The organism is Pradoshia sp., from assembly GCF_051873915.1.
Taxonomy (GTDB): Bacteria; Bacillota; Bacilli; order Bacillales; family Pradoshiaceae; genus Pradoshia.
In genome coordinates this window covers 1-57,119 of sequence record NZ_JBJEFJ010000058.1, presented here as the reverse complement: position 1 = coordinate 57,119, position 57,119 = coordinate 1, and the positions used below count along the sequence as shown (strand labels likewise).

Here is a 57,119-nt window from a genome sequence, read left to right as displayed (position 1 = left end):
CGGATGGAATGAATACGAAAGAAATTGCCGCAGAGCTGGACATTAAGACAGGCACGGTCCGCAATTATATATCAGCCATTTTCGATAAACTGGATGTGAAGAACCGGATAGAAGCCATTACACAGTCTAAGGAAAAGGGCTGGTTTAAATAGTCTTTAAGCAGCGGGCTATCTTTTTATGTAGTTATTTTTCCTTCTTTAATAACGCAATGATTTCTTTGTTTTGCTGTTTGATGCTCTTAAGGATTCGTTCCAGGTTATTTCCTGTAATGAATACGATAAGAATGAGGGCTATTCCAATTAACAAATCCACAATTATGAACTCCTTTTTATGATATGACTTTCTACTATTATATTCATTTTTCTATTAAATGGGAACTCTGCCAAAAGCAGAGTTTTTTTCGTCTTACTTAAAAGCTCAAATGGGATTATTTGGTATAATGGTAGAAAAGGTTAAAAGGAAGGGGGCGTATTACGGAAGAGTGTCTGAAGATGGGTTTGCCTGATTTTTATGTTCTTGACATGAAGGATATAACGAAGAAGAGCCAAGGTAAGTCCGTATTTTCATATGAGGGGTTATGATCGGCATCGTATCATTATAGCAGGATGTTCAAGAAATAAGGAGGTTACTCATATGAATAAGGTGACATGTATTTGTTTAGGTGTCAGAAGTATGGAGCGATCAGTTCGGTTTTATAGGGACAAGTTAGGTTTTCAGACAAATGAGAAAAGGAATCAACCGGAAGTCATATTCTTCAACACTCCGGGGACGAAATTTGAATTATTCCCGCTCGAAGAATTGGCAAAGGATATTCGGGAATCAGACCCTCCTTCAATTGGAACGGGTTTTAACGGTATTACTCTGGCCTATAATGTGGAGCAGAAAGAGGATGTTCAGAACATCATTGAACTGGCACGAAGCGCTGGTGCGACTATCGTGAAGGAACCGCAGGATGCCTCTTGGGGCGGCTACCATGCCTATTTTGCCGATTTGGACGGATATTACTGGGAGGTTGTTTGGGGACCGAACTTCCAGTTTGATCAGAATGGAATGCTCGTTTTTTAGCCTTGAAAGATGTTCTGTGGCTGATTCATCTAGACCTTAAATCTGGGTCCGATTGATCAGCAAGTGCATAAGATAGATGAAAAAGGCGGAACATTCCATGAAGAAATATTATTGTCCACATTGCAGGACATTGCATGATAGGCCTATCCAATGTGATATCTGCGGCTGTGAGGAATTGAAGGAGATTTCCATTACGATTCAGCATAATGAGAAGGAAAAAGATTGAATGATTGTGAGGAAGTTGTTTTGGAAGTTTCAATTTCCATTGAAAATGATTATCACCCATGCTAAGATATAAGTATAGTGAGAGACATTCTCAACTGTACTACATAACAGGGAAGGTGCATATCATGGTTTGGGTATTTGTCGGCACAACTGTTACAACTTTTAGCACGGTGATGATTTATGTTTTGAATAATGTGGCCAGCCCAAAGTGAGTGTTTGTCTCAGGGATCCCAAATACAAACGCTCTCTTTGGTTAGCTGGATTAGACTTGGTATAAATGAATAAGTGAACGGTATAGGAATGCGTAAGGAGAGTCATCTTTCGGATTCCTTTTTTGTTTTTTTGGTGATTTCAGAATTGGGGATAAACAATGGTCAATTTGCCGGTCTTTCATGTAAAATAAGAAAATGAAGTCACGACAATTTAAGGGGATTGCTATGATCACACACAAGAGTCAGAATGATTACATGTATCTTTACGGCATATATCGATTTTTTGACCGAAGCGGGGATAGGGAGCGGTCAGAAAAGACGAAGGAAATCATGGAAAAAATGTATGATAATAAGTACAGTTTAGCTTTTTGCGGACATTTTTCGGCTGGGAAATCTACGGTTATCAATTATTTGCTTGGCCAGACTGTGCTGCCATCGAGTCCTATCCCAACGAGTGCGAATATCGTTCGTATTGAAAGCGGTAACGGGGAAGCTCGAATTACATTGGCTGACGGACGGATTGCTGTATTTCCTCCGCCAATCAATTTTTCAGTGATGAAAGATTATGCGAAGAATGGTGCGGAAATACAAAGTATTAATTTACGAATCGAAGGTTTTCCCTTTGGGGACCAGGTTGCCCTTCTCGATACACCGGGAATTGATTCGACTGATGATGCACATGAACGTTCGACTGCTTCAAGCTTTCATATGGCTGATTCTGTTTTTTATGTGACGGATTATAACCATATTCAGTCAGAGGTCAATTTTCAGTTTACGAAAGATTTAACGAAGATGGGGAAAAAGCTGTATATCATCATCAATCAGATCGATAAGCATGACGATCGAGAGCTTCCCTTCTCCACCATCAAGGAGAGTGTGAGGCGGGCATTCCATGAGTGGGATGTAAAGCCTGAGGAGATTTATTATACAACCATGAGAGATGAAGACCATCCGTATAATCAGGCTCGGAAGGTGAAGGAGAAGATTGAAGAGCTTTCAAGGATCCCGTTACAAATGGATATTCCTTCCCTTGTAAGAAGACTTATTGATGAGCATCTTGCATGGAGGAATGCACAGGATGAGGATTTGTATATGGCCCTATCTGAAAAGCTTCGTTCCTATGATCCTATCTTATTGGAAGCGGTTGAGCAGTCAGAGCGGCTGGATAAGAAAATCCAGACATATGGTGAGGAAGCGAAACGCCGCTTTGAGGAGAAGGCTAATGCCATTCTGAAGAATGCAAACCTGACACCTTATGAAACGAGGGAGATTGTAAGGCAATACCTTGAAGCTAATGTTACCTCCTTTAAGATCGGCTTCTTTGGGAAACAGAAAACCTTGCAGGAGCGTGAGCGAAGAAGGCAGCTGCTAGAGGAGGATGTGAAGAAGCAGACAGATTCTACCGTCATCTGGCACCTGCAGGAACTGTTTCGTAATCTGCTTTCAGAGTATCCTGGTGATAAGCAAAAGGGATTGGATCTTATACAAGCGTTTACGTATGAAATTCCGTACGGTGATTTGTTAAAGATAGAGCCGCTTGCCGCTATGACAGGTGACCTTGTTCTGAACTTCTCTGACCGTCTTGCCTCAGATATTAAGAAATCATCGTTACATCAGGCAAAGATTTTGGCAGACAGATTGTTTAATGATTGGGAAAAGGAACGTAAAGGCTTATTTAAAACGGTGAAAGTAAGAATGGAAGAAACCCCGGATCTCTTGGAAGTATGGGATAAGTGGCAGAATGCCAAAGAGGAGCAATTGGCTTATGAGGCAGAGGTTATGAAAGAATTAGGGAAGCGGCCAAGGTTCCCGCTAGCTGAGATTGAGGATTTCCTGAAACCGGAAGAACAGGTGGAGGTTATCATTCCGAAAGAAACGAATGAGATGAATCAGTCAGAGCAAGAATTGGATGAACCGGCGGTTGACGGAGATGAAAAGAATCAAGTAAATCTTCCGCCCGCTAATGATATTATGGACCGGCTTTTGCAAGCTGCTGCGATATTAAAGGATGTTCCAGGGTTTAAGAAGCAAGCGGCAGAATTGAGCGCTCGTTCACTCAGCTTCCAAAACCAAACGTATACATTAGCTTTATTTGGTGCCTTCAGTGCAGGCAAATCGTCCTTTGCCAATGCTCTTTTAGGGTCTAATTTACTGCCAGTCTCTCCAAATCCAACAACAGCCGTTATCAATCGAATTCTCCCGCCCACTGGTGAGCATCGAAATGGAACGGCGGTCATTTTCGCTAAGACAGAAAAGATGCTAATTGATGATTTGAACGGTATATGGTTGGATGAAGGGCTTAATGTCCAAGATTTGGAGCTGGCGAAGCGCCAGGCAAAGACTCTTTTAGCTAAGAAAAGAGAGGCACTTGGACTTCGTGCTTCCTTCCTGGAAGCATTCATGACCGGTATTGACCAGTTCAAAGCCAATCTTGGGGAAGTATTCACGGTTAGCATCGATGATTTTGCCGCCTATGCGACGGATGAAGCAAAATCCTGCTTCATTGAGAAGATTGATCTGTATTATGATTGTGAACTGACGAGAAAAGGAGTCATTCTTGTCGATACTCCTGGAGCAGATTCGATTAATGCTAGACATACAGGTACATCATTCAATTATATTAAGCACTCGGATGCGATTTGCTTTATAACGTATTATAACCATCCTTTCTCGAGGGCAGACAGGAACTTCCTTGACCAATTGGGCCGGGTAAAGGATTCCTTCAGCTTGGATAAAATGTTCTTCCTTTTGAATGCGGCAGACCTTGCAGCGGATGAACAGGAACGAGAGCTAGTGGTGGAATACTTGGATTCTCAGTTAAGGGAATCTGGTATCAGGCATCCACGTATATTCCCTATCTCGAGCCGATCGGCACTACAGGTGCGAACAGGCTCGCAGGATGAGAATGCCGAGCGCTATGTCTATTTGTTCGAAAAATTTGAGGAGGCCTTCCATGGGTTTCTTGATCATGACTTAAAATCCTTGCTGCTCACCGCAAGTTGGTCGGAGCTGCAGAAAGCCTATCATTTATTGTGTCAGTCGGTTGAGTTGGCAAATGAGAGTGAAGAGAAGAAGCGGGAGAGAAAAGAAACGCTTGAACGAAACTGGCAAGAGATTCAAAAGCTCCTGCAAGAAAAAACATTTACTCATGAAGGTGAATTGGCAAGGCAGGAGGCAGAAGAGCTCCTGTTCTACAGCAAGCAGCGTTTAGGCTTGAATTTCCCGAGTGTTTTCAAGGAATACTTCCACCCGGGAAGAATAACCAATGATAGACAATCATTAGTCAGAAGCATGAATCTCCTGCTTGATGATATGAAACTGGTGATTATGAATGAATGGCAGGCTGCCTCGCTTCGGTTAGAGAAGGTGATTGAGAAGACAATGAGGGAAGCCTATCTGCGACTGGCAGAATCAGCTCAAGCAGTTCAGAAGGATTGGGCATTTGGCGAGCCTTCTCTCGCAGTCCAAGAGGAATTCCTCCAACAATCTCCATTAGAGAATGTGAGTGCAAGAGATTTCAAGGAGGAATTAAGACTATTCAAGGGGACAAATGCCTTCTTCGAAAAGGATGGACGCAAAGCGATGGAGCGGTCTGTTTATGACAAGCTTGAGACGCTGATTGATGAATACTATACCGACCAAAAGAAAAGTCTGTTATCGTATGCAGAGCATATAACTGAGGCATTAGGCGAACAATTGACCAGCTCTATGCTGGCTGATGGGGCAGAGATTGTTTCTGGCCTAAAGCAAATGCTAGAGGAGCAGTCGAATCCGGCTGCTTATGAGCAGGCAGCTGAACGCCTTGGCAGCATAATGAAGAGAGAAGGGAATGATCGAAAGGTTGACACTTATACAAGAACCTGAATGGCTGTTCCAGCGATTGACCGACAGCCGCGTGAGGATCGTCGATTGCCAATATGACCTATCTAATGAGGGGAAGGGACGGGAAAGCTATAATGAAGAGCACATTCCCTCAGCTGCCTATGCAGATACTGGAGGAGACCTTTCCTCAAAAGTATTGGAGCATGGGGGCAGGCATCCGCTGCCTTCAAAAGAAACGTTCGTCCGTTTTATGCAGCAATTAGGCGTTGACCAAGATTCCATCGTCATTGCCTATGATGGAGGAGAAGGAGCCTTTGCTGCCCGATTTCTTTGGCTTAGCGAGCTTTATGGCTATAGCGGCGTATACGTCTTAAATGGAGGTTTGAAGGCTTGGAAAGAGCAGGGTTATCCAGTAACAGCCGAAATTCCTAATTTGCCATCTTCTGATTACTGGCCAGAAGAAGAAAATAAGGTCTTGGCTGCATACGAAGAGGTGAAAGCACTCTCAGCCGGCAAAGCAGCTGGTGTTTTGATTGACTCCAGGGAAGAGGGCCGTTACATGGGTCTCTATGAGCCAATTGATGCAAAGTGCGGCCATATCCCGAAAGCCATCAATTATGAATGGATGGGAAATCTAGATGATGGCCTCTATTTGAAGGACAGCCAGCTTGCCGGCCGCTTTGCCGATATTGATAGAGAGACATCCATTATGGTTTATTGCGGGTCTGGCATTACCGCATGTGTTAACTACATTGCTCTCAAGCAGGCTGGTTATCAGGATGTAAAAGTCTATGGAGGCAGTTTTAGCGATTGGATCTCTTATGATGAAAACCCTGTTGAAACAAACTGAGGAGGAAGACCTTTGCTTCTGGCAATTTTTATTTGGGGCAGCCTGAGGCTTCCTATGCTAAAATGGAGCAATCATGATATTATTTCAAGACCGAATAGAGAACAGGGGATGCAATCATGCAGGACAATCGAACACTCTTATTAATCGATGGTTTCAATCTGCTCAGCCGCGGCTATTTTGCGACAGCGTACGGCAAGACAGAGGACCAATTATATAAAAGCAGCAATGGCGTATATACGAACGCACTTCGGGTATTCTTCCAGAAAATGTTTTCTCTTGTGCGAACAAATGAGGTGACCCATCTGGCTGTTGCTTGGGATGTGAAGAGGGAAGAGTCCTCTAGGCGCCAGAAGTATGATTTCTACAAGGCGACAAGAGGGGAGCTGCCAGCACCGCTTATTATGCAATATGAGGTATTGCGGGAGGTACTGGATAAGGCAGGAGTAAAACAGCTTTCCGTACCGTCCTATGAGGCGGATGATGTGATTGGTACCATCTCGACGCTTTGGAGCATGAATGAATTTGGGCACTGCTATATTTACAGTAATGACCGAGATTTATTCCAGCTTCTCAATGAACGGACAACACAGATTATTGCCGGTAGGGCTGGTGAGACTCACTATACTATTGACCAGTTCAGACTCGATTATGGTATTGATTCAGCGCAGTGGGTGGATGTGAAGGCTTTGCTCGGAGATTCAAGCGATAATATTCCGGGATGTCCGGGAATTGGAGAGAAGACGGCCTTGCCGCTTATCCAGCATTACGAATCGCTTGAGGGACTTTATGAGCAGCTGGAGGAACTTGATTCGAAGTTTAACCGCTGCCGAAAGAAATTACATGCTGGGAGAGAGTCAGCCTTTATCAGCAAGGAGCTCGCACAAATTATTTGTGATATCGAGGAATTCACAGCCTGGACGCATGAAGAGCTGATGTACATGCCTGACCATGACCGCTTAGAGGAAGAGCTGTCGAAATTAGACTTGAATATACGGACACGTTAAACTGAAAAAGGCTGGGACATAAATACTTCAGTCAATGATAAACCTGAATGATTAGACGATAAAGGAATGATTCTATCGTCTAATCATTCGGGTCTTTATTTGTTGTTTTCCCTGTATGAGTTGATTGTGGCTTTCTACTATTAGTGACTAGGGGAATGGAGCGAAATGTACTCGACTCCTGCGGGAAGTAGAGGGAAGCGAGTGCATTTCGTGAAATGGAACGGACTTGTCTTTCCAACTGCTATTGATTACAAAGAATAATGACAATCATTCATTTTTGAGGATCATTGATTAAGTTTTGTCCCAACCTCTATGTTATGGCCTTATTCAGACAATTCGACAAAAAACTGTATCCAACTCCATAAAAATGTTTTACAATTATCATGTATTGACGTGAAGGAGTGTGTTTCAGGGGTCATGGAAAAATTAGAAGAATACATATGTACATTGTCTTCAAAGGGGTTCAAGCTTGGAGAAGAGGCAATTGGTTTTATCTATTTTGGAAAAGAGATGACTTCGGCGCCAGATTGGATCGCCAATATTGCCATAGAATGCACACTGAAAGCGCAAAGACGCTTTGATGGCGGCTTCTATGTGTCATTGCTTGAAACATTAATGAATAATAAGGTTTCTTCAAGGAAGGAAGCCTATTACTTAATGAAGGAATATGGAATACAGGTCTCCTAAATATCATGGCCCAGATTCATCCGTTGAATCTGGGCCATTTCTTATGGGTTACTGGTCATTCTTACGGATAGCCTCTCGAGAGAGCTGGTCAGCTGTCTTGTTTTGTGATTCAGGAATCCATTTAATAAAAAACAGAGGAAACGCTGCGGCGAGCTGCAATGCTTCGGCGAGCAGGGAACGGTACGGCTCCTTTTTGACAAATTCCTTCTCAACCGCATCGGCGACATGCTTGGAATCTGTGCGGACAGAGATGATATCGTCATAGCCCTTCTCCTGGCAAATGCGAAGGGCATGAATCAAGGCTAAATATTCTGCCTCGTGATTATCCCGCGTACCAAGGGGAATAGAATAACGTTCCTGACCCTCACCGGTTTTAATGAAAATACCGGCCCCGCTCAGTCCGGGATTGCCTTTAGCGGCCCCGTCAATATATACTTCTATCATGGTTAAAACATCCTTCTATTCAGCCAAATTTACGCTTTTAGATACAAATTACCTCAGTTGAAGGGAAAAGTCCATAGTTATACTGGACCGTAAAAAAGGTTACGTTAAGTATGAGTAATGCTTTCGGGGCATATAAGAAGTTATACGGTGATCATTTCATTCGAAAGGAGACCCAAATGAAGGTTACATTAAAATGGAATTATACGAAATCAAAGCTTCCCTCTGTCCTGTTTACTTCAGAGGAAATGGATAGTGAAACCGCCGTTCAGATTGCGGCAGACCTAGAAAAAATCGGTCGGGCAAAGGAAATGATATTCATCGATGAGATTGGACAGGAGTGGACAAAGAAACAGTTCCTCAAGCTGACGGAGAAAACAAAGGAAGACCCGCATGAGTTTGTTGTCTATTTTGATGGAAGCCATGTGCCGGGAGAAACTTCAGCGGGCGCGGGTGTCGTCATATATTACAAACAAAACGGGAAAATCTTCCGTGCAAGGTATAATGAACGCTTTGATCAAATCGAGGATAATAATGAAGCCGAGTATTGTGCCCTATATGCAGCCTGTCTTAAAGTAGAGGAAATGGGAGCAAGGCATCAGCGCATTAGCCTAAAAGGCGATTCTCAGGTTGTGTTAAATCAGCTCTCAGGGGAATGGCCATGCTTTGATGAAGCATTGAACAAGTGGCTTGACCGGATTGAGAATAAGCTGAGGGAACTTGGACTTGAATATGAGGTCGAGCCCGTTCAGCGGAAAGCCAATGAAGAAGCACATCGATTAGCTCAGCAGGCGCTTCAAGGTACCTCTATAAACAGTGTGCTTGAAGTGCCGGCAGGAGGATGAACGAATGAGGGAGAGAGGTCAAAAGAAACAGACGTTTCGGCAGGTTGATCATTTATTGAATACGTATTGCAATGGATGCTTTTTGCATAAGCAGCTCGTGTCGGATCATGGACGGAGACATGCCCACAGATTCTGCATTACACAATGTACGGTCGGCGAGCAGCTGAAAATGATAGGCAGCCGATTGAATGAAGAGTAGAAAGAAGAAAAGCCGCCATATGGAAGTATGGCGGCTGTTTGCTTATTAAGTAGTTATTGAGCTTTTTGAACGTTCGCTGCTTGCGGTCCTCTTTCTCCATCGACGATTTCGAAAGTTACTTCTTCGCCTTCGTTCAAGGATTTGTAGCCTTCGCCTTGGATAGCAGTGAAGTGTACGAATACATCGTCTCCGCCTTCAACCTCGATGAATCCAAAGCCTTTTTCGTTGTTAAACCATTTTACTTTACCAGTTTGCATCTTTTTATTCCTCCTAAAACTGTGGCCCATATGAGCCAATAACATATTATCAGAACCGCAATAGGGTGGTCATGACAATTACAATATACAATATTTAAATAGATGGTGTCAAAATGAATCGTGCGAATTAAGTGAATATTTAATTAGTGGGAAAATCTGCTGATTCTTGATTGTCCTTATGCATTGTTATGCAAACATCAATTCCAATCATATGGTGTCGCCTGATAGACATAATAGTTCAGCCAGTTTGCAAACAAGAGGCTTGCATGACTCTTCCATGTATGTAATGGTTTTTCCTTCGGATTATTATTAGGGAAATAATTCTCTGGTATTGGCGCATCAGTTCCCTTTATCAAATCGCGTTCATATTCCTGGGCTAATGTGGACAGCTCATATTCAGGGTGCCCGGTAACCATAATTTGCTTCCCATCTTTTGATGAGACGAGAAATAATCCCGCATGGTCGGATTCGGCCAGTACCATCAGCTCCTCATGATGGCGGATTTCTTCAGCTTCTACATCTGTATATCGGGAATGGGGAGCGTAAAAGATATCATCAAACCCTCTGACCAGCTGTTCGTGCGGCTTAAGGACATGATGGCTGTAAATGCCTGTACATTTCTTTGATAATAATTGTTTAGAAATACCGAAATGATGATAGAGGGCGGCCTGAGCTCCCCAGCATATATGCATCGTTGAGGTAACATGCTCCCTTGTCCAGTCCATGATATCTTTTAGTTCCTGCCAATAGTTCACTTCCTCGAATTCCATCTTTTCAACCGGTGCTCCAGTAATAATCATTCCATCAAACCGGTTGTTAGAAATTTCGTGGAATGTCTTATAGAACTGATTTAAATGAGAAGCTGATGTATGTTTACTCTCATGTGTCCGCATCCTAAGAAAGGTAATATCCACCTGTAAGGGCGTATTTCCGAGGAGGCGGAGAAGCTGGGTTTCAGTTTTCTCCTTTTCCGGCATTAAGTTAAGGATTAAGATCTTGAGCGGGCGGATATCCTGGCTCATCGCTCGAATATCATCCATGATAAAAATATTTTCGTTCTCTAAGATTTTCTTCGCAGGAAGAAGCTTAGGAATGGTAATGGGCATGCTGGAAGCCTCCTTTTCACCTCGAATGGATTATCCGATGGAGTTATAATAATTGGAAAATTCAATCAATGGTTGCAATATTTACTATTGTATTCATATTTTTATTGGCTGGCAAATATAAAATGTGTGTCTCTGATATGATTTTTGTTAAACTAGAGGTGAGAAAGTAAGAGGGGGACTACCATGAAATCGAACACAGTTGTCAAAACCGATATTGAAATTGCGATGGAAGCGGAATTGAAGCCGATTGCCGAAATTGCCGAGAAGCTGGGCATAACGGAAGAAGAATGGGAACCTTATGGGAGATATAAGGCGAAAATCTCTTTGGATGTTCTGAAGAAGAAGGCTGACACAGCCGATGGGCGTTTGATTCTTGTTACTTCCATAAATCCGACAAAAGCAGGAGAAGGCAAATCAACCGTTACTGTCGGTTTAGGCGATGCCCTCTCGCAGCTTGGAAAGAAAGCGGTCATTGCCATGCGTGAACCATCTCTTGGTCCTGTAATGGGAGTTAAGGGGGGAGCAACAGGCGGAGGCTATGCGCAAGTGCTCCCAATGGATGAAATTAACCTCCATTTCACAGGTGATATCCATGCCATTACAACGGCAAACAACGCTTTAGCGGCCTTCATCGATAACCACATCCATCAAGGAAATGACCTGAATATTGACCCGAGAAAGATTATTTGGAAGCGAGTGCTTGATATGAACGACCGTGCACTGCGCCAGATTGTCATCGGACTAGGTGGACCAAAACAAGGTGTACCGCGTGAAGATGGTTTTGACATTACGGTTGCTTCAGAAATCATGGCAATCCTATGTCTGGCTAATGATCTAGAAGATTTAAAGCTAAGACTTGGAAAGATTATTATCGGATATACATATGAAGATAAGCCAGTATCCGTGGCAGATTTAAAAGTAGAAGGTGCCTTAACCTTGCTTCTGAAGGAAGCTATAAAGCCGAATCTCGTGCAAACGGCCGAGCATACGCCATCCATCATTCATGGAGGACCTTTCGCAAATATTGCTCATGGCTGCAATAGTGTCATCGCCACAAAAATGGCCTTGAAGCTGGGAGATTATTGTGTGACAGAGGCTGGTTTTGGTGCTGATCTCGGCGGAGAAAAATTCTTAAACATTAAAACGGCTGCAGGCGGATTAAAGCCGGATGCTGTCGTGATAGTTGCAACGATTAGAGCCCTGAAATTACATGGGGGTGTCCCGGCAGGAGATTTAAAAGATGAGAATCTGGCCGCTCTTGAAGAAGGTTTCTCCAATTTAGTGAAGCATTGTGAAACAATCACGGCATTTGGACTGCCATTTGTCATTGCCCTAAATAAATTTTCCGGCGACACAGAGAATGAGGTTGCTTTATTCCAGCAATTATGCGAGAAATATCACTATACATGTTCATTAACTGAGGTGTGGGAAAAAGGTGGAGCCGGCGGTATAGACCTGGCAGAAAAGATTGAGGAAATAATCGAAAAAGATACTTCCTCCTTTAAAAGGCTCTATAATAATGAAGACACAATCAGTGAAAAAATCAGTAAGATTGCCCAGATTGTCTATGGAGCAGATCGAGTCGAATATTCCCCGGAAGCCCGGAAGCAGCTTCTGCAGTTTGAAGGTGAAGGCTGGGGCAAACTCCCGGTTTGTATGGCGAAAACTCAATACTCTCTTTCTGACGACCCAGCCAAAATTGGACGTCCGGAAGTCTTCACCATTAACATACGAAAATTAAAGCCTTCTATCGGAGCCGGATTTATCGTTGCCTTGACCGGAGATGTCATGACGATGCCTGGTCTGCCGAAAAAACCTGCAGCCCTTCAAATGGATGTCGATGAAAGTGGTAATGCAGCTGGTCTTTTTTAACAAAACATAAAACTTCAATCAGCGGGGAGCTTCTCCGCTGATTCACGAACCGATGATCATCCTTCTAAGCACCCTGCGTTACATTAAGTTTAGAGGCGCGATCTTACAGTTCGGTAAAGCGGGGAAAATCAGGGGTATTGGGAGTGATCGTTTGTTTGATCCAACGGTATTTGAGAACTTAAAGGTTGTGGCTGAAGGAGCCTTCTATGACTTGGATCTTGATGGAGAGTTAGCTGTTATAGACCGGCATGATCTCGTTGACCTTGCCCATATGTCTAGAAAATTTGAGATTATCGCCAGATTGAATGCAGACAAGGAAAAGGATGTGGAATGTACGTTTACTTTATCTGCCTCCATGTCTGCCTTTGCTGAAGAGAAGCTCATTGCCTTCACGAAAAGAAATCCCGGCTGTACGCTTAAATTCATGTTCCGTTTTATCAACCCTGAGCACCCGCTTAGGATCATACACATCCTGAAACAGACATGGGATAAGGGACATCAATACCGGGTTTTGAAGCATATGCCAATTGGCCATAACCGCGATGAAACCTATGTGACGATTGAGATTGAACGGGAAAAACTGATTTATGAAGAAGATGTTTCCTTGCTGCAAACGTATGTACAGCAAATACAGCATATCTTAAGTGCAGGAATGTAATAAAGAAACGGCAATTTTTACGAATGGAGAGGGTAATAATGAACCTTTATGACTTACAGGCTAAATCCATATCAGGTCATGATATTTCGTTAAGCGAGTATCGGGGAAAGGTTATCCTAATCGTGAATACAGCAAGTAAATGTGGCTTTACCCCTCAATACAGGGAATTAGAGGATTTCTATCAGAAATATCGTGAGCAGGGCTTTGTCGTACTAGGCTTTCCATGTAATCAATTTATGGCACAGGAGCCTGGGGATGATATGGAAATTCAAGCCTTCTGCAAGACAAATTACGGTGTAACCTTCCCGATGTTCAGTAAAATTGATGTTAGAGGGGAACGTGCCCATCCAATCTATAAATATTTGACGGAAAAAGCCCCTGGTGTAATGGGCTCAAAAGCAGTTAAATGGAATTTCACAAAATTTTTGATCGACCGTAACGGCGATGTCATCAAACGCTTTGCTCCTTCTACGAAAATGTCAGAGGTCGAACACAGCATCAAGGAATTACTCTAATGGAATCCCTCCCGCCTGGGAGGGATTCGTCATATTAGGTAGAAGTAAGAATAAAATGTTGTAGTCTCATATAGTAGGAGGAAAAGCATGAAAAAAGTTGCCTGGGTTACAGATAGTTCTGCTGTGCTGGATGAAGAGTTACGGAACAATCCTCACGTGTATGTTCTGCCTGTTCACTTAATCATAAATGGGAAATCCTATTTGGATGGAGTTGATTTGACGACAGAGGAGCTTGTCCGTCATTTGGACAATGGAGAAGTACCCTCCTCCTCACAGCCATCTGTAGGAGACTTTAAAAAGTTATATGAGCGCCTTGCAAAGGAGGAGTATGATCTGATTTTCTCCTTTCATGTGTCGAATGAGCTCAGCGGTACTTATTCTTCAAGCGTGCAGGCAGGAAAGATGGTGGGAATTCCAGTCTTCAGTGTGGATTCAAGCTTTCTGTCCTATCCATTGACGCTTCTGCTCAAAAAAGCCATCAAGCTATGGGATTTCTTCCAGGAGCCGGAGATTGTCATTCAGAGCATTCATGCCATAAAATCAAAGCTGAAGGTATTTGTCTGGATTGGCTCTCTTCAGCAGCTGCATAAAAGCGGAAGATTATCAGCGAGCAAGTACTTCCTTGGGAGCTTGATGAAAATTAAGCCAATCGTAACAATTGAGAATGGAAAACTTGAAATCAAGGCAAAGGTACGGACGTGGAAACAGGCGACAGATAAAATAAACAGCTATTTAAAGGAATCCATGGCATCAGGCAAAATTGAAGAGGTCTTTATGCTATACGGTCGTGATGAAAGGCAAACCCTCGAATGGAAAGAGATGATACAAGCGGAAGGGCTGGATGCTTCCCTGAGTGCTAACCCGCTTGGGACAGCACTAGCCCTCCATGCAGGTACAGGCACGGTTGGGATTGGCTGGCTGGAAAAATAAAAGGGGAATGATGGATTGGAACAGCTAATAAAAGAAGCGGAGATCTTTGTGAGGGAGCGATTTAAAGAGGACGTCACAGGACATGACTGGCTCCATATGGAAAGAGTCCGTCGACATTCTCGCAAGATTTGGGAAAAGGAACGAATGGGCAACCCGCTATACATGGATTTGGTTGCTCTTCTCCATGATGTGGATGATGACAAGCTGGCATTAACCGCGAATGATTTAACGCTTAAGGACTGGCTAATAATGAATAAGGTCCCGTCTGACATGGTGGAGAAGATCCTGACCGATACGGCTAATATCTCCTTTCGAAAGGGAAATCGTTCCTTGCTCTCACCAGAAGCATTGATCGTTCAGGATGCTGACCGGCTCGATGCCATCGGGGCTATCGGAATCGCGCGAGCATTCGCTTACGGCTCGAAAAGCGGCCAGCTCATTTGCAGGCAGGGAGAATGGAAGGAAGATAGAAAGAAGAAAAGCGGTAGTACGGTTGCTCATTTTTATGATAAATTACTAGTGATCAAAGACCTTATGAATACTGATACAGGCAGAGAAATGGCTGAAGAAAGGCATGCTTTTATGCAGTCTTATCTTTGCCAGTTTGAAAAGGAATGGAAAGAATGAAAGTACTAAAAGGAATAGGCTTAAAAAAGGAATATGGCGATAAGGTGCTATTCGACCAAATCGAATTCTCTATTAGCGAGAATGAAAAAATTGGATTAATTGGACTAAATGGAACCGGTAAATCATCTTTAATGAAAATAATTGCAGGTGTGGAAGAGGCAGACGGCGGCAGCATTGATAAACCGAAGGACTACCGAATTTCCTTCCTTGGCCAAACCTTTGAGGTGGATGAGGAGGAGAGGGTCCTATCCTTTATCTACCGTAATGACTCACCCGTATTCCGTGTGGTAAAAGAATACGAGGAACTGCTCGAAGATATGAAGCTTGCTCCCGATAATCAAGCCTTGCTCGATAAAATGTTCAGCCTTCAAGCCAAAATGGATGCTGAGGGCGGCTGGGAAGTACACTCCAATGCTCAGATTATGCTCAATAAGCTTGGAATTACAGACATGAATGCAAAGATGGGGCATTTATCTGGCGGTCAGAAGAAAAGATGTGCCTTGGCAAAGGCTCTAATGGAAAAAGCAGATCTTCTCATTCTAGATGAGCCGACGAACCATCTGGATTATGAGAGCATTGCTTGGCTGCAGGAATATTTACAAAACTATCAAGGCTCCGTTCTCTTCGTGACCCATGACAGATATTTCTTGGATGCTGTAACCAAGAAGATTTGGGAGCTTGATAGGGGAATGCTTAATGCCTATGATGGGAACTATGAGAAGTTCATGGAGATTAAATCCATTCGTGACGAGGTGGAGGCACGGGCTGCTCATAAGCTCTCTAGACTTTACGCGGCTGAGCTTGCCTGGATGAGAAAGGGTGCAAAGGCACGGACAACAAAGCAGAAGGCAAGAATCCAGCGTTTCGAAAGCCTGCAGGAGAAAACAAACCAAACAACGAGCACAGAGGACCTCAGCTTGGACGTCTCCTCATCAAGACTGGGCAAGAAGGTACTTGAGCTGAAAGATGTACGGAAGTCATTTGGAGACAAGGTTCTCTTTAAGCCGTTTTCCGTCATCCTGCAAAAAGGGGACCGAATCGGTATTATCGGATCTAATGGGAGCGGGAAGACAACCATGCTGAAGATGCTGGCTGGAGAAATTCCTGTTGGCGGCGGAGAGATTGACCGTGGTGCAACCGTGAATATCGGTTATTACACACAGGAAAATGAAGATCTGCCATTGAACAAGCGCATGATTGAATACATCCGTGAAACAGCTGAAGCGATCACGCTCGCAAATGGAGAGCGGGTATCAGCCGCACAAATGCTTGAGCGCTTTCTGTTTGAACCATACACTCATGGGACCATCATTGGGAAATTGTCCGGAGGTGAAAGAAGGCGCCTTTATTTGCTTAAGATTTTGATGGGCTCCCCGAATGTCCTTCTGCTCGATGAGCCTACCAATGACTTGGATATCCAAACATTGACGGTGTTAGAAGAATACCTGCAGCATTTTCCTGGTGTTGTCGTGACCGTGTCACATGACCGCTATTTCCTTGATAAAACATGTACAAAGCTGTGGATATTTGATGGACAGGGAGAGATTAATGAATATCTTGGCCAGGCTACCGATTATTTCGAATGGCGTCAATCACTGGAGAGAGAGACGGTTCCCGAACAGAAAAACCCTGCTCCTAAACCTGCTCGAAAAGATGAGACAAAGCAGAAAAAACGCCTTTCCTATCATGAAATGCGGGAATGGGAAGGGATTGAAGATAAAATTGCCGGCGTAGAAGAAAGATTGGAAACAATCGCAGAAGAACTAGCGAATACAGGAAGTGATTTTGAGCTGGCCGCGAAGCTAACGGAGGAAGAGAACAGCTTGAACGAAGAGCTTGAACACTTGATTGAGCGCTGGACCTATTTATCCGAGAAGCAGGAAGGTTAAAATCATACGAATGTAAATATTTTGTCAAATATGCTACAATCCCCCTAGAGTTAAGTGGTCAGGGGGATTTTTTATGATGAAAATAATATCAATTGAACCAACACCAAGCCCAAATACAATGAAGGTCATCTTAAATGAAGAACTGCCAATGGGCAAAAGCACTAATTACAAAAAAGAGATGGCTGAAACCGCTCCGCCATTCATTAAAGAAATCCTTCAAATTGAAGGAGTAAAAGGCGTTTATCATGTTGCTGATTTCCTCGCCGTAGAAAGAAATGCCAAATATGATTGGCCGGCATTATTGATGCAGGTTCAGAGCATCTTTGGTGATGGTGAGCAGCAAAATGGATTGAACTCACTTGCCTCAGGACAAGGATTTGGCGAGGTGAAAGTTCAAATTCAAGTATTTAAGGGAATCCCTATACAAATCAAGGCAAACAGCGACCTCGAGGAAAAGAGATGGTCCATGCCGGATGAATTCCTGCATGCATTCAAGCAAGCCCAATTTGCCGCGGACAATGCCGTATTAATCAGGAAATGGAGTGATTATGGCAGCAGATACGGCAATTTAGATCAAATCGGCCAAGAAGTCATGGATGAATTGCTTGCAACATATCCGGCAGAACGTCTGAATCAGCTTGTCGAAGATGCGAAGAATTCCAAGAATGATAGTATAGAGATCAGGAGAGTCCAACGAAAGAAGCTGACAGAAGAGGACTTAAACCATCCAGATTGGCGGGAGCGCTTTAAGGCCCTCGACCTTATGGAGGACCCTACCTTGGAAGATATTCCGCTGCTCGACAAAGCACTTGCAGATGAGAAAGCTTCCATCAGACGGCTTGCAGTTGTCTATTTAGGTATGATAGAAGATGTAAAGGTGCTGCCATACCTGTATAAAGGATTAAAGGATAAGAGTGTTACAGTCAGAAGAACGGCTGGTGATTGTCTCTCAGATCTTGGCTTTAAAGAAGCAATTCCTGCCCAAATGGAAGCATTAAAGGACCCTAGTAAACTTGTACGCTGGAGAGCGGCAATGTATCTATATGAAGTAGGAGATGAATCCGCGCTGCCAGCCTTGCGTCAAGCAGAGAATGATGAAGAATTCGAGGTTGCTCTGCAGGTGAAGATGGCCATTGAGCGGATTGAAAAAGGGGAAGAAGCACTGGGCTCTGTCTGGAAACAAATGACCGAGGCGCGTAAAGGCCAATAAACTAGAAATCTCGCTGCCGGGTATTGCCGGCAGCCTTTTTCCGTTCATCCATCTAAACACAGCAAGGAGATGTACATATGCTTCAATCGATTAATAGAATACTAAACTCCATCATGGCCTTCTTCATACCAGCCTGTCTGGTCATCGGCTTTTTTCTGACCGACCAGCTATTGTGGATGTCCGGATTAATCCCATGGGTCTTTGCCTTCATGACCTTTTCAGGTAGCTTGAACTCCAGCTTTTCCTCCTTTAAAGGGATCGTCAAGCATCCAGGGCCCATCATCATTACGTTAGTCAGCTTACATATTATCATGCCCTTATTCGCCTACGGAGTAGGGCAGCTCTTTTACCCGGATGACCAATATACCGTGACCGGCATCGTTTTGGCTATGACCATTCCGGCAGGCATCACGAGCTTTGTCTGGGTTGTCATCTACCATGGAAACCGCACTCTAACATTGGCCATTATTTTAATCAGCTCATTATTATCACCCTTCATCGTACCTTTTAATCTTGCGGTACTCGTCGGAGAGAGTGTCCATATTGACTCGCTGCAAATTATGAAAGGTCTCTTTTGGATGGTTGTTTTCCCATCACTAGCCGGTATGCTCTTCAACTCCTTTACGAAAAAAGAAGTCATCCTCCGCCTCGACGAGATCTTAACGCCCATAACCAAATTTGGACTCGGATTTGTCGTCATGCTAAACGGCGCAGTCATCGCACCTTATATCAAAGAAACCATCAGCGGAAGATTGCTTCTCGTCGGAATCACTGTATTCGGGATTGCCTTATCAGGCTATGTTCTCTCCTATGTTGTCGCCAAAATAACCGGCCAGAACAAAGAATCAATCGTCTCCATGACCTTCTCAGGAGGGATGCGTAATATCAGCGCTGGAGCTGTCCTTGCAACCACTTACTTCCCGCCATCCGCCGCTGTACCAGTTGTACTCGGCATGCTCTTTCAGCAGCTAAGCGCAACCTTGTTTGGGAAAATATTAAATAAAAGACTGCATTTATTGGGTGAATGAGGATGAATGAGAAACGCAGGGATGCCTGCGTTTCTTTATTATGTGGAGGTGTAGGGGGAAGGGTGCGAGGAGTATGGGAAAAGCCAGGCAGTGTCCACCCTGTACCCATGCCTTATCTCCCTCGGGTAAAATGTAATTTCGTCCCTCACCTGCGAACTCTTTGCTAAATTGAAGAAATAGTTGAAATTTTTAGAAAAAAGTACTATATTGAATAGAAACTTACATATGGGGGCATGGGAGATGGAGAAAGACTTGCGTGTAAAGAGTAAAGTGATCAGTGATGGCGGACCGACGAGAGTGCCTAACCGCGCAATGTTGAGAGCTGTTGGATTTAAAGATGAAGATTTCAAAAAACCAATGATTGGTGTCGCTAGTACATGGAGTGAGGTGACGCCGTGTAATATTCATATTGATGAACTAGCCCGTTTAGCGAAGCAAGGGGCGGCAGAGGCAGGGGGAGCTCCGCTCATTTTCAATACGATTACGGTCTCGGATGGGATTTCCATGGGGACGGAAGGGATGCGTTATTCGCTGCCGAGCCGGGATTTGATTGCTGATTCTATTGAGACGGTGGTTGAAGGGGAGAGCCTGGATGGCTTTGTCGCTATTGGCGGCTGCGATAAGAATATTCCTGGTTGCTTGATTGCTCAGGCACGGATAAATCTGCCTTCTGTCTTCGTTTACGGCGGAACGATTGCTCCGGGAAAATTGAATGGCGGAGATATTGATGTTGTTTCTGCTTTTGAGGGCGTCGGCCAGCATAATGCGGGTAATTTAGATGACGAGAGTTTGTATAAGATTGAATGTCATGCTTGTCCTGGAGCTGGTTCTTGCGGTGGGATGTACACGGCGAATACAATGGCGAGTGCAGCAGAGGCGCTTGGAATGAGCTTGCCGTATACTTCTTCGAATCCAGCTGTGTCTTCTGCTAAGAAGGAGGATTGCTTGAAGGCAGGACAAGCGGTTTATCGGCTATTAGAGCTTGGTATTACGCCAAAGGATATCTTAACGAAGAAAGCCTTTGAGAATGCGATTACGGTTGTTATGGCGCTTGGCGGTTCGACGAATGCGACCCTTCATCTTATGGCCATTGCAACCACTGCTGGCGTGGATTTAACGCTTGATGATTTTAACCGCATTCAGAAGAAGGTTCCGCATATCGCAGACATGCGGCCGAGCGGTCGATATGTTATGCAGGATCTTTACGAGGCAGGCGGTGTTCCAGCTGTTATGAAGAGATTGCTTGAGGCCGGTCTTCTTCACGGAGATTGCTTAACCGTTACAGGGAAAACCATTGCCGAGAATCTGGCGGAAGTGGAGGATTTGAAGGAGGGGCAGAAGGTTATTTATCCAATTGACCAACCCCTTAGAAAGGATGGCCCGCTTGTTGTATTGAAGGGGAACTTGGCGCCTTCTGGTGCTGTAGCAAAGGTGAATGGCCTTAAGGTAACAAAAATGACTGGGCCGGCGAAGGTGTTTGATGACGAGCCGAGTGCAACAGAAGCTATACTAAAAGGTGAAATTAAGCCGGGTGATGTGCTTGTGATTCGATTTGAAGGACCTAAGGGCGGCCCGGGTATGCCGGAAATGCTGTCCATTTCAGCTATTTTAGTCGGAAAGGGTCTAGGAGAATCGGTCGCATTGCTTACAGATGGTCGTTTTTCAGGCGGTTCTCACGGCCTTGTTATTGGTCATATTGCGCCAGAGGCGCAGGCTGGCGGTCCGATTGCATTCTTGCAGACAGGTGATATTGTAAGCATTGATGCGGAGGAACAAATCATCAATATGCATGTTTCGGATGAGGAGATTGCCCGCCGCCGAGAGAACTGGATTGCTCCGCCGCTTCATCCAAATGGAACGCTTGGCAAGTATGCAAGGCTTGTTTCCTGTTCTTCGAAGGGAGCCGTGACAGATTTATTTGAAGGTGAAGCTGTACTGCATACGGTGAAGAGATAAACTGGGTGTGCCGATGGTTCTTCTATCCTTGCGCCAGCTCGTGTTCTGATGTATCCTAACAGGAGAACAGTAAGAATTTGGGGGTATGAATATGTCCATGGCATATGATGAATATATGAAACAAATGGTGAAGCCGATGCGTGCTGAGCTAACAGAAGCCGGCTTTAAAGAACTGACAACTTCTGAGGAAGTAGATGCATTCATGGAGAATGCGGAAGGAACAACACTTGTTGTGATTAACTCTGTTTGCGGCTGCGCAGGCGGACTTGCAAGACCTGCTGCTGCTCAGGCGATTCAGGCAGAGGTGAAACCAGACCATCTTGTGACGGTTTTTGCCGGGCAGGATAAAGAAGCAACAGCTAAGATGCGGGAATACATCGCGGAAGTACCGTCAAGTCCTTCTATGGCTCTCTTTAAGGGAAATGAATTGGTTCACTTTATCCCAAGGCACGAGATTGAGGGCTTCACGCTTGAGGATGTCCGGGAAAACCTGCTCGGTGCCTTTAACCAATACTGCAAATAAGAATGGATGTGAGACTTTCCGGAACTGGGAAGTCTCTCTTTCGTTCGTTAAAAAAGGAGTAAGAAGCTTGTTTGTTACAACGATTGAGAGAACGAATGAACAACTGAATGATAAGGCTATGAAGTCAGCCGAGCAGCTAGGGCTTCTCTATGTGGAAAGAAAGAAGCGGACAATCAAGCAGCTTCAGGCTGATCTCCAAATGCCATGTATTGTGGTGGGGAAGGCTCGTACGGAATTGTATGACCTCGGCAGCGATAAGCCTTTATTCTTTCACCCGAATATGGCTGCCATTCGTATGAAGCGGATTGAAAGGGGAGAGATGGATCCATTCATCGACATGACTGGTCTTCATGAAGGAATGTCTATTCTTGACTGTACAATGGGGATGGCGGCGGATAGCTGGGTGGCTGCCTATGTTGTCGGAAGCTCGGGAATGGTAACTGGCTTAGAGGTTAACCCCTATATTCATTTCATCATGAATGAAGGCAGAAAACATTATGAAGACAGTCATTCACCTTATGGAGATGCTCTGAAAAGAATCAGGATGATTCGAGCTGATTATAATGATTATCTGCGAGAGGCAGAGGATAATACCTATGATGTGGTCTATCTCGATCCTATGTTTACGGAAACGGTTGAGGAAAGCATGGGTATGTTTGGGCTTAAAGGATTTGCTTCCTATGATGATGTAACGAGTGAAGCAATTGAGAATGCAAAGCGAGTTGCAAGGAAACGAGTTGTTCTAAAGGATCATTTTAGGAGCGGCCGTTTTGAGAAATACGGTTTCACTATACAGAAAAGAAAGTCTGCAAAATTTCATTTTGGTGTGATAGAATTAATTTAATAGTTCTTTATTTTTGGACAAATCATTTCAATAAAGCCATATAGCAGGCAGGTGAATCGATGAAGAATTGGTCCAGGTTTTTGAAAAAGACATTGGTCGTTGGTCTTTCGGTCTTAAGCTTCGGGGTAATCACTCCTTCCCAGTATCAGGATTGGTATGAGGGAACAAGCACCAAGGATGTCAAGGACAAGCCGTATGCCATAACAGATGTCGCACAGACATTTGATGCGGCAGAAACGGTCGACCCGCAAGGTGAATTTCTTTCTTTTATGGTAAGCCAAGCAGAATCACAATCGATTGAAAAGTTTGGTCCGCGGATTGCTCCGGTAATCCAAGATGAATTCTATTCTGCCGTGCTGCCGGGCATGCAGACAGCACTTGAAGAATTCTCCGCTGAATATCCGAATGAACGTCTTTCGGATATCGTGGTTTCGGAAAAGCCGGCAGGTGGTTTGGGTGAGAAAATCTTCCATTTGTATGACGGTGAAACAAAAAAAGACCTGATTCGTTTCCATGTAAGGCGCGAAAACCCTCCTGGGGAAGGTCATTGGTTCGAATTTCACTACCATACATATAAGGATGATTTCACCAATCATCATTCGATTGCACGAATTTATTGGAGCCAAAATACCCCGCCAAAATGGCTGAGCTGAAAAATGTTTCTGCCATGGGGACTTTAGGGAAGAATACGTTGGAGACAACGTATTTTTCTTATTTTTAGTGTAAAGAAACAGGAGATGACATACATCAATGAATGACTTTCTAATGCAATTGATTGACACATATGCTTCCTTCTTTGATTGGCAAATGTGGGTAAATGTTTTAACGGACCCAGTCAGCTGGGGCTTGATAGCCACATTGGTCGTGATGGAAGGATTGCTTTCAGCTGATAATGCCCTAGTCCTTGCGGTCATGGTCAAGCACTTGCCGCATAAACAAAGGAAAAAAGCGTTATTTTATGGCTTGCTCGGCGCTTACTTTTTCCGCTTTCTCGCTATCGGGATTGGCGTCTATCTCATCAAGATAGAGTGGGTGAAAGCCCTTGGTGCCGCCTACCTTGCTTGGCTTGCCTTTGATCATTTCTTCCGTAAGCCTAAGAATGAGGGAGAAGAGCTGGAGGTTAACAAGAAAGGACTTTTTATTCGGCTTTTTGGACCGTTTTGGGGAACAGTCGTTTCGGTTGAACTAATGGATATAGCCTTCTCCGTTGACAGCATACTCGCGGCATTCGGTGTGAGCCAAAAGGTATGGATTTTATTTGTTGGAGGTATTCTTGGCGTCTTGATGATGCGGGGGGTAGCTGGTGTATTCTTGAGACTGATTACGAAGATACCGGAATTGGAAAGTGCGGCTTTCGTGCTGATTGCCGTCATTTCCCTAAAGATGCTTTTATCCATCTTTGAAATCCATATTGGACACGGCTTATTCTTTGCTATCTTAGCTGTTATCTTCGGCGGAGCGATTGGGCTTCATTATTACCGGAAGAAACACCATCAAGAAAGAGCCCATTCTTAAAAAAGATAAGCGGCAAGGAGCTTGAGCATACAGCTTTCTTGCCGCTTGTTTTATTTATAGTTGAAACTCTTGATATATTCATCTGTCAAAGGAAGCGCAGGTGTCCCTAAATAAATGAAATGGGACGGACATTTACAGTCCGAGGAACCCATCCGCGGCACGAGAATTTTTCCCTTGGCAATGAATTTACCAGCAAGTTCACATTCTGATAAAGAATCATCATATGTTATAATCTTTAAGATTGTTCCATATGGACGGATATAATCCATATGCCAGCGTTTCTTCTTCTCTCTACATATATGGCGCTCAATCCGTTTCTTTAGATTACGCTTGGCGCTGCCGACATATACATAGACACCCCTTTGGAAGGAATAGGTGCCTAGTTTGCCTATTTCAACCTCGCATTCCTTTTCGATTAATAGAAAGATAGCATAGTAGAGATGGTGCGCAGGCGGTGTTTGAAATTCTTGTATCATAGTTCATTCGCTCCTAAGAAGGTGATTACGTTGGGAAGAAGAAAAGGATATGGCATTGCTGTTATCGCTGTTTTATGTATGAGTTTAATGCTGATATGGCCGATCAGCCGCTATTACGCTGAAGCGATGTTTCTACGAGATAAGGGTGGCCAGGTTTCGAATCCAGCCATCCTATCATCTATCATTATTTTACCCGAAAAAGAAGAGGATTGGAACGAGGCAGGAGAGATCGTTGCGAGGATCAGTTCACTGCCAGAAAGTTTGCTGGAAAAAATAAAGGACAATGGCATTCGGCTGAAAATATTTACCGATCAATTGACTGACCAGCCGGAAGCAGCCCATCTCAAGGGTGTTCTGCCAAGGGGGTATACGACGACAACCTGGGATGATGTGCCGGGCATGGGCGGCGGAAGGACGGTATTGGTGAAGGCCGGCTCAAGTGATATGGGAATGGGGCATGATTCCATGAATCTTGAACTGCATGAGCTTGCCCATTCAATCGATTCCATTATTTTATCCGATAGAAGCCAATCAGAAGAATTTAAACAAATTTGGCGGGAAGAGGTTGCTCATGTCTTCCCGGGAAGAGATTATTTCCTTGATTACCCGGAAGAATACTTTGCTGAAACATTTACACTTTATTATTATGATGAGGAAATGCGCAGCCGTTTATACACAAATGCGCCAAAGACCTTTGCGTTTTTTGAGCAGCTGGAATTAACCCAATTTGCTTGATAATATAGAGATAATTCGCCATGGAGGGGATCGCATTGAGTAAAAATGAACAAGCCTATTTAGATTTATGCCGGCATGTGCTGGAGAATGGAACGAGGAAATCAGACCGGACTGGAACAGGTACGATGTCTGTTTTTGGGCATCAGATGAGGTTTGACTTAAAGGATGGTTTCCCTTTATTAACGACGAAGCGTGTACCGTTTCGCTTAATTGCGAGTGAATTGATTTGGTTTATTAACGGAGATACGAATATTCGTTTCTTGCTTCAGCATAACAATAATATTTGGAATGAGTGGGCATTTAAAAAGTGGGTAGAAAGTGATGAGTACACAGGGCCTGACATGACAGACTTCGGCATTCGTTCACTAAAGGATGAGGAATTTAAAAAGGTCTATGATGAGCAAATGGAAATCTTCAAAAAGAGAGTGCTTGAAGAAGATGATTTCGCTGCTAAATATGGCGAGCTGGGCAATGTGTACGGGAAACAATGGAGAGCTTGGAAAACCTCTACGGGTGAAACAATTGACCAGCTGAAGGATGTCATCCATGATATTAAGCATAATCCTTCATCACGGAGATTGATTGTGTCTGCGTGGAATCCAGAGGATGTGCCGACTAATATGGCCCTCCCGCCTTGCCATAGTCTGTTCCAATTCCATGTGGCTGATGGAAGATTATCCTGCCAGCTGTATCAGCGCAGTGCAGATATTTTCCTCGGCGTGCCATTTAATATCGCAAGCTACGCCCTATTAACGCACTTGATTGCGAAAGAATGCGGTCTAGAAGCCGGCGAGTTCATTCACACTTTAGGAGATGCTCATATTTACCTGAATCACGAAGAACAGGTACGGACCCAGTTGCAAAGGGAGCCGAAAGAGCTTCCGCAATTGGTAATTGATCCGTCCTTTACAAGCATCTTCGAATTGAGCTTGGATCAGTTGAAAATTGAAGGCTATGACCCGCATCCGACCATTAAAGCTCCGATAGCGGTATAACAGCAAGAGAAAACCGGGGCTGTCTCGTTAATGACGATGACAGTCCCGGTTTCTTTCGTTTCATGAGTCAATGGACAAACGCCTGCTGCATATAAATATCATGAATGATATTTACGTGTGAAACGGAGGAGTCCATATGAATGAACAAAATGGCGGCGGCTCGGTTGCCCCTTTATTCTATATTATTCAGCCAGAGATCCAAATAAAACGTTCAGAGCAAAATAATCAAGAAATTTATCATAGCAGAGAAGTAATCGTGGAGTCGCCGCTTGTTGGAGCGAAGCTTGAGCAAGATGACGTCCAGCATGCAAAAGCTGCAGCTGCAGCGGCTCAGTCTATGCAGGAAATTCAAGAGGAAGTTAAGCAAATTTCATCAGAGTTCAACATTCCTGTCAATATTCAAGCAGAGGCCATGAAGAAAATGGAGGAGCTTGGTGCTGTTAAGGAGGAGCCTGTTCATCTTGAGAAAGAAGCTCCAATAGCATCCGAGGTGAAGTCAGTGGCAGAGGTAAGTGAATCTGAAGCAGAACGCAAAAAAGCTGTCAGAATGACCGTCACCCGCCTGGCACGGTATCCGCTTGTTGTACCAAAGCCTGTTTGCGAATTGACGATTCAAGGCGAAAAGGTTAACGCCATCATTGAAAGCAAGCGCGGTGAAATGGTGAGGCTTCGGGTTGGATCAGTCACCAAATCCTTTTCAATAGATGAGATTGAGGATATAAAAATAGTATAAAATGTACCTGCCATTTCCCCGTACGGCTGTACGGGGTTTTCTTATGAAGGGATATGACTCTCCAGAAAAGATTGAATCAGAATGGAGAAAGGAAAATAACTTCAATAACATGAATAAGGAAAATTCAATCCTAAATAGATATTGTCTCTAGTGGTGTTATGTTCTTGCCAATTGGTCTTCTGAAAAAATAGAAAGAATAAGGAATTTGTCCAAACCAATTGAGGGCTTGGTTAATAAGATACAGTAGAAAATGAAAGACGAATGACAAGCCGTCATCTTAAATCCCGTCTTATCCTGATTCTAAGCGGCCAAGCCCAATCTGTAAAAAGGAATCAAAAAAAACAACCTGAGGTTTAGGGCCCCCAGGCTGGTTGAACGATTTCGTGATAATTTGGCAACATGTTTCTGCCGTCTCCAACATATGGTTAGGTAAGTGTGATTGGAGGCAGGCAGGAGACAGAGACGAAGGCCTTCAAATCGACTGTTATAAAGGCATCTGTGCAAGTCAGCACTTCGTTTTGTAGTTCAAATAGAACCTGTGACGGTGTAAGCTGGGTGTCAGTAATATATGGAATGGTGCTGGAGCTTTTTAGCAATTCCAGGGATGCGCAATTGTTCTCCGGATCTACATCTTCTACACGGAAAATGGCTGAATAAAGCAGGCTGGATGTCGATGGAGCGACATTCTCCCTGACAGCGCCGTATCCGATGAAAGGCAATCCTGTGCACTTCAATTGAAGAATGATTGGGATTGTATTGTAGCCAGAGGTTGTAATTCCGCCAATTAATTCCTGGATAGCACGATTACAGCCAGTTGCTCCTTCTTGGCCAGGTTCCACTCTATCTTGAGCTTCCACAATTGCAAGCAAAGTATCAGTAATACAATTTTGTGTTTCATACTCAGAACCGCAACTCATGATTTTTCCTCCTTGATGTTTTATTTCCTTAACAGACTATGAAGATTTCACCTATCTGGTTTGATTAAATAGCCTATTTTTCGGCAATTTGGTAATGGTTCTGGAGATATGGAGGTGCTTTTTATGCTTGAGCTGGATTTTTTCTCTCTTTTGCTGCTGGGACTTGCTTCCTTTCGTCTGACTAGATTAATTGTATTTGATGCTATAACGGAAAAAATACGTGCCTTTTTTCTGAAGGAAGTGGTACAGGAAAACGGGCAAGAAGAGGAAGAGATTTATTTAGTTCCAAGAGGAAGCGGCGTGAGAAAATTTATTGGGGAGCTAATCAGCTGCTTTTGGTGTACAGGAATATGGACAAGCGGTTTATTGATCGTGCTATATTCACTTCTTCCATCTGTTGGGATTTGGGTTTTAGCTATCTTATCGGTTGCAGCAGTCGCCAGTTTGCTGGAGATGCTTGTACAAAAGCTTTATTGAATAGGGTATACAAATAGAAGAAATACGGAGATACATATCCCAATGATTCGGTATACCAGTGAAAAAGCCTGATATCATCATGTGATCAGGCTTTTTACTGTTTATATTCTTTTAAGCTCCGTAATCATCGCCAGGAATTTGTTGGCATACTTTTGCAGGGAGAAATGCTCTTTCACATAATGGACGGCCCTTTGAGTAATTAATTTACGGTGACGTTCGTTATGAAGGAGATTCTGCCCTTCAAGGACAGCCTTTTGAATGTCACCCTGTTGATAAATCTGACCGGTCCGATTATGGAATGCAAAGCTTGAGATGCCATCAGAATTCGTCGTTAGGATAGGACATAGACAGCACATAGCCTCTAGCAGCGCATAGCCAAAACCCTCCGTGATGGTGGTGGAGCATAGAAAGCCGCCAGAGCTGGCAATTCGCGAATAATAAGTTGGCATTTGTTCGTGGGGAATATTATAGAATATTTGACAGTTCTTTAAGGAGGGGTTTGTTTCTAATAGCTCCTTGAATTCTTTCATATCAGCTGGAAGGAAGATTGTGCTGTCTAAGAAAAACCAAGCCATTAAGCGCGGATTATTCGGGACTAAATGTAAATAAATTTGTATGAATTCCCGCCAGTTCTTGTGAGGTTCGATACGTCCAACCCAGCCAATGATGGGATCGGGTTCTTTTTCCGGATTGGTGTAAGTAAATTGAATGGTATTAATGCCATTATGAAAATGATATTTTCGTTTATTCGGAAATTCTCTGTTAGTAATAGTAATCAAATGGGGTGTCTGCGGTGTCAGGATGGCGTCAGCATATAGATCGATGTATGGCTTTGCCAGCTGTTGTAAGAAGACTTTTGCTTCTGGGATTGACCCAAGTCCCTGGATTTCATAAATTAAGATGCCGGTGTAGCCATAATTCCGAATCACTTCAAGGTCGGTATAGGTAGAACACACAATAATAGCTTCATAATTTCCTTCCATGACCATTTTTTGCCGTTCAGAAGGGTCTGTAATGACAAAGGCTGCTTCATTCGTGATGTTTTGCAGACCGGGACCTGTGGAGGAGTATAATAGGTCAAATTTTATCTTATACGGTGCAAGAGCCATGCTGCGCTGTCTTGCTAATGTTTCTACCCCGCCGCTTGGGTAGTTATATACAAACAGCATTTTTCTCATTGTGGTGATCACCTCCATTTAATTTGTTTTTATAACTATATGAGGGCTGAGGGAAATAATGCCCCGTCTGATTGGGCGAGAACAATGGGATAACTGGTGCATACAATGTTTGAAAGGCTTCCTTTTCACCAGAGAGGGTGGAAGGGGAGTGTGAGTCATGGGACAAAAGATAGCACATGGCGGAAAGGTGAATGGAATTATGGGTCCAAAGGTGACAATCATTATCCCTTTTTATAATTGCCCCTATGTCGCACAAGCAATTGAAAGTGCCTTGAAACAAACCTATCGGAATGTAGAAATTATTGTCGTTAATGATGGGTCAACAATCCATGCCGATAAAATTCGCCCTTTTATCGGCAAGCTAATCTATATTGAAAAGAGTAATGGAGGAACGGCCAGTGCATTAAATGAAGGGTTGAAGAGAGCGAGTGGGGACTATATTGCCTGGCTGAGCTCTGATGATAAATTCCAGCCCCGCAAGCTCGAAAAACAGCTTGCTTACATGCAGGCTCTCCAATCCAGTATTAGCTATACAAATTTCTCTGTCATCGATGAGAAAAGCAGGGTCGTGACACAAAAGGCAGGAACACATTATCCCGATAGAGCAGATTTTGTCCGTCATTTAAGCAAAGGCTGCCATATAAACGGATGTACGATCATGTTTAAAAAAGAAGTCTATGATAAAGTGGGGGAGTTTAATTCTTCCTATAAATATACACAGGATTATGATTATTGGTTAAGAGTCGTGCAGCATTATCCGTTTGATTATCTTGATGAGCCATTAACCTTGTATCGTGTCCATTCTAATATGGGTTCAAAACAGTATCCACGTGCCCAGCGAGCGGAAATTCTTGAATTACGTGCCAAGTATAAGCGGATTTTGGCGCAATTAGAATGGGGGACTGAGAGATGAGATTTGTCTTTCCGATATTGACCTTGTGTAAAGGCGGTGCTCAGCGGATGTTAGCTGAGATTACGAATGGATTGAGTGACAGGGGGCATGAGGTCACAATCGTGATGCCCCGCCATGGTGATGTTGAGTATCCTATTAGGTCAAGATTACATCGAACGGATAAAACGGTTTTGATGGAATCAGATTTTCCTTATGCTGATTTTATTATTTCGAACTTTTTTACGACGGTTCCTATTGCCCAGGAAGCCAGTCTTGCGGGCAAAGGGAGGCATGTCAGACTTAGCTTATGTTATGAACCAATCTTTTTGAGTGACCAGCATATTACTTTCCCATCATATAACGTTACGAAGGATATATTTGTTCTGTCGGAGTATCAGAAGGAATTGATTGCGATCAATCATGGCATTCAAGCGAAAATCATTCCTGTTGGGGTAAGCGATCTGTTTCATAATAAAAATCTTAGACAGAGCAATGCAGCACTAACGATTTCTGCCGTGTTAAGAAGACCAGAGGGCGGTCACTCTTGGCAAAGGAATCAAGACGAATTGGTGGAAACCTTAACCAACATCAAGGCTGGATATCCATATGTACAGGTGAATTGTATTGTTCCAGCTAATGAATACCGGTTATCCGCCCAGCTTAAAAAAATCATGAAACTAGGTTTGTTTAATTTGCAATGTCCGACAACGGATGAGCAATTAAGCGACCTGTATAACAGAACGGATATTTTTGTCTCCTCGTCAATCCATGAATCTGCACTCTTGCCGCCGCTTGAAGCGATGAAATGCGGGGCAGCAGTCGCTGCCTATTATGCAGGAGGGAATAAAGGATATTGCCGTCATGAAGATACTGCTTTGACATCATTCGCTTACGAGCGAAATCTGTATGATCATATCGCCAGGCTTATTCTTGATAAGGATTTAAGGGAAAGGATTGCTTTTGCGGGGCATGCGGAGTCATTGAAGTGGACGTGGGATAGAAGTGTGAATCGATTCCTTGAAGAAATTGAACAACTTTCTTAATGGGATAATGGAAAGGAAGCGTTAAGAGTTTGGGCAGGCAGGTGAGGCTGAAAAAAGAAAGAGAATTCTTCCGAAACCATGACATATATACAGTCTAAACATGAAAATGGTCATATAAAGGGTATATAGCGAAAAGCTAATACTTGATAGGAGGAACAGAAATGTCAAATCATCATAAGCCTCACCCGCATCATGCTCCAGTGCGTTGCAGGTGCACGGGATCTGGTATTGTCCCTGGACAATTCCCTCCAGGAACAAAACCGATTTCTCTTACGCCTCTTAGCAATACTTCCATCCGCCAGCTGCTGATACGATTCTTGCAAAGCGGCACAACGCTTGCGGAGGTCTTTACGGTTGCCTCCCAAATTCCGGGAGAGCCTGACCTTAGCAATGTAACGGTTGTAGCTGTTGGCGGCGATTTTGTCACATTCCAGCAATCTGCAAGCTTGGGCGGAGCACAAATTACCATCCGAATTCAAGATATCATTGGCTTCGAAGTAGCATAAAGGAATCACAAAAAAGCTTCATGTGCATACATGAAGCTTTTTTAATAGGGAGGTTCTATGATGAGTGAGCCGCTAACCATTCTATTTTGTACGAAACGATTCCACCATAGAATGGAGAAAAGTACGGAATACCTTATTGCTGAACTAATGAAAAGAGTCAATCTATTCATTTGGGAGCAAGACGGGGATCTTCCAGCTATTCTTTCAAGCCTATCGGTAAACCCAGATTATATTCTCTTAAATGATTTTAAGTTCGATTACTCTCCGCGTATTTATGGTTTGGCTGCCAGTCCGGTACCGGTTGGGGCAATTCTTCATGAAATCAATCATAAGCCTTATCGCAGGAAGCAATTTTATGAGCGGGAGAATATCCAGCATTTGTTCGTACATTATCGGGAAGCCTCCTTAAAAATTCTGCCAGAGCTAAAGAATCGCTTCGTTTGGTTCCCGCATCATGTTCCGGTGGATGTCTTTAAGGATTACGGAGAGGCTAGGGAGATTGATGTGCTGATGATGGGTATTTTGCTGAAGGGGCTCTACCCGAAGAGAACCGCCTTTTATGAACAATTAAAAACATATCCTGGGTTTGTCTATCATGAGCATCCGGGTTATGGCTCTCTTCCAGCTAAGACTATGCACTATGTCGGTAATACTTATGCAAGGGAGCTTGCCCGGGCGAAAATCTTCGTTACATGTGATTCTAAGGAGAAGCTGCCTTTAATGAAATATTTTGAGGCGCTCGCCTGTAGGACGCTCCTTGTGGCAACTGCCTCCCGGGAACTGGAGGACTTGGGGTTTATTGATGGGGAGACTTATGTGGCAGCTGATGAGCATACGGTCGTGGAGAAGGTGAAGTATTATCTCGCCCATCAAGAGGAAAGAGAGCGAATTGTTAATCAGGGCTATCAACTTATTCTAAAAAGGCATTCAACCGCTCAAAGGGTAGATGGACTGGTTGAATTTCTTTCAGAGCTGGCATGAACAAGGCCGGCTTTCTTTTTTTGCCGTGACAGGGTGAAATGTCTATTCATAAATTAGAAGAATCACATAATTTATAGGAGCGGATAAGGTGTGATCGAGAAGGAGGAAAAGCAGTGCATATAATGACGGTACTAGGGACACGGCCGGAGATTATTAGGCTGAGCCTTATTATGAAAAAGCTGGATGAGGTTTGTACGAAGCATACGGTTGTCTATACCGGCCAGAATTTCACGCATTCCTTAAGTGATGTGTTCTTTGAGCAATTATCCATTAGAAAGCCAGATTACCATCTTCATATGAGGAATATGAATCTTGGTGGTCAATTGGCTTCCATGTATGACTTTCTTGAAGAAGTATTGAAGAAGGATAATCCTGATAGAGTATTGATTCTTGGTGACACAAACAGTGCCCTGAGTGCCATCCTATTTGAACGATATGGAATCCCTGTCTATCATATGGAAGCAGGGAATAGATGCTTTGATTTACGGGTGCCGGAGGAGAAGAACAGAAGGGTAGTGGATGCGGTCAGCAGCTATAATCTTCCTTATACGGAAAAAAGCCGGCAAAACCTGCTTGATGAAAATGTACCGGTTAATCGGATTTTCCTGTCGGGAAATCCCATTAACGAAGTGATCATGCATTATCGAAAGAAGATACAATCCTCAGATATATTAACGAGGCTTTCACTTGCAAAGAAGGATTATTTCCTTGCGACAATACATCGGGCTGAGAATGTAGATTCACCGGAAATATTAAAGGAAATCTTCACAGGCTTCAATCAGCTGGCAGAGATTCATGGGAAGAGAATCATTTGCAGCCTCCATCCTAGAACAAATGCCCGGTTAAGTGTGTTGAATGAATTTGAACTGAATTCATTGGTTGAATTACATGAACCATTTGGATTGTTTGACTTTGTGAAGCTTGAAGAGAACGCAGCATGTGTATTGACAGACAGCGGGACCGTGCAGGAAGAATGCTGCATTCTGCATGTTCCTGCCGTGACGGTCAGAGATGCGACAGAAAGGCCAGAAACAGTGGAGTGCGGGAGCAATATCCTGTCAGGGACTAAGGCAGACAGTATAGTAGAAAGTGTGGGGATTATGATGAAACAGGCGCTCTATTGGGAACTCCCTCAAGGCTATCAAGATCGAAATGTATCACAGAAAGTCATTAATTACCTGTTAGGAGTGAAGGGAGTTGTTTAAGGATAAGCGAATTCTGATTACCGGTGCAACAGGGTCATGGGGACATGAGTTAGTAAGTCAGCTGTTACAGGAAAAGCCGAAGGAAATTCGGTTATTCTCCCGTAATGAATCAAGTCAGGTAGCGATGATGCGGCAGTTCTCTGATAAGCGCTTAAAATTCATCATTGGGGATATTAAAGAGCGAGAAGGCTTGATGCAGGCGTGTCAGGACGTTGAATATGTCTTTCATTTGGCAGCACTGAAGCATGTACCCGTATGTGAGGAGCAGCCGCTTGAGGCACTGAAAACGAATGTACTCGGCACGCAAAATGTCATTGATGCAGCCATATATAATCATGTTGACAAAGTAGTCTATATTTCAACTGATAAAGCAGCGAATCCATCCAACTTCTACGGATTATCGAAGGCTATGGGAGAGAGACTCATTATTCACGCCAATACCTTGAATACAGATACGAAATTTGTTTGTGTCAGGGGCGGGAATGTCCTTGGAACAAATGGAAGTGTCATTCATGTCTTTAAGAATCAAATTGCTGAAAAAGGGGTTGTCGGTATTACCGATTTGCGGATGACCCGATTCTTTCTCACGATTGAGGAAGCAATTGGCCTTTTATTTAAGGCGACCTATGAGAGTATCGGCGGTGAAATTTTTGTCATGAAAATGCCGACATGCACCATCCTGGATTTAGCTAGAGTATTGATCGAGGATTCTGGCAAAGAGGATGTCGAGATTATTGAGCTTGGAAAGAGACCAGGTGAGAAGATTCATGAGATCCTCTTTTCAGAATACGAGAGTGCCAGTACAGTTCATTATGATAAGCATTATTTCGTCATTCTGCCGAGCATTGAGATTGATGGATTGAAAGAGTACTATGCCAGCTATAAACCTGTTGAAATGGAGAATTATAATTCGGGTGAAAATTTGATGAACAAGGATGAATTGCGAACCCTGTTAGAAGAAGGTGGGTTCCTCTCATGAAGATACTCATTCTAGGCGGGGATGGCATGGCTGGACATGTGGCTGCTGCTTATTTTATGGGTCTATCTGATTATGAGGTACGGCGTACGACAAGAAGACGCGCGAGCAAGGATTCGGTCCAATGCGATGCACTGGATTTTGATCATGTTGGATCAATCCTATCTGATTGGAGACCGGACTTCGTCATTAATGCAATTGGCATTCTCAATCAGGGAGTTGATCGAAGCCTATATGAAGGGATAACACTGAACAGCTTGCTTCCGCATTTTCTTGCCCGTGAGCTGGATAAATACGGAGGCAAGCTGATTCATATCAGCACAGATTGCATTTTCAGTGGAACAAAGGGCGGATATACCGAAGATTCACCGGCAGACGGATTATCTTTATATGCAAAGACGAAGGCGTTAGGGGAATTAAATGAAACCAATCATTTAACCATCCGCACCTCAATCATCGGGCCTGAGAAGAAGCAGGATGGAATTGGTCTGCTGAATTGGTTTCTGAAGCAAAAGGGAACGATATTTGGCTATACAAATGTTTGGTGGAACGGTGTAACGACAATTGAACTGGCGAAATTTATCCATTATGCGATTGAAAATGAGCTGAATGGACTTTGCCATTTGCATGCTCCTGAGAAGGTGAATAAACACCAATTATTGATGCTTTTTCAAGAATTTCTGTTAAAGGATGACGTGAATATTCTCCCTGATGGGGAGATGGTATCTGATAAGACGTTAATCAGTACACGTAAGGATATAGTCTATACGGTTCCTTCCTATCAGGCGATGATGGCAGAACTGTGCGAATGGATGGCTCATGCATGAAGACCATTCTCATCACGGGCGGCAATGGATTTACAGGCACAGCTGCATGCAGCCATTTTCGAAAACAAGGATATCAGGTCATCACTACAAAAAGGTCGGGAAAGGCTCTCGCAGATGAGCTTCTTTGTGATCTAACCAAGAAGGAAGAGGTTGACCAGACTCTCAAAAAAGCGAATCCAGATTACATTCTCCATCTAGCTGGCAAAAACCATGCCGGCGATTCCTGGGTCGACCCGGAAATCTTCATGAAGGTAAATGTGGAAGGGACCCTTCACCTTTTGGAGTCTGTTCGCAGGATTTGTCCGAAGGTTAGAATACTTATCATTGGTTCTGCCCTTGAGATCTGTCCAGCACTGGATAAGCCAAACCATCCATATGGCTATTCCAAAGCCATGCAAACATCATTAGCCATCGCTTGGCATCATTTCTATCAAATGAATGTATTAGTCGTTAAGGCTCCTAACCTCATTGGCCCTGGCCCATCAACTGGTGTCAGTGCCCTATTTGCCCAAAAGGTCGTAAAGGGTGAAAAGGAGGGAGGCGCAATCTTAGAAATCAACACAGCTTCTTCCCCGAAAACCTTTCTTGATGTCCGTGATGCGGTGAAGGCTTACGAAAAGATATTAGATAAGGGGAAGGCTGGAGTGGTATATGAGCTGGCCGGCGGCAGCCTCTGCACATTAGAAGAGCTGGCTAATCACTATAAAGAGTTAGCTGAAGGTCCTGTAATCATACGGATGAGGATGATGGGGGAGGAAGAGTCAATGGAGAAGCGAATAGAAGGAATTCAGCTATTTGGCAGGTATGCCGAGAAATGGAGGATTGTCCCCTGCTATTCGTTACAAGGCAGCGTGAAGGATACACTGGATTATTTCCGGGTAAAATGTTAGCATAAAATCCCCTTTACAGGGGCTTTTTATTTTTCTACAATAATGTACATGGCTTATAAATATATTGCTAAAATGGTAAGAGACTACTAATCATTTGGAGGTACATATGTTTTCAATTGTCGTGGCTTTTGATCGGAATCGTGTAATTGGCTTGAATAATCAACTCCCTTGGCGTCTGCCGGCGGATCTTGCACATGTGAAGAAAACAACAATGGGAAAGGTTCTTATCATGGGGAGAAAAACATTCGATTCCATTGGCAGGCCCTTACCTGGAAGGGTAAATGTCGTTTTGACGAATGACCCTAGCTGGAGCCATGAAGGGGTGGAGGTATTCCATACGAAAGAAGAAATCATGGAGTTTGCTGAACAGACTGATAAGGAATGCGTTATTTTTGGCGGTCAGGCCTTATTTGAGATGTTCATGCCGTATGTAATGAAGGTCTACCTGACTTTTATTGATGAAGAGTTTGAGGGAGATACCTATTTTCCTCCAGTGAATTTCCAGGAGGGATGGGAACAGGTATCCTCGGTTAAAGGACCAAAAGATGAAAAAAACCCATATGATTATTATTTCCAGGAATATAGAAGAATGACCCCAATATCGTAAGGAGGAGCAATCATTGTTTCGATTAATTTATATGTTCTTTTATTTATGCGGCTATCTTTTATACAGTCTGCCTAGCCTAGCTAAGGCGAAAAAGCTGCATGCAGTTAACAAGGCGGAAAATGATGAAAAAATCCAAACAGTACCGAAAAAATGGGCAGCCGGCTTCTTGAGACATTCAGGCTGCAAGCTTGAGGTAACTGGACTGGAGAATATTCCAGACGGACCAGTGCTTTTTGTCGGTAACCATGAGGGTGATTTTGACGTGCCGGTCTTAATGGCGGGCATTCCAAAGCCTTTTGGCTTTATTTCAAAGATTGAAGTCAAAAAAATTCCGATTGTAGCTGGCTGGATGGAGGTCATGGGTTGCGTATTTCTCGATCGCAGTGACAGGCGTGCGGCTATTCAATCCATTCGCGATGGCATTAAACAGCTAAAAGCAGGCCACTCTGTCCTCATCTTCCCTGAGGGAACGCGGAATAGAGGCGGCGAGTTAGGAGAATTCAAGGCTGGAAGTCTTCGTCTTGCAAAGGATTCCAAAGTTCCAATCGTCCCATTCATGATTCAAGGGACGGCCGATATCTTCGAGAATAATCAAAATCGTATTAAACCGGGTAAGGTGAAATTAGTCATCCTTCCGGCTATTCCTGCCGAGCGCTATGAAGAGGCGGGTATGGAACAGGTGGCAAATGATATTAAAGCAATCATTCATGAGGAAAGAGACCAGCACTTAAAAGGTGCATAAAACAAAAAGCTGTCTAGTTTGAAGAGATTAACGAGCTAGGCAGCTTTTTTTGCATAAATTAAAATAGTGAATTTTCTAATTATTCCGTTGATTTATTTTGGAGACCTGCTATAATTTACAAATTAAGAAAAGTTTGGAGGAAAGACAATGAGTCATCTAGTTAAGGCAAAACAGGGTGTACAGGTGGAACAAATTCTAATTGCTTACCAGAAACTTAAGGAAAAGGTGGCTCATACCCCTTTACAGCTGAATCAGCGTTTATCAGAGAAATATGGCTGCCAGGTCTTTTTAAAAAGAGAAGATCTGCAGCATGTCCGTTCATTCAAGCTTCGAGGTGCCTTCTATGCCATGATGAGTCTCTCAGCGGAGGAATTGAAAAACGGGGTTGTGTGTGCAAGTGCGGGGAATCATGCACAAGGTGTGGCTTATGCTTGTCATGAACTGAAGGTATACGGCAAGATTTATATGCCGACGACAACGCCTAAGCAGAAGATTAATCAGGTAGCGAAGTTCGGAAAGGAATTCGTGGAGATTATTCTCTCGGGTGACACATTTGATGATTCTTATGCGGAGGCCAAGAAATGTGAGGAAGCCGATGGCCGCATATTTATTCATCCATTTGATGATGGGAATGTCATTGCCGGTCAAGGGACGGTGGCAGTGGAAATATTGCATGATAGTGAAGTCCCTGTGGATTATGTGTTCGCCAGTGTAGGGGGCGGCGGTCTTATGGCAGGTGTCTCCTCTTATATGGCAAGTGTCTCTCCAGCCACGAAGTGCATCGGAGTGGAACCAGCAGGTGCTGCCTCTATGAAGGAGTCCATCACAAAAGGGGAAATCATTAAATTACCTGAGATTGACAGCTTTGTGGATGGGGCTGCTGTAAAAGAGGTCGGCTTGAAGACCTATCGGATTTGTCAAAGCCTTCTGCATGATTGTCTGGTCGTCCCAGAGGGAAAGGTCTGCAGTACGATTCTTGAGCTGTATAATGAATATGCCATCGTAGCTGAGCCGGCAGGTGCACTGCCAGTGGCCGCCCTGGATTTCTATCGGGAGGAAATCAAAGGTAAGAATATTGTGTGCGTTATCAGCGGCGGAAATAATGATATTGGTAGAATGCAGGATATTAAGGAACGCTCTCTTCAATACGAGGGACTCTTGCACCATTTTATCGTGCATTTTCCGCAGCGGGCCGGAGCTCTCAGGGAATTTCTTGATGAGGTGCTTGGCCCGGGAGATGATATCACACGGTTTGAATATACGAAGAAGAACAATAAGGATAACGGTCCAGCGCTGGTCGGCATCGAACTCCAGTGTAAGGAAGATTATCCGGAATTGATGAAGCGGATGGAGAAAAAGGGCTTTTCCTTCCTTGTCGTGGAAAGCGGCAGCAGCCTCCATCAATTGTTAATTTGACAGTGTTCTTGACTGAACTTCCCTCTATTTTGTTGAAATATTGGAGAAAAATAGCAACTAATTCTTTTCATATTTCCGAAAACTATTATAATGGGAAGTGAGCACCAAAATGGAGGGGATAGAATGTTGTCAAATATTGGGGTACCTGGATTAATCCTTATCCTGCTTTTAGCCTTAATTATATTTGGTCCAAAGAAATTGCCTGAGATCGGGAGAGCCTTCGGACAAACCTTGCGTGAATTCAAGAATTCGACTAAAGACCTGAGCAATGAAGTCATGAGTGACTTGGATGATTCAAAGAAGGAACCAAAAAAATAAGTCCATGACTATTAGATAGAGGTGTGAGGAATTCTTGCACCTCTATTAAATTGCTGCTAGAAGGAAGTGAATTCTCATACAGATGAATGAAAAAGAACTGAACATGGTAGAACATCTGGAGGAACTAAGAACAAGGCTGATGATTACAGTCGGTGCTTTTATCTTATTTTTATGCCTGTCTTTCTTCTTCGTGAAGGATATTTACCGTTTTTTCACCCGGGATTTATCAGAAGAGCTTATTATCCTTGGGCCAAGTGATGTTGTCTGGATTTATTTTATGCTGGCATCGGTAGTGGCTATTGCCTGCACGATTCCGGTCCTGTCTATGCAAATTTGGCTGTTTGTCAAACCAGCGTTAAAAGAATATGAGCGAAAAACAGCCCTTTTTTATATACCCGCCCTGTTTCTCTTGTTTATCGCGGGTTTGTGCTTTGGCTATTTTGTCATTTATCCGATTGTCTTGAATTTCTTGAATGAGCTGGGAGAAGGCGTGATGACAACGGCATACACGGCAGATCGCTACTTTAAGTTCATCATCAATATGTCCTTGCCGTTTGCTGTCCTATTCGAGCTGCCGGTTGTGATGATGTTCCTGACATCTCTCGGGATTCTCAATCCTTATGTCATGGGGAAGATTCGGAAATATGCCTACTTTGTCTTGATTGTGATTGCGGTATCGATTACTCCGCCGGAATTCCTGTCTGATTTCATTGTAGCCGTTCCGCTCTTGCTCCTTTATGAAATCAGTGTCAGTCTGTCAAAAATCGTCTATAAACGAAAGCTCCGCAAAGAAGCACAATACGAAAGGGAGCACAACCAGATACATGGAATATAACGATAAATCAGGCCCTCTTCCCAGCACGGGGGAGGCCTGTTTTTCATTCATTCAAATTTCGACAAAATCCTGCTATGTATGTGACAGAACACATTTAAATTTAGATACAAAACGTGTATAATGTTCGTAGTCGTATAAATATAGGAAGTGAAAACATGTCAAATATCAAAATTGTAACAGATTCCACTCTTGATTTGCCAAAGCAGATACTAGAAGAGAATGACATCATCGTAGTGCCGCTTTCAATTACCATCGATGGCCAATCATATGTGGATGGTGTTGATATTACCCCTGATGAATTTATCCTGAAAATGAAACAATCAGAGGAGCTTCCCAAAAGTTCACAACCTCCCGCAGGCCAGATTCTTGAAGTGTACAACTCCTTGACTGCAGACGGCAGTGAAGTAATCTCCATCCACATGACCTCTAAAATGAGCGGAACGGTGCAATCAGCTCAAACAGCTGCGCAAATGGCTGAGGGCAAAGTCACAGTTATAGATTCTAAATACATCTCCCACGGTTTAGCCTTCCAGGTGCTTGAAGCCGCTAAAATGGCGAAAGAGGGCAAAACCTCTGAAGAGATTATCAAACGGATGGACGAGATTCAAAAAGCAACAAGGCTATTCGTTGTTGTTGATACGCTCGAAAACCTCGTAAAGGGCGGACGAATCGGGAAAGGGAAAGCAATGATCAGCTCATTGCTTAACATAAAACCAATTGCTTCACTGGATACAGGGGAATACACACCTGTTGCAAAAGTGAGAAGCCAAAGTCAAATCGTTAAATACCTCGTCAAACAAATGCTTCAGGATACAGAAGGAAAAGAAATTAAAGGTATCGGAATAACAGAAGCTGATGCTATGGAATTATCCACTAAACTGAAGGAAGCTATTTTAGACGTTACGTCTCTGAATGATGTGGCAATCAACCCTACAACGCCAATTATCAGTACACATACTGGCGTAGGAGCGATTGGCTTCATGTATTACGCTGAGTAAGAATAGAGAAACCTCAATACTGCAGAATCAGCATGAACGATGTGCCGGGTCTGCAGTATTTTTTTGTTTTCCTCCTCAGAAAAGTTTATCTGCTTTCGGCCGTAATGTGTCCAACATGCTCTAAACAACAAGCGTAAAGACTAGCGCATAGGAACAAGATAGAGATTACTTACGCTATAACATGATGGTCGTGAGTATATCGTCACCATGGATTGGATACGAAATACGTACTGGATAAAGAACCTTAATGATGAGGAAATGATTGGACGCTTCAACTAAGGAATAGACACAGGAAAAACTAATGGGATTTCGTCTTTCCAAATCAAAAGGTCCTAGGAGTCGAGTTGACCTTTTGTACTGATTGGCATGGTTCCTAGCTTGGAAATGTTGTCTTCATTCATAAATTATTTGATTAACTTAGGATAAAATACAGGATTTTTTTGGTATTTTGTCAAATAGTAGAGTATGATGACAGACTTATGTGAGGAACAAAAGATGAAACAACTCGTCCCCAATTTATCGGTAAAGATGAAAATATTAATTCTTACGGCGATGCTGCTTATTACGAGTATGATTTTGATGGCGGGAATTGCCTATAGGATGATTATTCAATATGAAGAAAATATACTAATGCAAAGAGCGGAGGAGATAGCAGACTTGCATGTCTCCTATATACCGAAAGAGATAGAGGGCATTTTACAGAGAGACCCTGATGAATTGACTGAAAGGGATTTTAATATCCTGAAGGGATATCTATCCGAGGTGATTGATCATGAGGCACCTGTTCTTTTGAATGCGTTTCTGCTGGGGTATTCCAAGGAAGAGGGGAGCTATAAGCATCTTGTATCATCAAGAGCGAATAGTCTTCCAAGCCTTTCTCGGCAAGAAACGAGGGAGGGACTTCATGAGCTCAGTAAGAATGGTCGTTCTGCCTCCTTTCTTTATGATTCCTCTGACAATGAGTCTGCTGTCGGATTAAAGAAGGTATCGATAGGGGATGGCTCTTCCTATATTCTTGGCATTAAGATTAACATGGAGGATGTTCAAGTAAATGATTGGAATGTGGCTAAAACCTTTATCATTGCTATGGTCTTTATTATTCTATTATGGATATTCATCATACGGGCGTTCCTTAACCGACTGCTCGAGCCTATTAATGTGCTTGTCGAGGGAGTGAAGAAGCTTAGTGACGGTAATTTCCATGTTAAACTTACAAAGCCTAAGGAACCGGATTTTCAGCCGTTATTTGACCAATTTAACTATATGGTGAAACAGCTCCAAATGCTGTTTGCTAAATTAGTAGAAACATCCTCTCGCATAGGAAAAGCGACAGATGAGGAGCTGCCAATCAGTACCTTTGATGATGCAATCAAAGAAATGGATAACATCGTCTATAATGCGTACATACAAAAGGAATTACAAAAGGCGGAGAAAATGAACGCCATTGGACAGCTGGCAGCATCGGTGGCCCATGAAATCCGTAATCCGATGACAGTTGTCAAGGGATTTCTCCAAATTCTTGAGGACAGACAAAGCATTGGAAATCAGGAAAAAGCATACATAAAGTTAATGATGGATGAATTAAACCGGGCTGAAGGAATTATCAATGATTATTTATCCATGACAAAGACTGATTTTGAATCAAAGGAAGAATTGTTACTGTCTGATTTTGCTATGCATATTGTTGACCTGATGAATGGATATGCCTTAATGGTTGGCAATATTCAGCTTCACTATCATTTGGACTTTGACAGGCCAATCCATATTTACAAGAATGAAGTGAAGCAGGTGCTGATTAATGTCATAAAGAATGGGATGGAAGCAATGAAAGAGGGAGGAGAGCTAAGCTTCACTGTCACATTAGAAGAACCCTATATCGTCTTTTCAATTGAGGATACCGGAACAGGCATGACAAGGGAGCAGGTGGAGCGGCTTGGAACGGCCTTTTATTCACTAAAAGATAAAGGAACAGGCATGGGCTTAATGGTCTGCTATCAAATCATGGAAAAGATGGGCGGAAGAATCGAAGTGGACAGCCAAGAGGGAGTTGGAAGCATTTTCAAGGTTTATGTACCGCATACATGAGCCTTACGAAAAAAAGGCAAATCCCTTTCTATATCTACACATTCTTGTTAATATTTAGATAGATAAGATAGATAACTAATATGGGACATACAGGGAGTTCAGTTCATATGAAATCATATATTAAAGCTTTAGTGCCATTATTGTTTGTTATTCTAGCTGCCGCTTGTTCAAGTGAACAGAAGATTCCTAATGCGACAGATTATGAGGTTGAATCCTTTACCTATACCAATCAAGACGGCAAGGATGTTTCTCTTGAAGACCTGAAGGGAAAGGTATGGGTGGCTGATTTCGTCTTTACAAGCTGCAACACCGTTTGCTTGCCGATGACAGCCAACATGAAGAAACTCCAGGAACGAATTGAGGAGGAAGGATTAGAGGATGTTAAGCTGATCTCCTTCAGTGTGGACCCGGAGGTTGACAAGCCGGAAGTATTAAAGGAATATGGCCAGCAGTTTAATGCTGACTTTACGAATTGGCATTTCTTAACGGGATACAGCCAAGATGAGATTGAGGACTTTTCTCTTGAAAGCTTTAAGGCAACTGTCCAAAAGCCGGACGGGAATGACCAGGTTATCCATTCTGTGAGCTTCTCCCTTGTAGACCAAGAGGGTAGAGTGGTTCAATCCTATTCAGGTCTGGATGATATCCCGATGGATGACATTATTCAGCATATAAAAATGTTGCAATCGTAATGGACAGGATACCCCTGTCTTTTTTTTATCAAAAGGCTTTGCGACAGATGAAATATAGTTAATAGATGCCTCTGCACCGTAAAGCAACAAATAAGATTAACAGAATCGTTCATAAAAAAAGTAATCATTACCATCCAGTTTTCCATAATGCATGGTGCTTTATGACATATGATATACAATAAGAGGACTATTCAGGCAGGTGACATCTATGTTAGACAAAAAAATGGTTTCAATATTTCTTGTCACATTATTATTAGCCGGCTGCGGCGGACTGCCCTTTCTTAATGGGAAGGAATCTGCGGAGCACTCCAAATCCTATTTGACGAAATCACTTAAGAAGGATATCCCGGATGATTTCATTCCGACAGAATTATCCGTTGTATCAGTAGGTGATTCGCTGACACAAGGTGTTGGCGCAAGTGATGACCAAGAAGGGTATATCCCCTATCTTTCTGCCTATCTGGAAACAAATCGGGGAATAAAGGAAGCAACTTTTACAAATTACGGCGTTCGTGGTAATCGAACTAGTGATTTATTGAATCGGCTTCAAGATGAACAAATAAAGCGTGACATTGAGCAGGCTGATGCAGTTGTCATCACTATTGGCGGCAATGATATTATGAAGGTAGTTAAAGAGAAATTTACCAACTTGACGATGGCAGATTTCTTAGAGGCCTCCGTTACCTATGAGGAAAGAATTGAAAAAATCCTTAAGACAATCCGAAAATATAATCAGGAGGCTGAAATTTATTATATTGGGCTATACAACCCTTTCGGCAAATGGATGTCTGCCTTTAGTGAGCTTGACATCATTATGGATGACTGGAATGAGATTGGCATGGAAGTGACGAAGTCAGATTCGAATGCTTATTTTATCCGAATTGATGATATTTTTGCAGCGTCCGATGAGAATCTGCTGTATCAGGAGGATTATTTTCATCCGAATGATCGGGGATATGAGCTGATTGCTGCTCGCATTTATGAAGAGATGAAAGAAAAGACTGTTGATAGCATGTATGCTGTTGGACAAAGGAATGGGGTGGCCAATAATGAAGAAGTGGATGAGTGAGTGGGGATTATGGAAGTCATTGTTCTTTGCCTTGCTGGCCGTCAATCTTGTGATTGCCGGTGTGCTGTTTTACTGGATGACAAGGCCTATAAAGGATACAGGAGCTTTGGAGAAATTGAATGAGAACAAGGAAATGGTGAGCATTCCTTTCTCCTCAAATAAAGAAGATTTGAACAGGGTAATTAATCATTATATTGATGAAGAGGCTGCAGACAGTCCGATTGATTACGAGGTATTGCTGACAGATAAATTGGAGCTGTATGGAACGTTAAGTGCCTTCGGAAAAGATGTGCAATTGAAGGTATTATTTGAACCGTATACAACAGATGACGGAAATATCCTTCTTCGCCACCGTTCCATCCAAATTGGCGAGATGAATCTGCCGGCTACTTTCGTGCTGAACTACATCAATGAGAAATATAAGATGCCGGAATGGGTTACCATCAACCCGGCTGAGAAGACCATTTATTTATCATTAAAAGAAATGGACTTAAAGAGCGGGATAACAGTGGAGGCGAAGAAGTTTGACCTTCGCAACGATGATATCCAGATGAATTTGCTTGTTCCCGTTGAATAAAAGCATGATAAAGAGGCAGCAATGAAGATTGCATGCCTCTTTTTATTAATGCAGAAGGGTGATTCCCAGGGTTCCTTCTGCATCTTCGTAGATAATCATCGTATACACTTTGTCTGGTTCAAATTGAATGAAGCCGCTTTGGTGAAGAAGCTCGCCTTTTTCGGGATTTTTCAGCTCAAATTCAATGGTCATAGGGGTCAGTCCTAAATAGTCTGTCTGATGTTTGTAGGGAAGACTCGGATAAAGTACATCCCGGCCCTTCACGCCGATTTGGAGAATGTCATGTGAGGGAGCAAGGTGAAGAGTCTTCACTTTTGATTCATTATGGGGAACAGTATGGTTTTCTGGTATCACGACCAGCCGTGGATCATCCTCTTTCCCCGTCAGGACAACTGTATTAGGTGTATCGCCAATCGTAATTTTCCTGTGCATGATTAAAGGATAGGTCGTTCCTGATGGGAAGACCTCAACATAATAGGCGCCTGGTGTTAAGGATAAGTAAGAACTGGCTGAATTGAAGGGCATATCCTTAAAGGTTTTCATGCCGTTAATATACATATCTACAGTACCGCAAAATGAGGAACCGTGGTAAAAACGAATCTTGCATATATTTTTTATTTCCTCCAAATTATGTGTATAGTGATGGTAAGAAGGCATATAATTCTGCCCTGCTGAGCCGTTGTGTCTGTTAAGCCATGGGTAGAATCCTGACCGGGACGGCAGGGACTGAGAAGGGTACAGATAAGGATTGGCGGCCATATTACTCACTCCTGTCATTACGTCATTTATGCTACCTATATGCGGAAGCAGGGAAAGCGGTGACTTAAAGAATAGGCAAGAAAGCAAATTAGGAGTATAGTAAGGAGATATCAAGCTATTTATCATACATAATATACTGGAGGGATTAGAATGGAAAAAGCAATTTTTGCCGGAGGATGTTTTTGGTGTATGGTTAAACCCTTCGATACATTCCCTGGAGTACATAAGGTTGTATCAGGCTATACAGGCGGCCATAAAGAAAATCCTACTTATGAAGAGGTATGTTCCGGCACAACCGGTCATGTTGAGGCTGTAGAGATTACATATGATCCTAGTCTTATTACTTATAAGTCCATTGTTGAATTATTTTGGCAGCAAATTGACCCAACTGATGCAGGCGGTCAATTCTGTGATCGAGGCGATTCATACAAAACAGCAATCTTCTACACGACTGAGGAGCAAAAGGCAGCTGCTGAGGAATCGAAAAGAGAATTGGCTGAAAGCGGTCGTTTCCAAAAGGAAATTGTTACACCAATTCTTCCGGCTAAAACCTTCTATCCGGCAGAGGATTACCATCAGGATTTCTACAAAAAGAATAAGGAGCATTATGAATCTTATCAGGTCAGCTCTGGCAGAGCCGGCTTCATTAAGGAGAATTGGAGGTAAGGCTATATGGGGAAATACACGGAACGTATTAACCAATTGAACGAGATGCAGCGCCATGTGACCCAGAGCAATGGGACAGAACCGCCGTTCCGTAATGAGTATTACCGGACAGAAGAGGATGGCATTTATGTTGACATCGTCTCCGGAAAGCCTCTTTTCAGCTCGAAGGATAAGTATGATGCCGGCTGCGGTTGGCCAAGCTTTACTAAACCGATTGATGAGGATGAAATCCTGGAAAAACAGGACCTCAGCCATAATATGAATCGGACTGAGGTGAGAAGCAAAGAAGCGGACTCCCATTTAGGCCACGTCTTTCCGGATGGCCCGGGTCCGGCTGGATTGCGCTACTGCATTAATTCTGCCGCCTTGCGTTTCATACCGAAGGCTGACCTTGAGAAGGAAGGCTACGGAGAATATTTACGGCTATTTGAATAAAGGGGCATATAAAACGTTCCGCCTGATTCTCCTAAGAGATTCAGGCGGATTTTTTTTGGATGAAAGGATCAAAAAAAGAAGACTAGACGGTGTCTTAGTCTTTGTATATCTTCTATAGAAATAGTTACTCCATTATTTCCTTTTCGAGAATATTTGCTGATATGATGCCTCCCAATTGGAACGGTTTTTCATCGAGTCCTTTAAATCGGAGACCATCGTCATTCATCATAAACTCAATTTTATGCTGCCCTTCCTCGAGCCCTGTCGCAAGAATAATATAGCGCTCCTTCACTAATGGCCAGTTCGTGTTAATGGTCCTGTAATACTGATGGTCAATGAAGACGTCTACCATGCCGCCGTTTGGATTACGCTTAATGATGGCACCTACCGTATTGCCTTCAATTTTATAGCGGATGGAACTGCCTTTCTCTCCAGCGGTCCAGTAACTGTCAGCATACATAAAGCCTTTCTGGGAATCAATCGTCTTTGTTAGATGAAAAGGAGTATCGCCTTGAGTGTACAACGAGTCCTCCAATGCCGGTGCTTTCCTGTTAGGGTAATCTTCCAACATCGCGAGAATGGTGTTTGCATACAGTTCATATCCCCGTCTGTTAGGGTGAACCTGATCCTTATTCAGTTTTTTCACAGAAATGCCTGATTGAGCGTATGCTGCTCGCATATCAATTGGTATCGCCCCGTAGTGATCACTTAAGATTTGAATTTGATCCGCAAAGCTTTGAACGTTTAAAGGGCTTTCAATGAATGTTATGATTTCAGCGTTCGGTGCTCGGACCTTTGCCTCGCGAATTAATAGCTCATAATGCTTAGCGAATTCTTCTGTTTCCATATATTTTCGGTCATTTTCTCCAAAAACCAGGAAAATGATATCGGCAGGAATGAGTAGTTCTGTGTTTCTCAGCTTGTATAATCCCTCAAAAGCTGTTGCTCCACTCTGAACAATATGCTGGCCCTCCATTCTGGCACCATATCTTTGTTTGACCAGCTTCTCCAGTTGGCCGTGCCAGCTATCCCGCATTGTTTCAGCCCCGGCTCCTCTACCGATGCTGTCACCAACAACTACATAATAAATGGTATTGCCATTGTTCAGTTTTTCGGATAGGGTTTGATCCACCATTTTGACCGTGTCCGGACGCAACGAAAGGATTAAGATGACAATGATGGCAATTAGGAAGGAAAGTACAAAAATAGTATGTTGTTTCAACTTGACGGTCATAAAAACCCACCCTCCCGAATGTATCTGGTTCCATATTACCTAGTTTATGGATAAAAAACAATCTAAATATGGGCGAATGCACATACCCAGAGGGCAGTTAGCTCATATAGTAACAGTGTAATTGAGACCTTTTAAAAGGAGTTGGATGTTCGAATGTACGGTAATTTTGGAGGCGGCTGCAATCCTTGCGGCTATGGATATGGTGGCGGATATGGCTACGGTGGCGGTTATGGATATGGCTGCGGCGGAGGTTTCGGTTCTGGTTTTGCATTAATTGTTGTTCTCTTCATCTTGTTAGTCATTATAGGCGCTTCCTTCTATTGTGGCTGTTAATGATGGAGAAAAAGGACGGTAAATCCGTCCTTTTTTTACATATTGCAGCTTAGAGAACAGATAGAAATATTCATGACCAAAAATGGTGTTCATTACCATAACGGGCTTAAATCATGTATACTGATACATACAGGATAGGTTAAAAGTTATAGGTTTCATAGTTATGCCTCTTGGTTTCAGGAATTCGGCCCGCTATTTGACAAAATGGCTGCAGGCTGTTAGCTTTCCAGATGTAGCATAATCATTCTCATTTATGTATGATGATTATGGTCAAAAGTAAGCCAAGAGAGTGGAGATGAATAAGATGAAATCCTTTTATCAATATTTAATGACATACAGAAATGCCTTGAAGAAAACGGAAATGTCCTTGTTCGCCGAAAATGTGTTTTATGACCACGGGTTTCCGAAGAATTCCTCTGATTATCATGAAGTCAGCCATTATTTAGAAATGAATGGCGATTATATTCTTGATATGAGTCTTTTTGATGAGGCGTGGAATGCGTACATGCAGCATATGGGGGAATAAAATGGACCGGACCGGCAGAACAAATGAATGGTTCCCTGTTTGAATTCTTGGGTGATTTTCTATAACTTCTGTTCTGGAATCTGAGGAAGGAAACAGGTGCTTTTTATGCCAGGACGATTACAAACACGACTGCTGTACTATTCGCTCATTATCTCTATTATTCCAATCGTGTGTATTGGGTTTACCTTCTTCCTTAATCAAAAGCATCTGCTGGAAAATCAGGCGAAGGCGACTTTAAAGACTGCCTCCTACCATGCGGCAGATACAACCAATATGTTTATCGAAGAGCGGATGAATGACTTGAAATATTTAAGTCAAAACTCCGGCATTACGAATAATAATAAATCGGAATCATTGAAACTACTTGATGAATACGTAAAGCTAAAGCCGGTTTATTCCGGTTATACATATGTTACCAGCGCGGGTGAGATTTGGCGGGAAACGTACCCCTTAGAGATTGGAGAGGCGCTCCTTGAAAGTGAATCCTTTGTACGTTCCATGAATGGTCAGCCTTTCTTGTCAAAGGTTTATACAGTGGAGGGAGAGAAACCTTTCTTTTGGATCAGTACCCCGGTGTATACGGAGGATAATGAGATAGCTGGAATATTTGCTCCATCCTTTAATATTTACTATTTATGGGAGACTGTAGCTGCTAAACTTGAATTAGAGCGGGAGAAGCTCCCTTATACTGCCTTCATGATCAATAAGGACGGCTGGATTGTCACGCATAAAGATGAGAAAGAGATTATGAATCGCAATTTCATCGAGGAGAATGATTTGTCGCCTGAGCTTATCCATCAGGCTGCCTTAAAGAGGAAACTGCTGGAATCAAATGATGGAAAGAGTTTTTATACGGTTAATCCTATTCGAACAAAGGCACTAGCTGAAGAAGATTGGTATATCGTGACGACAACGGAAAAGAAAGCAGTCTATGCTCCATTAAGAGGGCTGCTCAGTCGATACCTGCTGATCAGTATCCCTATACTTGGTGCCATTATTGCTGCTGCATACTATATGACGAAGATTATTATAAAGCCGGTCGAGGACATGGTTGGACGTGTAGAGAAGTATTCAAGGGGTGAGAAGTTCTCTCGCACAGAAAGCGCCTATCATGAGATTAATGTCTTGAATCGCAGCTTTCAGTCAATGGTGGAAGCAATCGAACAGAGGGAAAAGGAGCTTATTCGCACAGAAAAGCTGAAATATGTCGGCCAGCTAGCCGCTGGAGTAGCTCATGAAATCCGAAATCCTATCACGACGATACGCGGCTTCTTCCAGCTGTTGAAGGACCATCCATATGATGAAAAAGTATTTAGAAATTATATTGATATTATTATAGAAGAGTTAAACCGCATGAATGGCATCGTGGGAGAGCTGCTGAATTTATCTAAGCCCTACCAATTGATTGTGAAGGAACATAATGTAAATGAGCTCATGGACGAAATTATTCTTCTGCAAAAAGGAGAACTTTACAGGAAGAATATTAAGATTCTGCGAGAGAATGAATGTGATAAATTGATCTGCACGGATCGAAATAGATTATTCCAGGTCATTATTAATGTGATTCAGAACTCGAAGGATGCCTTTCAAAAGGAAGGCAGCATCCGTATTTCCTTTGAAAGCACGGATGATACAGTGAGGATTATTATCGCTGATGATGGTCCTGGCATGCCAAAGGGTGTTTTAAGCAAGATTGGCACACCCTTTTATACAACGAAAGAGCATGGAACAGGGCTTGGTATTGCAACAAGCATGAAGATAATGGAAGAGCTTGAAGGCTCATTTGAAGTAACGAGCAGGATAGGAAAAGGAACGAGAATTGTACTGACCGTTCCGGCAAAGAAATAATCATACGAAGAGCAGGGAGCTTTCTTATCAAAAGAAGGCTGCCTGCTTTTTTCGACTGGTTCAAAGAAAACAGCTTAAGGCTTATGCATTAATAAGATAATTATAGGCTATCCGCATCCATCTTCCTTGCATATAATGATAAAAAACTTTACCCGATCTGCAAGGGGTGGCAGCTAGTGGGCAAACGAAATAAACCGAAGTTTGCGGTAGGAGATTCCGTCGTTATCTTAGTGAATGGCATTGTCGGTGTCGTTTCAAATGTAAAAGAGTTTAATCAGGCCTTCCTGTACGAGGTGCAAGGAGCGGAAGGGGTATATACAGAATCCGCACTCATTCATTTACAGGAATTTGAAGGTTTATTGTTTGATGCAGAACAAATCAACATAGATTATAAGTTTTTTTTCGGTGATTTAGTACAGGTAAAGGGATACGGAAAGGACATATTTAAGGTCATTGGGTTTCGGACAGAAATATGGCGCTACCAAGAGGAATCTTGGGAGGATGTCATTTATGAGCTCTCCAGAATTGACGATGAGGAATGGCTCGAGTGCAGTGAGGACGATTTAAATTTCCTGGCAGATGCAAAGGATGCCGATGCGTTTCTGGCTAAATATCAAGAACCACAGAGGAATACCCAAAAGGGCAAGCGAAAACGGAAGGAATTACTGGAACTGCCGAATCCTGAAGGGACAGAGGATGACCATCAAATCATGGTCAATCATCTGCTTGATATTTATAATGATTATCGGATTTTAAAAGAATTTTTCGGTGACGAGAGCTATGAGAAGGTTATGAAGACAGCTGTTAAGAAATTAAAGAAGCTGGTCAGTCAGAAGCAGGATAAAAAAGAACCGCATTAGATTAGGAGCTATTCGAGACTATTCGAGTAGTTCTTTTTTTTCATTTTGACAGTCTTATCGGCATTCGACAAAACTAGAATAATTTCATCAGAGGATTTTCCGATAAGAATGTGCAATTAATATAATCATAATGATTCAAGGAGGGGATAGTTATGTTGAAATCAAAGAGATTGAGCTGGTCAGCCTTGAGGAAAAAAGATTATGAAATAGCCTTGTTCCAAACGGAGCATCCAAGGGATAGAAAGGGCTATCGAATGGTTTACCGAGGAATCATCAATGCGGAAAGCCATTTTGATGTAGTAACAAAGGTATTTAAAATGTTTAATATAAAAGATCTCATCCCTAAAAACTATCAGGGAAGAACGGTCATGAGCGGAGATATTATCATGATTGTAGACCATTATGAAAAGAAACGGTATTACAGGCTTCAATCTGGCGGATGGACTGAGGTTAACCGCTTGCATGTGTGTTGAATTCTGAATAGTCCGCCTTTTTTCATTTTAAAGCGCTTATGATATAGTAATCTTTGAATAGAATCACGTTATATCCAACTGTAAGGAGGAAATTCAAAGATGAGTGTACATATCGGAGCGAAAGAAAATGAAATCGCAGAAACAGTACTACTTCCAGGAGATCCGCTGAGAGCAAAATATATTGCTGAAACCTTTTTAGAGAATCCTGTTTGCTATAATGAAGTGAGAAATATGTTTGGTTACACAGGTACGTATAAAGGTAAACGTGTTTCCGTCCAAGGGACTGGAATGGGCGTGCCATCCATTTCTATATACGTCAATGAACTTATGTCCAGTTATAATGTTCAGAAGTTAATCCGTGTCGGTACTTGCGGAGCCATTCAAAAAGATGTAAAGGTCAGAGACGTCATTCTTGCCATGACATCCTCAACCGATTCAAACATGAATAAACTCTTGTTTGACGGCATCGACTATGCGCCGACTGCCAATTTCGATTTGCTGAAGAAAGCATATGATACTGGTATTCAAAAAGGCCTCAATCTAAAAGTGGGAAATGTCTTTACGGCAGACCAATTCTACAATGATAAAGCCAATCATGAGCTATGGGCACAATATGGTATCTTGGCTATCGAAATGGAAACAACAGCTCTCTATACATTGGCTGCAAAATACGGCAGACAGGCGTTGTCCATCCTTACGGTCAGCGATCACATCCTGACAGGGGAAGAGACGACAGCAGAAGAACGACAAACGACTTTCAACGATATGATAGAAGTAGCTTTAGACGCTGCTATTGAAGTATAATAGAAAGAGTGTGGAAGGCTTCGGTTTAATCCGAAGCCTTTATCCATTACATACGAAGAAGATAGAGAATGAAAGATAAGGGATGAGAGCATTGAAAAAGACACTTCTTGCATTAATGACATCAACGGCATTGCTTCTAACAGCATGCAATAATTCGTTATTGGGGACCGAGAGCAAGGAAGAAGCAGAAGAAGCGGCAAGCATGCAGGAAACAGAAGGTGAACAAGAAGAGACAGCACCGGAAGAAGAGTATGCACTGACAGCAGAGATGCTGAATGTAATCGAAACCGAGGACGGGGTAAACTTTATTCAAAATCCAGAGAATATTCAAGTGCTGGTCAATAAGGATTATAGCCTCCCAATCGGATACCGTCCGGGAGATTTGGTTGTTCCTGAGGTGAAATTCTCATTTGATGAAAAACACGAAAAGAAACTCATGAGGAAAGAGGCAGGCGAGGCATTAGCGGAGATGTTTGACGCAGCTTCAGAAGAAGGGGTAGAAATCGTTGCTGTGTCTGGCTTCCGTTCTTATGAGCGTCAGGAACAGCTATATACAGCTGAAGTAGCAGCATCTGGTGCAGAGCATGCTCAGCAAGCTGTAGCAGAGCCGGGAAAAAGCGAGCATCAAACTGGATTGACCATGGATGTCTCTAGTGCAGAGAACAGCTTTAATCTAAACCAGGATTTTGGTAAAACGGCGGCAGGGAAGTGGCTGGCAGAGAATTCATCAGAATACGGTTTTATCATCCGTTATCCTGAAGGAAAAGAAAGCATCACCGGTTATATGTACGAGCCTTGGCATGTCCGCTATGTTGGTATTGATGTCGCGAAAGACATTCATTCACTAGGACTGTCTTTTGAGGAATATGTCCAGCTTGTGGAAGAATGAAACCAACTTTTGGTATAATGAAGTGTGTTTTCACTTGATATGATATTGTGAAAGTGGTGAGTCAATTGGATAAGGAGCAAGAACAAGGGCAGGAGCAGCAAGCGAATGACGGCCCAGAGAAAAAAGGGTACATAAAGGTTAAGTGGATCTATATCGTCTTAGGTGCACTGGCACTTGTACTACTGACGGTCGGCGCAACGGTTTACCTTCTTACGGAAAAGGCACAATCGAAATCCGGTAGTGGAGGTTCACTTCTATCAACTAATACGGATGGAGACTTCTCCAAGCTTTATGAAGTGTATAATACACTGGAGAATTATTACTTCGAGGATGTTGATGAGGAAGCACTTGTAAATGGTGCCATTAACGGTATGGTTGAGTCCCTTGATGATCCATATTCTGATTTCATGTCTACGGACGAAGCGACAAGCTTCCATGAAAGTATCTCTTCTTCCTTTGAAGGAATCGGGGCAGAAATTCAGCAAGAAAATGACCAAATTGTGATTGTTTCACCTATCAAGGGAGCACCTGCTGAGGAAGCTGGTTTAAAAGCTGGTGACATGATTCTTGAAGTGGATGGTGAAAGCCTGCAAGGAATGTCGTCAAGTAATGCGGTCTTGTTAATCAGAGGAGAAAAAGGCACAAAAGTGACTTTGACCATTCAGCGTCCCGGCCAATCCGATACAATGAAGGTTGAAATCGTCCGCGATACGATTCCAATCGAAACTGTCTATACAGAGACAGTCTCAAATAATATTGAAAAGATTCAAATTACGAGCTTCTCCGAGCATACTGCTGAAGAGCTTGAAAAAGCATTAAAGAGTGCAGAAAAGGATGGGGCAAAAGGGATTATTCTTGATTTAAGACAAAATCCTGGAGGCCTTCTCGACCAAGCTCAGGAAATTGCGAATATGTTTGTGGATGAAGGGAAAATCCTTTATCAGGTGGAATACCGAAACGGCAATAAAGAGGTCACAAAAGCGACCGGGAACGGTTATAAGGTCAGCCTTCCAACTACTGTATTAATTGATGAAGGAAGCGCTAGTGCCTCTGAGATAGTTGCTGCGGCATTGAAGGAATCAGCTGATATACCTTTGGTCGGCATGAAATCATTCGGAAAAGGCACCGTCCAATCCGCACAGGATTTCACAGATGGCTCCAATCTGAAATTCACGACCGCCAAATGGCTGACACCGGATGGAAACTGGATTCACAAGAAAGGCATCAGCCCGGATGTGAAGGCTGAGCTCCCTGAATATGCTAATTTGACCTATGTTGATCCTGAAAAGGAATGGAAGGAAGGAACATCCTCCGCAGATATTGAAAACATAGAGAAAATGCTGGAGGCCCTTGGGTTTAATCCAGGTAAAGTGGACACATCTTATGATGCTGCTACAGCATCAGCGGTTAAACAATTCCAAAAAGATCAAGGAATTAAGCAAACCGGCATTGTCACTGGAGAGACAACGACAAAACTGATGAACGAGCTTCGGGAGAAGATTAATTCAGATGATCCACAGGTAGAAGCAGCTGTGAAAGAACTGAAGTAATAATAAAGAAACCGTCATACCTTTAGAGGGATGGCGGTTTTTTGCTTATTAAAGCTATTTATATTAGGAGGATTGTATGCGGGAAGGAAAGCATGACAGGTTTGTGGAATAGTTACTAAAGTGTTCATGTGAAATTGAGGAGGAGATCATCGCATGCTATTTATGTCTTTAATGCTGGCTTCACTTTTGATTGCCATTTTAGCCATTCGTATAAAGAAAATCATCCTTCTTTTTGTATCGGCCATACTTATCTTGCCTTTGTCCTTATATCTTTCAGCTACACCCCTATTTG

At 43.0% G+C, this 57,119-nt stretch carries 63 protein-coding genes (1 of these 63 running past the window's edge); 54 read left to right on the top strand and 9 right to left on the bottom strand.

Translation table 11 applies throughout. The annotated features are described in order from the left end of the window. Positions 1–152: the end of a response regulator transcription factor gene (locus ACI35L_RS05795; RefSeq protein ID WP_049670615.1), read on the top strand. Its footprint begins 448 nt before the window's first position; only the last 152 of its 600 coding nucleotides appear in the window; the start codon falls outside the window, past its left edge; its stop codon occupies positions 150–152. Between the two features lie 31 nt (positions 153–183). Here the strand turns inward: ACI35L_RS05795 and ACI35L_RS05790 are convergent, their stop codons facing one another. Further along, positions 184–312, bottom strand: coding sequence for a hypothetical protein (locus tag ACI35L_RS05790; RefSeq protein WP_269431778.1), 129 nt, complete (start codon positions 310–312; stop codon positions 184–186). A gap of 321 nt (positions 313–633) precedes the next feature. Here ACI35L_RS05790 and ACI35L_RS05785 point away from each other — a divergent pair, with 321 nt between their 5' ends. The 6 genes from ACI35L_RS05785 to ACI35L_RS05760 all read left to right on the top strand — a co-directional run bounded on the left by ACI35L_RS05785 (position 634) and on the right by ACI35L_RS05760 (position 7,865). Then, positions 634–1,065, top strand: a complete 432-nt coding sequence (locus ACI35L_RS05785; protein ID WP_439802441.1) for a VOC family protein — start codon at positions 634–636, stop codon at positions 1,063–1,065. Positions 1,066–1,162: 97 nt separating this feature from the next. Next, entirely contained in the window at positions 1,163–1,291 is a 129-nt protein-coding gene (locus ACI35L_RS05780; RefSeq protein ID WP_269431779.1) for a hypothetical protein, read from the top strand. Between the two features lie 436 nt (positions 1,292–1,727). Then, entirely contained in the window at positions 1,728–5,366 is a 3,639-nt protein-coding gene (locus ACI35L_RS05775; protein WP_439802440.1) for a dynamin family protein, read from the top strand. Next, complete coding sequence (locus ACI35L_RS05770; protein WP_439802439.1) at positions 5,332–6,174, top strand: sulfurtransferase; 843 nt, start codon at positions 5,332–5,334, stop codon at positions 6,172–6,174. The genes ACI35L_RS05775 and ACI35L_RS05770 overlap by 35 nt, the downstream gene beginning before the upstream one ends. A gap of 116 nt (positions 6,175–6,290) precedes the next feature. Then, positions 6,291–7,178, top strand: a complete 888-nt coding sequence (locus ACI35L_RS05765; protein ID WP_049670619.1) for a 5'-3' exonuclease — start codon at positions 6,291–6,293, stop codon at positions 7,176–7,178. A gap of 417 nt (positions 7,179–7,595) precedes the next feature. Next, positions 7,596–7,865 (top strand): DUF6123 family protein, encoded by a 270-nt coding sequence (locus ACI35L_RS05760; RefSeq protein ID WP_049670620.1) that lies wholly within the window; start codon positions 7,596–7,598, stop codon positions 7,863–7,865. 48 nt (positions 7,866–7,913) lie between these two features. On the opposite strand, the gene ACI35L_RS05755 is transcribed toward ACI35L_RS05760, so the two are convergent. Then, entirely contained in the window at positions 7,914–8,309 is a 396-nt protein-coding gene (locus tag ACI35L_RS05755) for a reverse transcriptase-like protein (protein ID WP_439802438.1), read from the bottom strand. Positions 8,310–8,485: 176 nt separating this feature from the next. On the opposite strand from ACI35L_RS05755, the gene ACI35L_RS05750 reads away from it, so the two are divergent. Continuing rightward, a complete protein-coding gene (locus ACI35L_RS05750; RefSeq protein WP_439802437.1) occupies positions 8,486–9,151 on the top strand; it encodes a reverse transcriptase-like protein in 666 nt (221 codons plus the stop codon). 4 nt (positions 9,152–9,155) lie between these two features. Beyond that, positions 9,156–9,350, top strand: a complete 195-nt coding sequence (locus tag ACI35L_RS05745; protein ID WP_049670623.1) for a zinc-finger domain-containing protein — start codon at positions 9,156–9,158, stop codon at positions 9,348–9,350. A 53-nt stretch (positions 9,351–9,403) separates the two neighbouring features. On the opposite strand, the gene cspD is transcribed toward ACI35L_RS05745, so the two are convergent. Both cspD and metA read right to left on the bottom strand, forming a co-directional pair. Beyond that, positions 9,404–9,607 (bottom strand): cold-shock protein CspD, encoded by a 204-nt coding sequence (gene cspD, locus ACI35L_RS05740; protein WP_049670624.1) that lies wholly within the window; start codon positions 9,605–9,607, stop codon positions 9,404–9,406. A 197-nt stretch (positions 9,608–9,804) separates the two neighbouring features. Further along, a complete protein-coding gene (metA, locus tag ACI35L_RS05735; protein ID WP_049670625.1) occupies positions 9,805–10,713 on the bottom strand; it encodes a homoserine O-acetyltransferase MetA in 909 nt (302 codons plus the stop codon). Between the two features lie 183 nt (positions 10,714–10,896). Here metA and ACI35L_RS05730 point away from each other — a divergent pair, with 183 nt between their 5' ends. The 13 genes from ACI35L_RS05730 (at position 10,897) to ACI35L_RS05670 (ending at position 24,280) form a co-directional block, all read left to right on the top strand. Then, on the top strand, positions 10,897–12,585 hold the full coding sequence (locus ACI35L_RS05730) for a formate--tetrahydrofolate ligase (RefSeq protein ID WP_049670626.1): 1,689 nt from the start codon (positions 10,897–10,899) through the stop codon (positions 12,583–12,585). Between the two features lie 151 nt (positions 12,586–12,736). After that, on the top strand, positions 12,737–13,243 hold the full coding sequence (locus ACI35L_RS05725) for a hypothetical protein (protein ID WP_053103732.1): 507 nt from the start codon (positions 12,737–12,739) through the stop codon (positions 13,241–13,243). Positions 13,244–13,281: 38 nt separating this feature from the next. Beyond that, positions 13,282–13,758 carry a glutathione peroxidase gene (locus ACI35L_RS05720; RefSeq protein ID WP_439802436.1) on the top strand — a complete coding sequence of 159 codons (477 nt, stop codon included), beginning with the start codon at positions 13,282–13,284 and terminating at the stop codon, positions 13,756–13,758. Positions 13,759–13,845: 87 nt separating this feature from the next. Then, complete coding sequence (locus ACI35L_RS05715) at positions 13,846–14,688, top strand: DegV family protein (protein ID WP_439802435.1); 843 nt, start codon at positions 13,846–13,848, stop codon at positions 14,686–14,688. A gap of 15 nt (positions 14,689–14,703) precedes the next feature. Then, a complete protein-coding gene (locus ACI35L_RS05710; protein WP_049670629.1) occupies positions 14,704–15,315 on the top strand; it encodes an HD domain-containing protein in 612 nt (203 codons plus the stop codon). Continuing rightward, positions 15,312–17,204 (top strand): ABC-F family ATP-binding cassette domain-containing protein, encoded by a 1,893-nt coding sequence (locus ACI35L_RS05705; RefSeq protein ID WP_439802434.1) that lies wholly within the window; start codon positions 15,312–15,314, stop codon positions 17,202–17,204. Before ACI35L_RS05710 ends, ACI35L_RS05705 begins: the two co-directional genes overlap by 4 nt. Positions 17,205–17,280: 76 nt before the next feature. Next, positions 17,281–18,414: a conserved virulence factor C family protein gene (locus ACI35L_RS05700; RefSeq protein ID WP_049672851.1), complete on the top strand. Its 1,134-nt coding sequence runs from the start codon at positions 17,281–17,283 to the stop codon at positions 18,412–18,414. A gap of 77 nt (positions 18,415–18,491) precedes the next feature. Further along, positions 18,492–19,442, top strand: coding sequence for a bile acid:sodium symporter family protein (locus ACI35L_RS05695; RefSeq protein ID WP_439802433.1), 951 nt, complete (start codon positions 18,492–18,494; stop codon positions 19,440–19,442). A gap of 240 nt (positions 19,443–19,682) precedes the next feature. Next, entirely contained in the window at positions 19,683–21,398 is a 1,716-nt protein-coding gene (ilvD, locus tag ACI35L_RS05690) for a dihydroxy-acid dehydratase (RefSeq protein ID WP_439802432.1), read from the top strand. Positions 21,399–21,489: 91 nt separating this feature from the next. After that, positions 21,490–21,921, top strand: a complete 432-nt coding sequence (locus ACI35L_RS05685; protein ID WP_439802431.1) for a BrxA/BrxB family bacilliredoxin — start codon at positions 21,490–21,492, stop codon at positions 21,919–21,921. Between the two features lie 67 nt (positions 21,922–21,988). Continuing rightward, entirely contained in the window at positions 21,989–22,765 is a 777-nt protein-coding gene (locus tag ACI35L_RS05680) for a class I SAM-dependent methyltransferase (RefSeq protein WP_049670634.1), read from the top strand. 59 nt (positions 22,766–22,824) lie between these two features. Next, positions 22,825–23,418: a YpjP family protein gene (locus ACI35L_RS05675; RefSeq protein WP_049670635.1), complete on the top strand. Its 594-nt coding sequence runs from the start codon at positions 22,825–22,827 to the stop codon at positions 23,416–23,418. Between the two features lie 97 nt (positions 23,419–23,515). Next, a complete protein-coding gene (locus ACI35L_RS05670) occupies positions 23,516–24,280 on the top strand; it encodes a TerC family protein (RefSeq protein WP_049670636.1) in 765 nt (254 codons plus the stop codon). Positions 24,281–24,330: 50 nt separating this feature from the next. On the opposite strand, the gene ACI35L_RS05665 is transcribed toward ACI35L_RS05670, so the two are convergent. Further along, a complete protein-coding gene (locus tag ACI35L_RS05665) occupies positions 24,331–24,756 on the bottom strand; it encodes a GIY-YIG nuclease family protein (RefSeq protein WP_439802430.1) in 426 nt (141 codons plus the stop codon). A 30-nt stretch (positions 24,757–24,786) separates the two neighbouring features. Here ACI35L_RS05665 and ACI35L_RS05660 point away from each other — a divergent pair, with 30 nt between their 5' ends. The 3 genes from ACI35L_RS05660 to ACI35L_RS05650 all read left to right on the top strand — a co-directional run bounded on the left by ACI35L_RS05660 (position 24,787) and on the right by ACI35L_RS05650 (position 27,219). Continuing rightward, positions 24,787–25,491, top strand: coding sequence for an anthrax toxin lethal factor-related metalloendopeptidase (locus ACI35L_RS05660; protein WP_439802429.1), 705 nt, complete (start codon positions 24,787–24,789; stop codon positions 25,489–25,491). 35 nt (positions 25,492–25,526) lie between these two features. Continuing rightward, positions 25,527–26,486, top strand: a complete 960-nt coding sequence (locus ACI35L_RS05655) for a thymidylate synthase (protein WP_439802428.1) — start codon at positions 25,527–25,529, stop codon at positions 26,484–26,486. A gap of 136 nt (positions 26,487–26,622) precedes the next feature. Next, complete coding sequence (locus ACI35L_RS05650; RefSeq protein ID WP_049670639.1) at positions 26,623–27,219, top strand: hypothetical protein; 597 nt, start codon at positions 26,623–26,625, stop codon at positions 27,217–27,219. A 425-nt stretch (positions 27,220–27,644) separates the two neighbouring features. Here ACI35L_RS05650 and ACI35L_RS05645 read toward each other — a convergent pair whose 3' ends face one another. Further along, complete coding sequence (locus ACI35L_RS05645) at positions 27,645–28,136, bottom strand: CotY/CotZ family spore coat protein (protein WP_049670640.1); 492 nt, start codon at positions 28,134–28,136, stop codon at positions 27,645–27,647. A gap of 123 nt (positions 28,137–28,259) precedes the next feature. Here ACI35L_RS05645 and ACI35L_RS05640 point away from each other — a divergent pair, with 123 nt between their 5' ends. After that, complete coding sequence (locus ACI35L_RS05640) at positions 28,260–28,613, top strand: DUF1360 domain-containing protein (RefSeq protein ID WP_439802427.1); 354 nt, start codon at positions 28,260–28,262, stop codon at positions 28,611–28,613. Between the two features lie 101 nt (positions 28,614–28,714). Here ACI35L_RS05640 and ACI35L_RS05635 read toward each other — a convergent pair whose 3' ends face one another. Beyond that, positions 28,715–29,791, bottom strand: a complete 1,077-nt coding sequence (locus ACI35L_RS05635) for a glycosyltransferase family 4 protein (RefSeq protein ID WP_439802426.1) — start codon at positions 29,789–29,791, stop codon at positions 28,715–28,717. A 157-nt stretch (positions 29,792–29,948) separates the two neighbouring features. Here ACI35L_RS05635 and ACI35L_RS05630 point away from each other — a divergent pair, with 157 nt between their 5' ends. From ACI35L_RS05630 to ACI35L_RS05545, 18 genes are all read left to right on the top strand, one after another. After that, positions 29,949–30,704, top strand: coding sequence for a glycosyltransferase (locus ACI35L_RS05630; RefSeq protein ID WP_156185590.1), 756 nt, complete (start codon positions 29,949–29,951; stop codon positions 30,702–30,704). Beyond that, positions 30,701–31,726, top strand: coding sequence for a glycosyltransferase family 4 protein (locus tag ACI35L_RS05625; protein WP_439802425.1), 1,026 nt, complete (start codon positions 30,701–30,703; stop codon positions 31,724–31,726). The genes ACI35L_RS05630 and ACI35L_RS05625 overlap by 4 nt, the downstream gene beginning before the upstream one ends. 161 nt (positions 31,727–31,887) lie before the next feature. Next, complete coding sequence (locus tag ACI35L_RS05620; protein ID WP_049670644.1) at positions 31,888–32,232, top strand: hypothetical protein; 345 nt, start codon at positions 31,888–31,890, stop codon at positions 32,230–32,232. 57 nt (positions 32,233–32,289) lie between these two features. Continuing rightward, positions 32,290–33,213 carry a glycosyltransferase gene (locus ACI35L_RS05615; RefSeq protein WP_082197076.1) on the top strand — a complete coding sequence of 308 codons (924 nt, stop codon included), beginning with the start codon at positions 32,290–32,292 and terminating at the stop codon, positions 33,211–33,213. Between the two features lie 113 nt (positions 33,214–33,326). Next, positions 33,327–34,418: a non-hydrolyzing UDP-N-acetylglucosamine 2-epimerase gene (wecB, locus tag ACI35L_RS05610; RefSeq protein WP_439802424.1), complete on the top strand. Its 1,092-nt coding sequence runs from the start codon at positions 33,327–33,329 to the stop codon at positions 34,416–34,418. Continuing rightward, a complete protein-coding gene (locus tag ACI35L_RS05605; RefSeq protein ID WP_439802423.1) occupies positions 34,411–35,397 on the top strand; it encodes a polysaccharide biosynthesis protein in 987 nt (328 codons plus the stop codon). Before wecB ends, ACI35L_RS05605 begins: the two co-directional genes overlap by 8 nt. After that, positions 35,394–36,221 (top strand): dTDP-4-dehydrorhamnose reductase family protein, encoded by an 828-nt coding sequence (locus ACI35L_RS05600; protein WP_439802422.1) that lies wholly within the window; start codon positions 35,394–35,396, stop codon positions 36,219–36,221. Before ACI35L_RS05605 ends, ACI35L_RS05600 begins: the two co-directional genes overlap by 4 nt. Next, positions 36,218–37,111: an NAD-dependent epimerase/dehydratase family protein gene (locus ACI35L_RS05595; RefSeq protein WP_439802421.1), complete on the top strand. Its 894-nt coding sequence runs from the start codon at positions 36,218–36,220 to the stop codon at positions 37,109–37,111. The genes ACI35L_RS05600 and ACI35L_RS05595 overlap by 4 nt, the downstream gene beginning before the upstream one ends. A gap of 106 nt (positions 37,112–37,217) precedes the next feature. Continuing rightward, complete coding sequence (locus ACI35L_RS05590) at positions 37,218–37,718, top strand: dihydrofolate reductase (RefSeq protein WP_049670650.1); 501 nt, start codon at positions 37,218–37,220, stop codon at positions 37,716–37,718. A gap of 13 nt (positions 37,719–37,731) precedes the next feature. Continuing rightward, positions 37,732–38,460 (top strand): lysophospholipid acyltransferase family protein, encoded by a 729-nt coding sequence (locus ACI35L_RS05585; protein WP_049670651.1) that lies wholly within the window; start codon positions 37,732–37,734, stop codon positions 38,458–38,460. 147 nt (positions 38,461–38,607) lie between these two features. Further along, on the top strand, positions 38,608–39,876 hold the full coding sequence (gene ilvA, locus ACI35L_RS05580) for a threonine ammonia-lyase IlvA (RefSeq protein ID WP_439802420.1): 1,269 nt from the start codon (positions 38,608–38,610) through the stop codon (positions 39,874–39,876). A gap of 123 nt (positions 39,877–39,999) precedes the next feature. Next, the gene (locus ACI35L_RS05575) at positions 40,000–40,194 is read left to right on the top strand and encodes a twin-arginine translocase TatA/TatE family subunit (protein WP_049670653.1); all 195 of its coding nucleotides are present in this window, start codon (positions 40,000–40,002) and stop codon (positions 40,192–40,194) included. An 82-nt stretch (positions 40,195–40,276) separates the two neighbouring features. Then, a complete protein-coding gene (tatC, locus tag ACI35L_RS05570) occupies positions 40,277–41,029 on the top strand; it encodes a twin-arginine translocase subunit TatC (RefSeq protein WP_439802419.1) in 753 nt (250 codons plus the stop codon). 155 nt (positions 41,030–41,184) lie between these two features. Further along, the gene (locus ACI35L_RS05565) at positions 41,185–42,027 is read left to right on the top strand and encodes a DegV family protein (protein WP_049670655.1); all 843 of its coding nucleotides are present in this window, start codon (positions 41,185–41,187) and stop codon (positions 42,025–42,027) included. 495 nt (positions 42,028–42,522) lie between these two features. Beyond that, positions 42,523–44,112, top strand: a complete 1,590-nt coding sequence (locus ACI35L_RS05560) for an ATP-binding protein (protein WP_439802418.1) — start codon at positions 42,523–42,525, stop codon at positions 44,110–44,112. 107 nt (positions 44,113–44,219) lie between these two features. After that, complete coding sequence (locus ACI35L_RS05555) at positions 44,220–44,804, top strand: SCO family protein (RefSeq protein ID WP_049670657.1); 585 nt, start codon at positions 44,220–44,222, stop codon at positions 44,802–44,804. Between the two features lie 208 nt (positions 44,805–45,012). Beyond that, the gene (locus ACI35L_RS05550) at positions 45,013–45,873 is read left to right on the top strand and encodes an SGNH/GDSL hydrolase family protein (protein WP_053103734.1); all 861 of its coding nucleotides are present in this window, start codon (positions 45,013–45,015) and stop codon (positions 45,871–45,873) included. After that, entirely contained in the window at positions 45,854–46,450 is a 597-nt protein-coding gene (locus ACI35L_RS05545) for a YpmS family protein (protein ID WP_049670658.1), read from the top strand. Before ACI35L_RS05550 ends, ACI35L_RS05545 begins: the two co-directional genes overlap by 20 nt. A gap of 45 nt (positions 46,451–46,495) precedes the next feature. Here ACI35L_RS05545 and ACI35L_RS05540 read toward each other — a convergent pair whose 3' ends face one another. Then, on the bottom strand, positions 46,496–47,209 hold the full coding sequence (locus ACI35L_RS05540) for a DUF4397 domain-containing protein (protein ID WP_049670659.1): 714 nt from the start codon (positions 47,207–47,209) through the stop codon (positions 46,496–46,498). A 150-nt stretch (positions 47,210–47,359) separates the two neighbouring features. On the opposite strand from ACI35L_RS05540, the gene msrA reads away from it, so the two are divergent. After that, complete coding sequence (gene msrA, locus ACI35L_RS05535) at positions 47,360–47,875, top strand: peptide-methionine (S)-S-oxide reductase MsrA (protein WP_049670660.1); 516 nt, start codon at positions 47,360–47,362, stop codon at positions 47,873–47,875. A gap of 6 nt (positions 47,876–47,881) precedes the next feature. Next, positions 47,882–48,310 (top strand): peptide-methionine (R)-S-oxide reductase MsrB, encoded by a 429-nt coding sequence (gene msrB, locus ACI35L_RS05530; protein WP_049670661.1) that lies wholly within the window; start codon positions 47,882–47,884, stop codon positions 48,308–48,310. Positions 48,311–48,434: 124 nt separating this feature from the next. Here msrB and ACI35L_RS05525 read toward each other — a convergent pair whose 3' ends face one another. Beyond that, positions 48,435–49,544, bottom strand: coding sequence for an SGNH/GDSL hydrolase family protein (locus ACI35L_RS05525; protein ID WP_049670662.1), 1,110 nt, complete (start codon positions 49,542–49,544; stop codon positions 48,435–48,437). 153 nt (positions 49,545–49,697) lie between these two features. Between ACI35L_RS05525 and ACI35L_RS05520 the strand changes: the two genes are divergently transcribed. From ACI35L_RS05520 to ACI35L_RS05485, 8 genes are all read left to right on the top strand, one after another. Then, positions 49,698–49,877, top strand: a complete 180-nt coding sequence (locus tag ACI35L_RS05520; protein ID WP_049670663.1) for a YjcZ family sporulation protein — start codon at positions 49,698–49,700, stop codon at positions 49,875–49,877. A 304-nt stretch (positions 49,878–50,181) separates the two neighbouring features. Further along, complete coding sequence (locus ACI35L_RS05515) at positions 50,182–50,403, top strand: YozE family protein (protein WP_049670664.1); 222 nt, start codon at positions 50,182–50,184, stop codon at positions 50,401–50,403. 105 nt (positions 50,404–50,508) lie between these two features. Further along, a complete protein-coding gene (locus ACI35L_RS05510; protein ID WP_156185591.1) occupies positions 50,509–52,251 on the top strand; it encodes an ATP-binding protein in 1,743 nt (580 codons plus the stop codon). A 176-nt stretch (positions 52,252–52,427) separates the two neighbouring features. Further along, the gene (locus ACI35L_RS05505; protein ID WP_049670666.1) at positions 52,428–53,111 is read left to right on the top strand and encodes a hypothetical protein; all 684 of its coding nucleotides are present in this window, start codon (positions 52,428–52,430) and stop codon (positions 53,109–53,111) included. A 152-nt stretch (positions 53,112–53,263) separates the two neighbouring features. Continuing rightward, positions 53,264–53,584: a YodL domain-containing protein gene (locus ACI35L_RS05500; protein ID WP_049670667.1), complete on the top strand. Its 321-nt coding sequence runs from the start codon at positions 53,264–53,266 to the stop codon at positions 53,582–53,584. 99 nt (positions 53,585–53,683) lie between these two features. After that, entirely contained in the window at positions 53,684–54,388 is a 705-nt protein-coding gene (gene deoD, locus ACI35L_RS05495) for a purine-nucleoside phosphorylase (RefSeq protein WP_049670668.1), read from the top strand. Between the two features lie 91 nt (positions 54,389–54,479). Beyond that, the gene (locus tag ACI35L_RS05490) at positions 54,480–55,277 is read left to right on the top strand and encodes a M15 family metallopeptidase (protein WP_439802417.1); all 798 of its coding nucleotides are present in this window, start codon (positions 54,480–54,482) and stop codon (positions 55,275–55,277) included. Positions 55,278–55,333: 56 nt separating this feature from the next. Continuing rightward, positions 55,334–56,827 (top strand): S41 family peptidase, encoded by a 1,494-nt coding sequence (locus ACI35L_RS05485; RefSeq protein WP_439802442.1) that lies wholly within the window; start codon positions 55,334–55,336, stop codon positions 56,825–56,827. The last annotated feature ends 292 nt before the right edge of the window (positions 56,828–57,119 follow it).

Excerpts from the sequence above, each read along its gene's own strand:
- ACI35L_RS05785 (WP_439802441.1), top strand. The coding sequence starts at position 634 with ATGAATAAGGTGACATGTATTTGTTTAGGTGTCAGAAGTATGGAGCGA.
- ACI35L_RS05780 (WP_269431779.1), top strand. The coding sequence starts at position 1,163 with ATGAAGAAATATTATTGTCCACATTGCAGGACATTGCATGATAGGCCT.
- ACI35L_RS05775 (WP_439802440.1), top strand. The coding sequence starts at position 1,728 with ATGATCACACACAAGAGTCAGAATGATTACATGTATCTTTACGGCATA.
- ACI35L_RS05770 (WP_439802439.1), top strand. The coding sequence starts at position 5,332 with ATGATCGAAAGGTTGACACTTATACAAGAACCTGAATGGCTGTTCCAG.
- ACI35L_RS05765 (WP_049670619.1), top strand. The coding sequence starts at position 6,291 with ATGCAGGACAATCGAACACTCTTATTAATCGATGGTTTCAATCTGCTC.
- ACI35L_RS05760 (WP_049670620.1), top strand. The coding sequence starts at position 7,596 with ATGGAAAAATTAGAAGAATACATATGTACATTGTCTTCAAAGGGGTTC.
- ACI35L_RS05755 (WP_439802438.1), bottom strand. The coding sequence starts at position 8,309 with ATGATAGAAGTATATATTGACGGGGCCGCTAAAGGCAATCCCGGACTG.
- ACI35L_RS05750 (WP_439802437.1), top strand. The coding sequence starts at position 8,486 with ATGAAGGTTACATTAAAATGGAATTATACGAAATCAAAGCTTCCCTCT.
- ACI35L_RS05745 (WP_049670623.1), top strand. The coding sequence starts at position 9,156 with ATGAGGGAGAGAGGTCAAAAGAAACAGACGTTTCGGCAGGTTGATCAT.
- cspD (WP_049670624.1), bottom strand. The coding sequence starts at position 9,607 with ATGCAAACTGGTAAAGTAAAATGGTTTAACAACGAAAAAGGCTTTGGA.
- metA (WP_049670625.1), bottom strand. The coding sequence starts at position 10,713 with ATGCCCATTACCATTCCTAAGCTTCTTCCTGCGAAGAAAATCTTAGAG.
- ACI35L_RS05730 (WP_049670626.1), top strand. The coding sequence starts at position 10,897 with ATGAAATCGAACACAGTTGTCAAAACCGATATTGAAATTGCGATGGAA.
- ACI35L_RS05720 (WP_439802436.1), top strand. The coding sequence starts at position 13,282 with ATGAACCTTTATGACTTACAGGCTAAATCCATATCAGGTCATGATATT.
- ACI35L_RS05715 (WP_439802435.1), top strand. The coding sequence starts at position 13,846 with ATGAAAAAAGTTGCCTGGGTTACAGATAGTTCTGCTGTGCTGGATGAA.
- ACI35L_RS05705 (WP_439802434.1), top strand. The coding sequence starts at position 15,312 with ATGAAAGTACTAAAAGGAATAGGCTTAAAAAAGGAATATGGCGATAAG.
- ACI35L_RS05700 (WP_049672851.1), top strand. The coding sequence starts at position 17,281 with ATGAAAATAATATCAATTGAACCAACACCAAGCCCAAATACAATGAAG.
- ACI35L_RS05695 (WP_439802433.1), top strand. The coding sequence starts at position 18,492 with ATGCTTCAATCGATTAATAGAATACTAAACTCCATCATGGCCTTCTTC.
- ilvD (WP_439802432.1), top strand. The coding sequence starts at position 19,683 with ATGGAGAAAGACTTGCGTGTAAAGAGTAAAGTGATCAGTGATGGCGGA.
- ACI35L_RS05685 (WP_439802431.1), top strand. The coding sequence starts at position 21,490 with ATGTCCATGGCATATGATGAATATATGAAACAAATGGTGAAGCCGATG.
- ACI35L_RS05675 (WP_049670635.1), top strand. The coding sequence starts at position 22,825 with ATGAAGAATTGGTCCAGGTTTTTGAAAAAGACATTGGTCGTTGGTCTT.
- ACI35L_RS05670 (WP_049670636.1), top strand. The coding sequence starts at position 23,516 with ATGAATGACTTTCTAATGCAATTGATTGACACATATGCTTCCTTCTTT.
- ACI35L_RS05665 (WP_439802430.1), bottom strand. The coding sequence starts at position 24,756 with ATGATACAAGAATTTCAAACACCGCCTGCGCACCATCTCTACTATGCT.
- ACI35L_RS05650 (WP_049670639.1), top strand. The coding sequence starts at position 26,623 with ATGAATGAACAAAATGGCGGCGGCTCGGTTGCCCCTTTATTCTATATT.
- ACI35L_RS05645 (WP_049670640.1), bottom strand. The coding sequence starts at position 28,136 with ATGAGTTGCGGTTCTGAGTATGAAACACAAAATTGTATTACTGATACT.
- ACI35L_RS05640 (WP_439802427.1), top strand. The coding sequence starts at position 28,260 with ATGCTTGAGCTGGATTTTTTCTCTCTTTTGCTGCTGGGACTTGCTTCC.
- ACI35L_RS05635 (WP_439802426.1), bottom strand. The coding sequence starts at position 29,791 with ATGAGAAAAATGCTGTTTGTATATAACTACCCAAGCGGCGGGGTAGAA.
- ACI35L_RS05630 (WP_156185590.1), top strand. The coding sequence starts at position 29,949 with ATGGGACAAAAGATAGCACATGGCGGAAAGGTGAATGGAATTATGGGT.
- ACI35L_RS05625 (WP_439802425.1), top strand. The coding sequence starts at position 30,701 with ATGAGATTTGTCTTTCCGATATTGACCTTGTGTAAAGGCGGTGCTCAG.
- ACI35L_RS05620 (WP_049670644.1), top strand. The coding sequence starts at position 31,888 with ATGTCAAATCATCATAAGCCTCACCCGCATCATGCTCCAGTGCGTTGC.
- ACI35L_RS05615 (WP_082197076.1), top strand. The coding sequence starts at position 32,290 with ATGATGAGTGAGCCGCTAACCATTCTATTTTGTACGAAACGATTCCAC.
- ACI35L_RS05600 (WP_439802422.1), top strand. The coding sequence starts at position 35,394 with ATGAAGATACTCATTCTAGGCGGGGATGGCATGGCTGGACATGTGGCT.
- ACI35L_RS05595 (WP_439802421.1), top strand. The coding sequence starts at position 36,218 with ATGAAGACCATTCTCATCACGGGCGGCAATGGATTTACAGGCACAGCT.
- ACI35L_RS05590 (WP_049670650.1), top strand. The coding sequence starts at position 37,218 with ATGTTTTCAATTGTCGTGGCTTTTGATCGGAATCGTGTAATTGGCTTG.
- ilvA (WP_439802420.1), top strand. The coding sequence starts at position 38,608 with ATGAGTCATCTAGTTAAGGCAAAACAGGGTGTACAGGTGGAACAAATT.
- ACI35L_RS05575 (WP_049670653.1), top strand. The coding sequence starts at position 40,000 with ATGTTGTCAAATATTGGGGTACCTGGATTAATCCTTATCCTGCTTTTA.
- tatC (WP_439802419.1), top strand. The coding sequence starts at position 40,277 with ATGAATGAAAAAGAACTGAACATGGTAGAACATCTGGAGGAACTAAGA.
- ACI35L_RS05565 (WP_049670655.1), top strand. The coding sequence starts at position 41,185 with ATGTCAAATATCAAAATTGTAACAGATTCCACTCTTGATTTGCCAAAG.
- ACI35L_RS05560 (WP_439802418.1), top strand. The coding sequence starts at position 42,523 with ATGAAACAACTCGTCCCCAATTTATCGGTAAAGATGAAAATATTAATT.
- ACI35L_RS05555 (WP_049670657.1), top strand. The coding sequence starts at position 44,220 with ATGAAATCATATATTAAAGCTTTAGTGCCATTATTGTTTGTTATTCTA.
- ACI35L_RS05550 (WP_053103734.1), top strand. The coding sequence starts at position 45,013 with ATGTTAGACAAAAAAATGGTTTCAATATTTCTTGTCACATTATTATTA.
- ACI35L_RS05545 (WP_049670658.1), top strand. The coding sequence starts at position 45,854 with ATGAAGAAGTGGATGAGTGAGTGGGGATTATGGAAGTCATTGTTCTTT.
- ACI35L_RS05540 (WP_049670659.1), bottom strand. The coding sequence starts at position 47,209 with ATGGCCGCCAATCCTTATCTGTACCCTTCTCAGTCCCTGCCGTCCCGG.
- msrA (WP_049670660.1), top strand. The coding sequence starts at position 47,360 with ATGGAAAAAGCAATTTTTGCCGGAGGATGTTTTTGGTGTATGGTTAAA.
- msrB (WP_049670661.1), top strand. The coding sequence starts at position 47,882 with ATGGGGAAATACACGGAACGTATTAACCAATTGAACGAGATGCAGCGC.
- ACI35L_RS05525 (WP_049670662.1), bottom strand. The coding sequence starts at position 49,544 with ATGACCGTCAAGTTGAAACAACATACTATTTTTGTACTTTCCTTCCTA.
- ACI35L_RS05520 (WP_049670663.1), top strand. The coding sequence starts at position 49,698 with ATGTACGGTAATTTTGGAGGCGGCTGCAATCCTTGCGGCTATGGATAT.
- ACI35L_RS05515 (WP_049670664.1), top strand. The coding sequence starts at position 50,182 with ATGAAATCCTTTTATCAATATTTAATGACATACAGAAATGCCTTGAAG.
- ACI35L_RS05510 (WP_156185591.1), top strand. The coding sequence starts at position 50,509 with ATGCCAGGACGATTACAAACACGACTGCTGTACTATTCGCTCATTATC.
- ACI35L_RS05500 (WP_049670667.1), top strand. The coding sequence starts at position 53,264 with ATGTTGAAATCAAAGAGATTGAGCTGGTCAGCCTTGAGGAAAAAAGAT.
- deoD (WP_049670668.1), top strand. The coding sequence starts at position 53,684 with ATGAGTGTACATATCGGAGCGAAAGAAAATGAAATCGCAGAAACAGTA.